The sequence below is a fragment of the Dermabacter sp. genome (assembly GCF_032550575.1).
GTDB lineage: Bacteria > Actinomycetota > Actinomycetes > Actinomycetales > Dermabacteraceae > Dermabacter > Dermabacter hominis.
In genome coordinates this window covers 56896-114566 of sequence record NZ_JAWFZC010000005.1, presented here as the reverse complement: position 1 = coordinate 114566, position 57671 = coordinate 56896, and the positions used below count along the sequence as shown (strand labels likewise).

The window sequence follows — 57671 nt, the reverse complement described above, 5'->3', positions numbered from 1 at the left end:
ATTTCGGAGACGTTCGAGAGCCCAGCAGCCGTCGGCCCCATCCCGATCCCCGAAGTGGAACCGTGGAGCGCGGACTGCCCGCGCCTGTACACCGCGACCGTATCGAACGAGGCCGAGACTCTGACGATCCGCACGGGCTTTAGGCGCGTCGAGATCGTGGGCCACGAGTGGCGCGTCAACGGTAAGAAGCTGCGCATTCGCGGCGTGAATCGCCACGAGTACGATCCGAAGCTTGGCCGCGTGTGGGACCGCGAGAAGGCTCGCGAGGGACTTCTGCTCATGAAACGCCACAACGTGAATGCGATCCGCACCTCCCACTACCCGCCGCATCCCGAACTCTTCGACCTTGCCGATGAGCTGGGCTTTTGGGTCATGGACGAGTGCGATTACGAAGCGCACGGCTTCCTTGGCGAAAACTGGCGCGATGTTCCCGCGAACGATCCGCGCTGGCGGGACGCGCTTCTTGACCGCGTCGAGCGTTTCTTCGAGCGCGACAAGAACCACCCGTCGATCGTCTCGTGGTCGCTCGGCAACGAGGGCCACACGGGCGCGAACATGGCGCAGATGGCGAACTGGCTTCGCCGCCGCGATCCGGAGCGCCCCGTGCATTACGAGCAGGATTACGACGGTCAGTACACCGATCTCGTGTCGCGCATGTATCCGCCGATCGAGACAATGCGCGAAATGGCTCTCGGGCACGGCAAGTTTGGCGGCACAATGCCTGGACGCAACGCCGAGCTCGCGAAGCGCCCCATGATCCTGTGCGAATACGTGCACGCAATGGGCAACGGCCCGGGCGGCATCACTGAATACGAAGAAGTTTTCGAGACCTACCCGCAGTGGCACGGCGGCTTCGTGTGGGAGTGGCGCGATCACGGCATCGCGACCCGCACCGAAGACGGCACCGAGTTATTCGGCTACGGCGGCGACTTCGGCGAGCAGGTTCACGACTCGTCGTTTGTGTGCGATGGCCTCGTGCTCTCCTCGGGTGAGGCAACTCCGGGGCTCGTGGAGTTCGGCGCGATCGTGAGCCCGATCAAGCTTGAGTTCGACCTCGCTATGGAGGGAGATACCGAGCGGGCCCTCGATGGCGATTTCGACGATGTCATCATCACCGCGGCATATATCCAGGACCTCCGCCACGCCGGCGATCTCCACGACTTCGTGTTTGAGGTCGTCGATGAGGTCGACGGCCACGAGGTGCTGCGCCGCGAATGCCCCGTCGAGGAAGTTTCCGCAAGCGGCTGGAACAGCTACGCCGGGGAGTTGACTCTGCCACCCTTCGCCGAGGGCCACGAGGGTGAACTTTCGGGCGAGAAGTTCCGTACGATCCGCGCGGTTTTGCGCGAGAGCACCGCTTGGGCCGACGCCGGCCACGAAGTAGCATTCACGCAGGTTCCCGTGACGGATTCGAGCCAGACTGTAGCGCCTTCCTTCCCTTCGCCGCTCCCCTCGACGGCCGGCGGCAGTGAGCGGGTGGGTCAGGTTCCAGATTCCGACGGTTCCTTCGCCCTCGGCGAGGCCCACTTCGATCCGCGCACCGGCGACCTCGTGAAGCTGGGCGACCTCGATCTCGCCGGTCCTCAGCTTCGCCTGTTCCGCGCCCCCACCGAGAACGACTCACTTGGCGACTTCGGCTCGTACATCCTCGCCGACCCGGCCGAGACGACCGGCTCGGGAACCCAGGCCCCGCCCACCGCGGCGCTGTGGCGTGAGATCGGCATCGATAAGCTCGAGCGCCGCGTCATTGGCGTGTGGCTCGACGAGCATGAGGTCCGCGCCGTGCACCGCTACAGCACGCCTGCCGGCCGCGCTTACGTCGATCTCGATATCACGTGGCGCCTCGAGGACGCTGCCGGTGGGGCGAAGGGTGGTGCCTCGCGCGTTCTTCGGTTGTATGCCGACGCCGCACCTTCGGCGAACTGGGAGTACGTGTGGGGGCGCCTCGGGCTCGAGTTCACGGCGCCGCTCGGTGCCGGCGAGGCCTCGTGGTTCGGCTCGGGTCCGCTCGAGAACTACGTCGATTCGTGCCGCGCCGCGCGCATTGGCCGCTTCTCGATGCCCGTCTCGGATCTGAATGTCGAGTACGCGGTTCCGCAGGAGTCGGGCTACCGCCCCGGGTTGCGCGAGCTTCAGCTGTCGGGCTTTGGGCTCACCGTGCGCGCGGATGCCGTCGGACCCCACCGCGAACGGCCTGGCTTCCAGGTGCGTGAGCACTCGATCGAGCAGATCACGAAGGCTCGCCACCCGCATGAGCTGGGCACACCGGAGCGCACGCATCTCATTTTCGATGTGGCGCAGCACGGCCTGGGGTCGCGCTCGTGCGGCCCCGACGTGAGGCCCGAGTACCAGCTGCGCCCGCGCTCGGGTTCCTGGTCGCTCGCGTTCGAGGTGTAGTCAGACGTCTGGCACCTGACCTACCGCCTGCCATCTGACCGGCACCCGCCGTCTGGCCTGGCACCCACTACCGGAGGGTGTAGACAAACGACGTTGCACGCCGCTTTCGGCCTGCTCGCTCGTTTGCCTACACCCTCTCCCCATGCCTGCACCTCCTGCACCTCACCAAAGTGGTGAAAAATCGCCCCCACACGTCAAAAACCAGCCCGCTAACGCCGTTTTTCACCACCTTCAGAAAACCTGTCCAGAGGCAGGGCAGGCAAGGGCCAGGGCCAGCGAGACCGGCAGGTATGGGCGGGGCTGGGTTTTACGGCATGGGTCCGACGGCGGCCCAGCTCCCGTCGCGCCCGTGGATAGCAAGGCGCCCCGCCCACCATGACGGTGAGCGGGGCGCCTTCCGGGATTGCCCTGCTAGAGCATGCAGCTCACGCAGCCCTCAACTTCCGTACCCTGGAGCGCCATCTGACGCAGGCGGATGTAGTAGAGGGTCTTGATGCCCTTACGCCACGCGTAGATCTGAGCCTTGTTGACGTCGCGGGTCGTCGCCGTGTCCGGGAAGAACAGCGTGAGCGAGAGGCCCTGGTCGACGTGCTGGGTCGCCTCGGCGTACGTGTCGATGATCTTCTCGTAGCCGATCTCGTACGCATCCTGGTAGTACTCCAGGTTGTCGTTCGTCATGTACGGCGCCGGGTAGTAGACGCGGCCGATCTTGCCTTCCTTGCGGATCTCGATCTTGGAGACGATCGGGTGGATCGAGCTCGTCGAGTGGTTGATGTAGGAAATCGAACCGGTGGGCGGAACGGCCTGCAGGTACGCGTTGTACATGCCGTGTTCCTTAACCTCGGCAGCGAGGGCCTTCCAGTCGTCCTGCGTGGGCAGGTGGATGCTCGAGTTCTCGAAGATCTCGCGGACGCGCTGAGTCTTTGGCTCCCACACCTCGTTGATGTACTTCTCGAAGTACTCGCCGCTCGCGTACTTCGAATCCTCGAAGCCCATGAACGTTTCGCCGCGCTCCTGAGCGATCTTGGTCGACGCCTTAATGCAGTGGTACGCGACCGAGTAGAAGTACATGTTCGTGAAGTCGAGGCCTTCCTCGCTTCCGTAGTGGATCGACTCGCGCGCGAGGAACCCGTGGAGGTTCATCTGGCCGAGGCCGATCGCGTGGGAGGCCTTGTTGCCGTTCGCGATGGTGGGCACCGAGGAGATGTCGGAGGAATCCGACACTGCCGTAAGGGCGCGGATCGCCGTCTCGATCGTCTTTGCGAAATCGGGCGAGTCCACGGCCTTCGCGATGTTAAGCGAGCCGAGGTTGCACGAGATGTCGCGGCCGAGCGTCTCGTAGGAGAGGTCCGCGTTCATGGTCGACGGAGTCGAGATTTGGAGGATCTCCGAGCACAGGTTCGAGTGAGTGACCTTGCCGCCGCCGATGGGGTTGGCGCGGTTCACCGTGTCCTCGAACATGATGTACGGGTAGCCCGACTCGAACTGGATCTCGGCGAGCACCTGGAAGAAGTCGCGTGCGCGGATCTTCTTCTTCGCGATGCGGTGGTCGTCCACCATTTCGCGATACTTTTCCGTCACGTTGATGTCCGCGAACGGCTTGCCATAGACCCGCTCGACGTCGTACGGCGAGAACAGGTACATCGGCTCGTTGTTCTTCGCGAGCTCGAAGGTGATGTCGGGGATCACCACGCCGAGGGAGAGGGTCTTGATGCGGATCTTCTCGTCGGCGTTCTCGCGCTTCGTGTCGAGGAAGCGGAGGATGTCGGGGTGGTGTGCGTGGAGGTACACGGCACCGGCGCCCTGGCGTGCACCGAGCTGGTTGGCGTAGCTGAAGGAATCCTCGAGGAGCTTCATGACGGGAATGACGCCCGAGGACTGGTTCTCGATCTGCTTGATGGGAGCGCCGTGCTCACGAAGGTTCGACAGCAGGAGGGCCACGCCGCCGCCACGCTTGGAAAGCTGAAGGGCGGAGTTGATCGAACGACCGATCGACTCCATGTTGTCTTCGATGCGCAGAAGGAAGCACGACACGAGCTCGCCGCGCTGCGCCTTGCCGGCGTTGAGGAAGGTCGGGGTCGCGGGCTGGAAACGCCCGTCGAGAACCTCGTCGACGATGCGCTCGGCGAGCGCCTGATCGCCGGCGGCGAGGGTCAGAGCGACCATGCACACGCGATCCTCGAATCGCTCGAGGTAGCGCTTGCCGTCGAACGTCTTGAGCGTGTACGACGTGTAGTACTTAAATGCGCCAAGGAAGGTGGGGAAGCGGAACTTCTTCGCGTACGCGCGCTTGTACAGCGACTTGATGAACTCGAACGTGTACTGGTCGAGAACGTGCTTCTCGTAGTACTCCTTCTCGACGAGGTAGTCGAGCTTTTCCTTGAGCGAGTGGAAGAAGACCGTGTTCTGGTTGACGTGCTGGAGGAAGTATTCGCGGGCCGCCTCGCGGTCCTTGTCGAACTGGATCTTGCCGTCCGCGTCGTACAGGTTCAACATGGCGTTGAGCGCGTGGTAGTCCATCGCCTTGTTGTGCTCGTAGCCCGGCATCTCGGTTAGCTCTGCCAAAACCGTTCCAACCCTTCTTTGACTGTGGTGACGTCCCTTGATGTCCCAAGGAGCTCAAACTTGTAGAGGTGCGGCACGTTGCATTTGCGAGCGATGATGTCGCCGGCAATGCAGTATGCCTCGCCAAAGTTCGTGTTCCCTCCCGAGATCACGCCTTTGATGTGTGCGCGGTTGCGCTTGTCGTTGAGGAAGTGAATAACCTGCTTGGGGACCGCTCCCCCGGTATTGCCGCCACCGTAGGTGGGCACCATGAGCACGAAGTCTTCGTCAACGACGAGCGGCTCTTCGGTGCGTCGCAGCGGGATGCGCGCGACGCTTCCTTCGGGCAGCTCAAGCTTCTCGATGAATCGCTTGGTGTTTTCCGAAACAGACGAAAAGTAGACGAGCTTACTCATGACAAAAGGTCACGACGCTTAAATGCTTAGAAGCCTGCGGCCTGGCGAATTTCGCTCGCCCGCGCGGTGAGCGCCTTGATTTTGTCGGGGCGGAAGCCCGACCAGGCATCGTTCACGGTGGTCACGACGGGCGCCTGCATGAAGCCCAGCGACTTGACGTGCGAGAGGGCCGCGGCATCCTCGGTGATGTCCACGAGCGTGTACTCGAGGCCAGCCTTGTTGAGGGCGCGCTTGGTGGCGTCGCACTGGACGCACATGGGCTTGGTGTAGACGGTGATCTCCATGAGAGGCCTTTCGAAAATGCGGGGTGTTCTTCGTGTTCACGGGGGACGTGAAGCCCAACTGTGGGGCTGCGCGAACCAACGTCCTCAACACTACACCTAGTGGCAGATCGATGGGAACACCACAAGATGTACTGAATTACACGAATGTGATGTGGATGGTGTGTGGACACGCTGTGGCCTCATGTGAACGCGCGGTGAACAGCGATGGTGTTATCCACGAACCATGCACGTCGCAGGCGCGCTCGACGGTGGATGGAGTTGTGGACAACCTGTGTTCGTTGGTGAATTTCCGGGGTTTTCCACGACGAATTGGGGACGCCGATCCGCATCGACGTCCCCAAAAAATTCTTGTGTGATTCCCGCCCTTCGGCGTGTCGCGCCGCGGCGTGTGGGCTACGCCCCGCTGGGCTCGTTCCCGCCTGCACCCTCCGCCTCGCTGGGCTCCGCTTGCACGGGCGCGCTTTGCTCGGAAATCTCAACCTCGCCCTGCTCGGCACCTTTCGAGCTCACGGACCCGAACTCGTCCTCGACAGGTTCCGGCGCGGTCGCGATAGGTGTCTCCGTGAGCGGGTTCTCGGCGACGACGGTGCTTCCCTCGCGCGCCTCAGCCCCGTGACCGCGGCCTTCGTTGTCGTCAGCCTCGCCTTCGACCTCGGGAGCCTCGTTGATGTCGCGGCCGTCAACGAGCGCGAGCTCGGCGAGGATCGTTCGTGAAATCTCGAGATCCTCGAGCGCCTCGGAAAGACCGTAGGCGGGCGCCTTTCCCTTCGCGACGAAGGCGTAGAACGCCTCGTGAAGGCCGTAGGCGGGCGAATGCTCGGAGAGCCGCTCGCTCTTCACAATCGCGCCGTCGGATTTCTGGGTGAACGTGAACGAGCCGCGCGTATCGAGATCTGCCGCGGCGGGGATCTCGACCCGGCCCTGCCTGCGGTTCGTCACGACACGAATCGCATCGTGAAACTCGGGCGCAAACGGCAGGTAGTGCCACACGAGGCGAACGTGCACGCCCTTCTCGAGCGCGCCGAGCACCTCGATCGAGCCGGGAATCACCTGCTCGGGCCAGTGGCGCACCCCGTGCAGCTCGGTCAACGGACCGTAGGTTGCGCGCATCAGGGCGAGCTGTGCGAGAACGCCCGTGAGCAACCCCTTCACGTAAATGTCGCGGTCGCGCTGATTCGCACCGGGCCCCGCCCCCTTCTCGACGGCGTCCTTGAGGTTTTCGCGGCGCTCAATGCGCTGCTCCGACGGCAAATCGTAGGCGGCGGACGTCACGTGGTGCTTACCGTGCATCACGGAGCTCGCCGGCATGAGCGTCTCAAACTCGAGGGTGCGCAGGTCGCGCGCCTGATTTTCCTCCACGAGCAACTTCACAGAGGAGTCGTACACAGCGCCGTAGGCGAGCATCACGAGGGGACGCCCGGCCATCCGCTCAAACTCGGCGATCGCCTGAAGTTCCTCGGTGCCATACGCGACGGGCGGCTCGACGAGAACGGGGATGCCGCGCTTGATGATCTGGAGGATATCCTCCCCCTTCACGCCGTCGGCGCTGAACACAACCGCATCCAGCTCAACGTCCTTGCTGCGCGCAGCCGCCATCAGGTCTTTCACACTGCCGTAGCGGCGCTCCTCCTCAATGCCCCACTTTTCGGCGGCCTCGCGCAGTCGGCGCGGCGAGATATCCACGACCGCGGTGAGCTGAAAGCGATCGTGGCGGCGCTGAAGCATAGGCAGGTGCACCGCTTGCGCGCTCGTCCCGAGCCCCACAACGGCAACGTTAATCTTCGAGGGCATGAGCGAAATCCTTCCGGTCGTGGCGGGGTGCACCTTGCGAAAAGGGTTCCGACGCCTGCCGGGCAACCGTCGGACCCCCATCCATTAAACACGCGGGCCCGCATTAGGAACTGCACCTCCGAGCGATTACGCTGAGAAACATGCGCGAGGCGCATGTGCGAGAGAGCAAGCCGAAGGAGCAGGCCGGTGTTTTACGAAACCGCCCACACGTTCGTCGCCCCAATGATTAAGGCGTGGTGGCGGCCGAAGGTCACGGGACTCGAGAATGTGCCCGAGACCGGCCCCGTGATCATTGCCGCGAACCACCTCGCAAATGTGGATTCATTCCTCGTGCCGGTCGTGTTCAACCGCAAGGTGCGCTACATCATCAAAGCCGATTTTTGGCACAAGAGCGGGCTCACGGCCCGCATCAAACAGCGCTTTTTCGAGACAGTGGGCTCGATTCCCGTCGAGCGCGGAACGCTTAAGTCGGCGCAAGGTTCGCTCGAAAAAGCCCGCGAGGTACTCGATGAAGGAGAGGTCTTCGCGATTTACCCCGAGGGCACACGCTCAAAAACGGGCAAGCTCGGGCGTGGCCGCACGGGTGTCGCGTGGCTCGAAGAACACACGGGAGCGCCCATCATCCCCGTGGGGCTCGTGGGAACCGAGAAGCTTTTCGTTCCCGGAAAAACCTTCCCCCGCCCGCGTCGCGCGAAACTCGAGGTGCGCATCGGCACCCCCATCGACCTCAGCGACATCGATCGTTCCCTGCCTGAAAACCGCAGGCGCCGCGCGATCACGGACAGAGTGATGGATGAGATTCAAAAACTCAGCGGGCAAGAACGCGACACCCCACAGCCGAAGACGGAACACTGAAGGAGATCAACGGTGAGCATCCTCGTGGCCTACATCCCCACCCCCAAGGGCGAGGCAGCACTCGACGCCGCAATTGAGCGCGCCGTGCAGTTCGGCACCTCGCTGCATCTCGTGAACGTCGTGCGCGACTCTGTCGAGTCGGATCCTCGACATGCGAGCGCGGAGCAGCTCGCGTTTGCGGTACGGACGGCGCGCCGCGCTGGCGTGCGCGATGTCGACTCTCGCACCAGGCACATCGACGACGGCGACGAGGTCGCCCACGCAATCATCACCGAGATTGAGAAAACTGGCGCGGACACCCTCGTGCTCGGGGCCCGCTTTGGGGGAACGGACGACCCTCGCTACCTCGGCAACACCATTCAAACGGTGATCGCGGACTCCCCCGCCGACGTCCTGATCGTCTAGCCCCAGCCGAGCGCGTGCAGGCGCTCCTCCTCGACCCCGAAGAGGTGACCGACCTCGTGGAGCACGGTCACGCGGATTTGCTCCTCGAGCTCCTCGCGGCTCGCAGCCATGCGCGTGAGCGGGCCGCGAAACACGATGATGCGGCCCGGCTCCATGAGACCGTCGAAATGACCGCGCTCCGTGAGCGGCACCCCGTCAAACACTCCGAGCAGCTCCTCATCACCCTCGGGTTCCTCCTCTACGAGGATCACCGTGTTCGAATCGGAAATCTGGGTGACGACATCGAGCGGCAGCGAATCGAGGGCGTCGTCAACCGCGGCCTCGAATTCTTCACGGCTCATGACATCCATGCTTCAAGAATCCCAAAGCGGCGTGGTGCGGGCAAACGTCGGCCCCGCCCCCACCGAACGCGGCAGGAACGGGGCCGAACTTCTGAGTCGTGCGTTACTGGACGCTACCGGGAACCTCGGCGTCGCCCGCGTTGGCCTTAACGGCCTTCTCGATGCGCTCGCCGATCTCCTGATCAACGTTCTTCCAGTATTCGAATGCGCGCGAGAGCACGGGTTCGATCACGCCGTCGAGGGCGCCCGCGACGGTGTTCACGAACTCCTCGCGCTCCTCGTCGCTAAACACCTCGCGCACGAGGGTGCCGGCCTGGCCGAAGTCGTCGTCCTCGGCGTGGAGGGTGTACGCGGCGCGCACCATCTCGCCGTCGGACTCCCAGCCGTTGTCGACCGGGCCCTGCTCATCCTGGTAAGCGCGACCGAACGAGTTCGGGGCATACACGGGAGCATCGCCCGAGTGGAAGAACTCCATCGCCCCTTCCTTCGAGTAGGTGTTGACGTCGTTCACCGGGCGGTTCACGGGCAGCTGGTTGTAGTTCGTGCCGAGGCGGTTGCGCTGTGCATCCGGGTAGGAGAACACGCGGCCGAGAAGCATCTTGTCGGGCGAGAAACCGATGCCCGGAACGAGGTTCGACGGGCTGAAGGCCGCCTGCTCGATCTGCGCGAAGTGGTTCACCGGATTCTGGTTGAGCTCGAACTCACCGACCTTGATAAGCGGGTAGTCCTTCTTCGACCAAGTCTTCGTGAGGTCGAACGGGTTGAAGCGGTAGGTCTTCGCGTCCTCGTACGGCATGATCTGCACCGAGACATCCCACTTCGGGAAATCGCCGTTCTTGATCGCGTCGAAGAGGTCCTTGCGGTGCGCATCGGCATCCTCGCCCGCAATGCGAGTCGCGTCCTCGTTCGAGAGGTACTCGACGCCCTGCTGGGTGTGGAAGTGGTACTTGACCCACGACTTCTCGCCAGCCTCATTCACCCACATGTAGGTGTGCGAGCTGTAGCCGTTCATATGACGCCAGGTCTTCGGAAGACCGCGCGGGCCCATGAGGTAGGCGACCTGGTGGGCGCTCTCAGGCGAAAGGGTCCAGAAGTCCCACTGCATGGTGGCATCGCGCAGACCCGAATCGGGAAGGCGCTTCTGCGAGTGAATGAAGTCGGGGAACTTCATGGGGTCGCGGAGGAAGAAGATTGGCGTGTTGTTGCCGACGATGTCGTAGTTGCCCTCCTCCGTATAGAACTTAAGGGCAAAACCGCGAACGTCGCGCCACGTATCGGGCGAACCGAGCTCACCGGCAACGGTCGAAAAACGCGCGAGCATCGGGGTCTTCTGGCCCTTCTGGAGAAGCTTCGCCTTCGTGTACTGGGAAACATCCTCGGTCACGCGGAGTTCGCCGAAAGCGCCCGAGCCCTTCGCGTGGGGGCTGCGCTCCGGAATGCGCTCGCGATCGAAACGCGCGAGCTTCTCCACAAGGTTCACGTCGTGAAGAAGGAGGGGGCCATTCGCGCCAACGCTCAGTGAATGGGCATCGGATTCACGCACGGCACCGGCTTCGTTCGTGCTCGGAAGGTTCGGATCAAAAGTGCTCATTCGTCCTGTCCTTATCTCGTGGGGTAGGAGTAGGGGCGATCAATCGCCTCGGCGTCATCGAGGAGGGACCGCGTACCTCCACCCTAGCTGGCGCTCCTTGAGCACACTCACAAAGTCCGCGCGATGAAGGCGGGCAGGCGTCGGACCCCGCGCACGTGCCGTTAAAACGAAACCGCCCACCAATTTTGGTGGGCGGTTTCATGCTGTACCCCGTACGGGATTCGAACCCGTGTTGCCGGCGTGAAAGGCAGGTGTCCTAGGCCGCTAGACGAACGGGGCGGGCGGAAATACTCTACCCATGTCGATGCCGGAACGCCAACTGGGAGAGCCTGACGGTGATACACGGCACCGCGTGATTGAATAATGGCAGCTAATTTGCCTTCCCAACGATCCGCGAGGTTTCTTCGTGACACCCACTCACCCCTCCCGCTTCGGCGTGCGCGCACGTGCCGCCGCCGCCCTCAGCGCCCTCACGCTTGCCGCACTCTCGCTCAGTGGATGCGGAGCACTCATCCAAGCGGGGCACAAGGCCACGCCAAGTAACTCGGCAGCCACCGGCAGCGGCAACTTCGAGAAGGACGCCGAAAAAGCCATCAAGGAGCTCGAGAACTCGACCTCCAAGGCCTACGGCACGGAAGGCATGGCGCCCCTTAAATCGATCGCTCCCGTCGTCGAATCCGCCGCCTACGACCTCGGCGCCGACCCCGCAAAGGACGAGCGCTGGAAGAAGTTCTACGACCAGCGCGCCGACTGGGGAAAATGCGAACGCGCGGAGTATCAAGGCGCTGAATGCGCCACGATCGAGGTCCCCCTCAAGTGGAACGACCCCGAAGGTGCCACCCTCTCGCTCCTGCTCACACGCGTTCCCGCAACGGGCGACGACAAGAAGGGCTCACTTCTTCTCAACCCCGGCGGCCCCGGCGGCTCGGGGGCGGAACACGTCGCCGCCTACGGTTCCATGACGATCAGCTCCACCGTGCGCAAACAGTACGATCTGATCGGCTTCGACCCGCGAGGGGTGAAGGATTCCGACGGTGTCCAGTGCCTCGACGATGCCGAGACCGACGAAATGCTATCGACAGACATTCCCGACACCGAGGAAGGTAAGAAGAAAGCTAAGGAATGGGCCGACAAGCTCGCGAAAGCCTGCAAAGCGAAGTCCAGCGACCGCATTCAGTACGTCGACACGTACTCCGCTGCGCGCGACATGGACGTGATCCGCTCGGCTGTTGAATCCGAAAAGCTCGACTACCTCGGCTTCTCGTACGGCACGTACCTCGGCGCCACCTACGCCGAAATGTACCCGGAACGCACCGGACACCTCATCCTCGACGGCGCGATGGACCCAGCGCTCACGACAAACGAGATTGTCGCCGGTCAGGCCGCCGGTTTCGAGCAGGCGATTAAAGACTTCGTGACCTGGTGCCAAAACGAACGCGGCACCTGCCCCCTCACGGGCAGTGTCGACGAAGGCATTCAGCAGCTTCGCGACTTCATGACGAACGCCGGGAAGAACCCCATTCCCACGGCGAGCGGCCGCAAGCTCAACGAGACCCTCGCCTCAACGGCGATCCTTACCGCCCTCTACAGCAACGAGACCTGGGAGTACGTCGCCCTCGGGATCGAAAGCGCCAAGAACAACAACTCCGCCGACGTCCTCCTCATGCTCGCCGACCTCGCCAACGAGCGCGAAGAAGACGGCACGTTCAAGTCGAACAGCACGTTCGCCAACGTCGCCGTGAACTGCCTCGACCACATCGGGGTGACCGACGAAAAGTGGCTCAAGGCCGAAAGCGAACGCCTCGCAAAGAAATACCCGACGTTTGGTCCGTCGCTCGGCACCGAAGAGGACGGCTGCGCGAACTGGCCCGCGAAGCCCGTGCGCTACCCCAAGGAAATCCATGCGAAGGGGTCGAGCACCATCGTCGTGATCGGCACAACCCACGACCCCGCAACCCCGTACGCGTGGGCCGAATCCCTCAACAAACAGCTCGACAACTCGGTTCTCCTCACCTGGGAGGGCTTCGGCCACACCGCCTACAGTCGCTCGGGTGGCTGCATCGAGGAGATGGTCGACGCGTACCTTCTCGAGGACAAGGTCCCGGACGACGGCGCGAAATGTGAGTAGAAACTGAGCCCGGGTCAGCGGGGCGGCATGCACGTCACCCCGCACGAGATGTGACCGGTCCATCACCGACACAGTTTGGCACCCGGGCCGTTTCTCCCGTAAAGTTGTGGTTCGTGCGCGACGCGTGAGCGAAGCACACGCCTCCTTAGCTCAGTCGGTAGAGCGATTCACTCGTAATGAATAGGTCGCCGGTTCGATTCCGGCAGGAGGCTCCACAAAAAAGCGGCCCCCACCAGGACAAACACCCGGTGGGGGTTCTCTTTACCCAAATCGAAGTGGCGGGTTGTAACCCTTCTTGTAACCCTTCTTTGAACAGACCAGACATTGACCTATTCATTTTCCAGCCCCCGCCACCGCGAACAGTTCCGACGCCGTCAGCGTCTCGCAGCGCGCTTCAAGCATCGACGGCGTGACCCACAGTTCTTCCGCAAGCTCTAACGGGTCGCGCGCCCACCTGGCGGCCTTCACGAGCGCCTCAAACGGCACGAGGCGCGCCGCCGCTATCTGATTCACTTCGCGCTCGCGGGAGGGCGTACAGGCCCGCCCCTCCCCGGCTTCGAGGTGCACGAGCTCATGCGCGAGAGTGCAGCGCCGCTCCACCTGAAGCAGGCGCTTATCGAGCCGGATAAGGTCGCGCCCGTTCGTCTCCCCACACCGACCGTCAAGGCGCGCGAACTCCACGCGCACAGCAGGAAACGCGGCATGCAGATGGTCCCAAGGGTTATAAAAACTCACCCTCCCACAATGACGGGAGGGTGAGACATTTAAAGTTCGCGAGGGGCTAAAGGGCCTTCATGTCGCTACGCGACTTCTGCATGATCACAGTGCCGCTAGCGTCCTGGGCGATAACCCAATCTAGTTCTTCGTGCGAAGGTCCGGCGCTCGCAAAAATGTAGTTGATTGCGGCTTCTGCCAGGGCTTCGCTTTCAGCATCAGAGCCGTTTAGCTGGAGAGTCACCTTGAGTTGCCCCTCGGTGGTCGCGTCAACACCACCGATCCAGCAGACGCCACGCGAGTAGTCCCCGCCGCAGACCTCACTCCAATCGCTCGCGCCCATGAGTGCATCTTTTTCGACACGCTTAGCCCACTCGGACGGATTAGGCTTGTCTGCCTTCTTCTTTTCGGCTGGCTTCTCGGGCTTGGGTGCCTCAGTCGGTTTCGCCTCCTTGGTGGGCTTAGGCGTCTCCGTAGGCTTCGGCTTTTCGGACGGCTTCGGCTTCTCCGTGGGCTTAGCCTCCTTGGTGGGCTTCGCCTTCTCGACTGCTGGGGCCTGGGTCGTAGCGGTCGCCGTTGCCTCTTTTTCTGGCTCGCTCGGACCGGCCACGGTCCCGATAATCCAGAAGATCACAAAGAGGACAAGCACCACGGCCAGGCAACCGCCACAGCCGATCATCTTTTGTTGCTTACTCGCGTTTTTGAGTTTTGATGTGTCCATGCCGCTCTCCTATGCGGGTTCGTCGCCGTCGTAGAACGGCTCTGGTGATTCTTGGTGTGTGTCGAGCCGGTCGCGCATCTTCGCGCCTTGGTTCGGTGCTTCGTGCGCGGCGAGGGCGTAGTCGGCTTGTTGGGGCCGGGGTGTTTCGGTGGTGGTGTGGTGGTGTTGGTTGGTGTCGAGGAAGACGCGGACGAGGTGGCGGATGGCGTCACGTTGGGGGCCGGTGAGTGCGGCGGCTTCGGGGCCTAGCTCAAACGGCTCACCGGTTACTACTTGCCCAGCTGCTTCCCTAAGAAGATTCGCGTCAACCCCAAACACCTTCGCGAATGCGTCAAGAATCGCGGCACTCGGCTTTGATGGGTGTGTGCCGTTGAGGTAGCGCGACGCCGTGGCATAGCTGATTTTGTGCCCGTGCCTCTCAGCCTCTCTTTCAATGTCGCGCGTAGACCACTGATGCTCACTATTCAGCGCGTTCAGCAGTTCTGAAAGTCCACTCATGGAGACCACTTTCGGGGTAGGTGCGTCGCTTCGCAATCCTACCTGTGTACGGCGCGTCCAAAAATCTCACTGGTGTAATTCCTGGTCACGCAGCATATCGGCACTTTTTTGTTTCAGAGTGTTGCACGAGGGCGTCCAATCGTGTAGCGTTACAGCAACATCGAAACATTGGAAGGAGGTAGCAGTGAACTACAACGACACTCGACGCAACTTCACCGCCACATGCTCCGCGCGGGCACTAAAAATGGCGCTCACCTACCAGCGCTGGTCCTACGCAGACCTCGCCAGAGCAGCCGGGGTATCGAAGTCCACCGTCGGAAATCTGGCCTCCGGTGCACGTACAACCACAAACCCCGAAACAGCCGCCAAGATCGCTAAAGCGCTGAACGTGAAAACGAGCGACCTTTTCGACCTCGACCCGGTCCTCTACGCCGCCTAGGCATCCCCTCTTTTTGATCCCTGTAAGTCCGTGGCTTTCTACGGCACCTCTTCTTGAAAGGTTTCATCATGCAGCTTCAAGCTATCCCGTTCCACGGCACCACGATCAGCGCCGCGAAGGATGGTGACACGGTCCGTGTTGCTCTTCGCCCGGCCTGCGAAGCAATGGGCCTCGACTTCAGCTCACAACGCAAGCGCCTCGACCGCACCCCCTGGGCAGTCGTGGTCATGATGACCACAACTGGTTCCGACGGGAAAACCTACGAAATGGTCACCATCGACCGTCGCACGTTCACCATGTGGCTCGCCACCATCGACACCACCCGCCTCAAATCAGACCGCGCCCGCCACCTCGTTGAAGCATTCCAGCGTGAAGCCGCCGATGTTCTCGACAACTACTTCCACAACGGCGGCGCAATCAACCCCAACGCCACCGAACACCAAATGCGCGCCCTCATGTTCCAAACCCAAGCACAAATGGAACTCTGCCAAGCCGCCAAAGGCCTCATCCACCCCGACCACCTCGAAGCCAAAGCCCGCATCATCCTCGCCCGCGGACTCGGCGAACACGCCGCCCTCGACCCCAACCGTGCACCCCTCTACACAAAGGACTACCTCAAAGAAAAAGGACTCTCCACCAAAAACCTGCGGTCAATTTCCCCCACCTTCGGCAAACGTCTCAAAGCCGCCTACATCGAAAAACACGGCATCGAACCCGAAAAACGCCCCATGAACCTCACCAACGGGCAAGTGAAACACGTCAACGCCTACACCGAAGCAGACCGGCCCCTCATGGACGCCGTATGGGAAATCCTCAACCCCACACCCCACCTGACAGTCGTCGCCTAACCCCCCCCGAACAGGGATCTCAGTCATGATCTCGATCAACTTCAATCCCCAAACTAATGTCCTCGAAATCCGGCACCAAGGCCAGCCCGGTCACACGGAAACGCTCAATGAAGCCCTCCGTCACGTTCTGGAAGCCCTCGATGGCGTCGGCACCCTCACCAGTGACAGTCAGCGACAGGTCCTGGGGTGTAGCGAAAAGGGTGTATGCAACCCGTTGACGGTCGCCGCGACGATAGAGAACTCGAGTCTTGACCCGGCCACTTACGCCGAACGCCTCGTCGAAGCCCTCAAAAAGTGACGCCACCGATCTCACGGGACCTTCACCCTCAACGTGAATCTTGAAGTCTCTGATTCTGAGCTCTGCTTCCAACATTGGCTTCCCTTCCATTCCCGTGGCCTTCGATAAACATCTCTGTTCATTAAAGCCTGTGGCCTCCCAAAGCACTCCCCCTAAGTGTACTGACCGGACACGTTGATCAATCGTGAGAAAGGCGGCTGGTTCCCGCAGGCCGTGTGGGGCCGGTGTTGGTTGTAGTAGTGCAGCCAACCGTCCAGCTCACCGCGACGCTCGGCCTCCGAGGTGTAGCAGCGGGCATAGGCCCAACCATCAGCCAAGGTGCGGTGGAAGCGTTCGATCTTCCCGTTGGTCTGCGGACGATAGGGCCGAGTGCGCTTGTGCTTGATTCCGAGCTCGGCGCAAGTGTGCCGCCACAGGTGCGAGCGGTAGGCGCCGCCGTTGTCGGACAGGACCCTTTCGACGGTGACTCCGCGGGCGTTGAACCACTCGACAGCCCGGACCAGGACCGCGGTGGCGGTGATGGCGGTTTCGTCGTCGTGGATCTCGGCGTAGGCGACGCGGGAGTGATCATCGATGACGGTATGGACGAACGCCTTGCCCATCAACGGGTCGTAGTGCTTGTTCCTGGGCTTGCCGGGGGTCGCGGCGCGGTTCTTCTCGCCTTGGCGCCGCCCGACGTAGCGCCAGCCTCCGCCGTCGGGGATGTTGCCGAGCTTCTTCACATCGACGTGCAGCATCGCGCCAGGATGGTCATGCTCGTAGCGACGGACGGGTTCGCCGGTGGCCCGGTCGACATGGGACAGCCGGTTCAAGCGAGCATCGGTCAGGATCCGATGGACGGTCGACGGCGCAATGCCCAGGCGGCAGGCCAACTGCACTGGTCCTTCTCGGAGACGGAGGCGCATCTGGATGCAGCGCCGGGTGACCTGCGGACTGGTCCTACTGGGTGAATGGTGCGGGCGCGAGGAGCGGTCCTGCATCGACTGACCGGCGCGGTAGCGATCAGCCCAGCGCTTCACGGTCGGCCAAGACACCTGGAAGCGGGCAGCGACCTCACTGATCGGCCAACCCTCATCAACAACGAGACGCCCCACCATCAAACGATGGCGGGGCGTCAATGCCGCGTTTGCGTGACTCATCGCTTTGCTCGGGAGTAGCTCGCCAGCACGATCCCGCCGGGAAGCGTCTCGATGCTTGTCGGAGTCCAACCACGGGAGGCGCTACCTGTGAACAGCGGAACTCCGTCTCCTAATGTCACGGGATTGATCTTGAGCTGCAGCTCGTCGATCTGATCCAAGAGCTGGCCGGCCAGCGAGCCGCCCCCGCAGAGCCAGATGTCCTTGCCCGGTTCCCTCTTGAGGTTGGCGACACGTTCGACAACGTTGCCCTCCCACCTTTCGACGGTGGGATCCACGGGCAGCTCGCGATGAGTGACGACGATCTGTCGGAGATGCGGGTAGGCGCTGGTCAGGCCCGCGTCGAGTGCAGGTTCATGGGTCCGGGCGCCCATCAGGACAGTGTCGAATCGTCGCGGTTCCCCCTTCACGCCCAAGACCTCTCGCAGGTGACAGGGGCATGTCTCTGGGTAGCGGGCGAAGAGTTCGTTCAGCGTTTCAGGCTCGATCGGGAACCTGGAGGTGTCGCCGTCTTGGCCGGCAATGAATCCGTCCAGGCTCGCGGCGACGTAGTAGACGAGCTTGCGCATTCCTTCTCCAATCACAACGGCTGTTGTAGTTAAGTGAACCACAACAGCTGTGCTGATGCCATAGGGTTGATCTGTGGTGGCCAATCCCGAACGACGAGCGCAGATCACCGATGCCGCCCTGGAAGTCCTGGGCGCGAACGGCTCGCGCGGGCTGACGCATCGGGCAGTCGACCGAGCCGCCGATGTGCCCACAGGCACCACAGCGAACTACTGCCCCTCCAGAGCAGGGCTCCTCCTGGCCATGGCCCACAGGATCTTCGACCGCTTGTCGCCTGAACCCGATCGGGTCACGCAGCTGGCCCACCTCCCCCCAGAGCGAGCAACGGTGGAGTACGCCGCCTACGCAACCGAACGGCTCCTGGCCGACAGCACGCTCGCACTCGCGCTGATCGAGCTGCGACTGGAAGCGGCACGCCAACCGGAAGTTCGCCAAGCCCTGGAGCCGTTCCTTCGCCAGGGATTCACAGACGACGTGGACTTCCACGACGGCCAAGGCCTCCCGGGGGGCCGCCCTGCGGTGCTGGTCACGCACCACCTGGTGATGGGCGTGGTGTTGGATGCCCTCACCATCCCCGTGGACCCGCACCAGTCCCCGGTCGACGAAGTCCGTCAGACTGTGGCAGCACTCTTCACCTAGCAGCCGTGAACGTCCACTCGATCAACGTCTCCGGTCCGTACACCTAAGGAGCCTCAAATACCGGTCAGCGCCGCTATGGCCTTCGTTAGGGATGCCGCCTCCCGCGAAGGACTGCAATTCTCCAAACGACAACTACGCACCCACGTCGTCTAATATCCGAACTGGTAGATCCAGCTAGACGCGAAAACCACCGCCGACATCGACACCACCGCCGAACTAGCCGTGAGGCGAGTCCTCGCGCAGGTCGCCTAGCCCCTTTCGACTGGTCCGCGCCCTTCACTTTTCGAGCCGGGTGGGACCCTTTTTCATGCCTTCGACCCGCCTCGCATCCAGTTACCTGAGCCGGGTCGCTCCGCGTTCCATCGGTCGATTGTTTCGGGGATCCAGCCTTTTGTCCCGCGACCAGTCGAACCGATAAGCGCATCAGGTTCTGGGAGGCTATAGCGGGCCAAAGTGGGGACTTTGACGCCGATCCGTTCCGCAACTTCGCTGCGTGAAGGCTAGATCTTCATGCGCGCTTTCTCATTTCTGCAACGAGTGCAACTACTGTCGCCCCAGCGGTTAGGGCTGCGGCGGTCATTGTCAAATAGGCGGGTGCGTGGAAGACTGCGGCCAAGATGGTGATAGCGGCGGCCGTGATGATGTACCAGCTGGCTGTTTTCATGGTGCTTCATGGAGGGCGGGGCAGGGATGCCCGCAATCAGTCTTGGGCCGCGGAGCCCCCTCCCTCTTTATCCTCCAACGCGACTAGTTCAAACGATGCACTGCATTAGTTTAGCCGCTCAGGAGCCACGATTGTCACCGACGTAACGCCAGGACTGCTGGGATTGAGCGGTCATTCATCATCACAGTGTGCGGCCAGCACACCCCAGCAGTCCGTTGCTTCGAAAGTGGTGAAAAATCGCCACCAGACCGGGGATTCCGGCGCGCAGCGGCCATTTTTCACCACTTCCGTGACAGGGAAGGCGGAGCGGAGGGTAAGAAAGGAGGAACGGAGGGTGAGAAAGGGGAAGGGAAGGTGAGAAAGATGGAACGAAGGGAAGGGAAGGAGTAGTGGGGTCCGGGAAAGGACCCCACTACCAGCTCACACCACTGTCTTCACGCCTGACAGACGGCCGGACGGACTACCGACGAGGCTTCCATTCACACGCGACGCCGTCGCCATCCCTATCAAGTTTCGGCGTGTAGCCTGGCTTGCCTCGATGGAGCGGTGCCGCACCCTTCTTCCAAGCCTCCGCGCAGTTGCGGAAGCCACCGCCACCGGAAGATTTCTTCTTCGGAGCAGGCTTCTTAGCGGGCGTCTTAGCAGGCTTCTTAGCGGGCTTCTTAGCAGGCTTCTTAGCAGGCTTCTTAACAGGCTTCTTAGCAGGCTTCTTAGCAGGCTTAGAAGCACTCTTCTTGCTGGACTTAGAGGCACTCTTCTTAGCAGGCTTAGGCGCACTCTTCTGAGCAGGCTTAGGCGCACTCTTCTGAGCAGGCTTAGGGGCGCTCTTCTGAGCGGGCTTAGGGGCACTCTTCTTAGCGGGGGCCGTCTTCGGCGCCTTCGTCTCGACTACCCTGACGAGGGCCGCGGGCTTGCCAGCCTGCCGAGGCTTTTCGGTTGGCACCGGTTTTGCTTCCGTGGTGGAGTCGGTGGCAGGCGGCTCGACGCTTCGGTCAAACGCCTTCATGTTGGGGCACGCAGCCAATACGCTCTCGATGGCCTCGGCCTCAGCCGGTTTCACCCAGAGTCCATACTTCGCTTTCACCGCTACTTGGCGTGCCACATACTCGCAGCGATAGGCTTTGTGCGGCGGTAGCCACGTCGCGGCATCGCCGTCGCCTTTTTGCCGGTTCAGCGTCGACTCGACGGCAAGAAGATTGAGAGGATCATTCGCGAAGGCGATCTTCTTTTGTGCATCCCAACTAGAGGCGCCACTTTGCCACGCATCGGAGAGGGCAACGACGTGGTCGATGTCCGTGTTACTGGGATTGTGCACGAAATCGTAGCGTGAACCGCTATATGGCGAGTCGATGCGGCCCGAGAGCACCACGCAGCCTCGGGTGCCCGCTTTCGTGGTGATGTTTTTCAGGTCGCGTCGAAGAATGTCGTTGCGCGTATCGCAGCCGTTGCGGTCGACGTCGTCGCGCCAACCGAAGGATTCACGGTCGTACCCCGTTTGCGGGGCCCTCCCTTTCACCTCGAGCGTGCGGAGCTGGGCGAGAGCGGTACCGGTGGGGGCCTCCTGCTGGACGGCAGGGGCGACGGTGGCACTGTCCTCACCGGGCACGAAGGCGGCATTGTCCTCACCGGGCACGAAGGCGGCATTGACGTCTGTGTTGAGTGCGGACGATGCATCCGGTGTTACCGGCACCGAATCAGCTTCGTGTGCATCTTCCACCAAAGAAGATACAGGCGCTGCGAAGGAGGCAGCGGAAGAGGAAGCGACCGGAGTCGACGATTGCTCAGTTGGGGCCGCGAGCGACCCTATAAGGCCGAGAATGAGCAGGCCCACAACTCCGAGTCCCGTGCCGCCACAGCACGAGCCTGCGGCAATGCCGCGTTTTTTCATTCCATTGCGATTTTTTCGCGAGTTTTCCCATGGGGCTTCTCTCCGGGTGTGATCAGTGGGGGCTCCGCCAACGGCGTTGGACGCTAGATAATTAATTACCTGCGCACACTCCCCTTGTCACGGGACCTTAGTACACGTGCCGCACACTCCGCGCGGTGATCTCCGACACCCCTACGCCGAGCGCGGGCGCCACCTACTGGTCGTGATGCGGAAATAACGCGAAGGCATTGTCGATGTCGCGCGAGGCCGCAGCGGAGAGTTCACCAAAGGCATCGACCGCGAGCGCCCGACCCCTCTTGCGCTTGACGGTGCGCCACAGGGCAACCATGCGCCCGCCGCGCACGATTCCCCGCCGGAACACCCCGTTGTTTCCGGGCACGAGCAGCGCGTGTTCTTGTTCGGTCATGAGGGCGAGGCGGTCGGGGTATCCGAGCACGAGTTCGTCGAAACCGGGCAGCAGGAAGGTGCCCCGAACGCGTGCGGCGGCAGAGCTGACCTCATCGGCAAGCCCCGCGCGGCAGAATAGCGTCTCGCCTGCGGCGTCACTGCCCCATTCCTCGATTCCGTCGCCGATCTGGAGGGCAGCCGCGCGGATCTGGCGAAGCGGGAGTTTGGTCCACCACGCGAAATCGCGCAGCGTTGCGGGCCCATGACTTGCGAGGTAGCGCTCGAGCAGTGCCGCGGTTGCCGCCACTTTGTCTCCCCCGAAACGCTCCTCGAGTCCAGCCCCCTTGGGGAGCCACGTCGCGGCGTCGGCGATTCGCTGTTCCGCACCGTCGATCGGCCCGTAGATCAGGTGGCCGGATGCCATGAAGTAGGTGATGAGGTGGTAGCCGCGACCGCCGTCCGTCTCGATGCCGCCGCTTTTCCACGCCTCGAGGAGTTCCGCCCGTGTCACACCTCGCACTTTCCCCACGAGGAATTCGAGGGTGAGGTTCAGCGCGTGCTCGACCTGGGCGTCGGAAAGATTGCGCGAGCGGCGGCGCCTCGCCTCCCACTCTCCCTTTTTCGCACACAGCTCGGTCATCCACCGCGCATCGCTCGCGGCCATGGCGAAAACGGTTCCCCGCATCGGGTAGCCGCGCACGATCTCGCCTGCGTCAAACGCGCGCAGTACTTCCCGCATGCGCGCGTCGCTCGGGAAAGCTTCAGAATCCGACGCTTGGGGAGCCACCGTCGGAACCTGATCCTGGCCTGGTGCTTCACCGACCTTTTCCGCATCGAGCCGAAGGGCGATCGAGGAGAGCAGGCCGGGCAGATCCTGCCCCTGCATCGCGCCCATCGCGTGCACGAGATTCCCGGCGTTGCGATGCCTCGGCAGGGCGAGTCCTTGTGCACTCAGGCGCGCATATATGAGGCGGGCGCGCTCGGTGCGAGTACTGGGGGCGAAGGATCGTGGTGGCATGATCTCACCCTATAGAGCGCCACATTCGCCCAAATTCAGGTGTAGGCGACCGCGCTTTTCTCCACCCTGAACGGGAGCGGGGCCTAGTATTAGTGCGGCCCTATTCGTGAGATGAAGGAGATCCATGACCACCGCCTCCGTTGCCGGCACTCGCCCCGTGCTCGCCGATTCGCTCGTTAAACACCGCACGCTGCTCACCGATCTGTCGCTCATCGTCGCGGGCGTGGTGGTCGTTGGCCTGCTCGCGCAGGTCACGATCCCGCTTCCGTATGTGCCGATCACGGGCCAGACTCTCGGCGTGATTCTCGTGGGTGCGGCGCTCGGTTCGAAGCGCGGCGCGGCATCGCTCGCCACCTACCTCGTGGCGGGTCTTGCGGGCGCCCCGATTTTCGCGGACTTTGGCGGCGGCCCGGGCATGGTTCTCGAGCCGAGCTTCGGCTTCATCATCGGCTTTATTCCCTCGGCCTTTGTGGCGGGCTGGATGGCGGAGCGCGCGTGGGATCGCAAGTTTATTCTCGCGCTTCTTGGTTTTATTGCCGCGAGCGCGTTGCCGTTCGTCGTGGGCGTGCCGTACATGGCGTGGGTGCTCAACTCGATCATGGGCCTCGGCCTCGACTTCGCGGGCGTCATGAACGCGGGTCTCATCCCGTTCATTCCGGGTGGAATCGTGAAGGCCGCGATCGCCGCTGGGCTGATTCCTCTTGCCTGGAAGGGAGTGCGGGCACTCGAGAAGTAGTCCCCGCCCCTAGTGCGGGCCGCGCCTGAGTGCGCGGTTCGTTTTCGCGGTCGCTTCGAACGCCATCGGGTCCTCGGGCCAGGGGTGTTTCGGGTAGCGGCCGCGCATTTCTTTGCGGACCTCGGCGTACGGCCCCGCCCAAAATGAGCGCAGGTCCTTGGTGATCGCGAGGGGTTTCCCGCCGGGCGAGAGCAGCTCGATGAGCACGCTCACCCTGCCCTCGACGATGCGCGGTGTCTCTTCGAGCCCGAACATTTCCTGGAGCTTGACCTTGAGTCTCACGGGCGCCTCATCCGCACCGCTCTCATTGGCGTGCACAATCTGGTCGGCGCTCGGGTAGTCAAGGCGAATTTTGGAGTCCGACGGCACCTGGATCCTCTCGGGAACGAGTTCTTCGAGTCGCGCGGCTTCGGGCCACGGTAGGGCGCGCTCGAGGATGGGGCGCATGTCGATTTTTGAGGGGGGAAGCGGGTTTTTTCTGCCGATGCCGGCGAGCGCGTCGATTTCGGGACCCGCGAGTTCTTCGAGGCGTGACAGTAGCGCCGCATCGCTCACGTCCGTCCAGGGCTCGCCGAGCTCGCGGTGAAGAAGCGCGAGGCGGGAGCGCAGGTTTGCGGCGCTCGGGCTCCACGTGAACATGCCGAGTCCGGCGCGTTGAATGCCCGCGAGAACAGCCTCTCGCGCACCTGCCCCCTCGACTTTCGTGGGGGTCAAGGAGAGAACGATGCTGCCGAGCACTTTCACGCGGCGCGCTTTCGTGCCGTTCTCGCCGAAGTCGATCTCGCTTCTCTCGGACACGAGCGGTCCCGCACACGCGAGGGCTTCCTCTTCGGTGAGGGGTGCGGCCGAGCGGATGATCGCGCCCGTGCCGCGGGCGGCCTTCGCGTTCGATCGCTGCATCTCGGCAATCGCGATCCAGTCGCCGAGACTCGTCTCGTCCGTACCGGCGCGGGTCCCGCCGGCGCACTCGTAGATTCCCGGGTCGACGCGCCGCGCGAGGCGCTCCGGGTAGGCGAGGCCCACGACGATTCCGGCGGCGTGCGCAGGATCGTGCGGCGCTTCGAGCGCCTCCAGTCCGCCATTCGTGTCGAGGTGTGCATCGCCTGCATGGCGGCGAGCGATGCGGGCGAAACGCTCGGTTTCTTTCGCGAGACGCTCGCGGCTCGCGCGCGGGCCGTCGATGCTGCGGCCCTCGAGCGGGAGTGGCGCCTCAAGGGACAGGGCTGCGACCGTGCGCGAGGCGGCGTCGGACCCTACGACCGGTGTTGAGGCGAGCAGCGCCCGGGCAAGCCGCGGGTCGGTGGGGATGGAGGCGAGCGTGCGGCCGAGGGGCGTGAGCGCACCATTGGCGTCGAGGGCTCCGAGGGCGTGGAGTGTCTCGTGGGCGTCGCCGAGCGCGTCCGCCGGGGGCGGATCGGGAAGGCGAAGACCCGAACCGCCGGGCGTCCCCCATGCCGCCATGAGCAGTGCCGTATCGGTGAGGTCGGCGCTCGCAATCTCGGGGAGGGTGAAGTCTCGCGCGCCGGCGTAGGCGAGGTCGTCGAAGAGGCGAATCGCAAGGCCGGGGCCGAGTCGGCCCGCGCGACCGGCGCGCTGCGCCATGCTCGCGCGTGAGGCGGTCACGGTCACGAGGCCGCTCATCTTTCGCGCGGCATCGCGGCGCACTTCGCGGCTCAGCCCCGAATCCACGACGATGCGCACGCCCGGAACGGTGAGCGACGACTCGGCGAGGTTCGTGGAGAAGATGATCCTGCGCGGCTCGCCGGCTCCGCGGCCCCGCACGATCCGATCCTGTTCACGCGCATCGATGCGGCCGTGAAGCTCGCAGACGTCGACCCGCGCGCCACGACGCGCGAGCAGATCCCGCGCCGCCGATGCCGCGTTTTCGACCTCCCATGTCCCCGGCAGGAACACGAGAACGTCGCTATCCGCGAGCTCGCCCGGCTCCTCAAGTGCCTCAACCGCCACCCGCGCGGCATGTGCGAGGAACTCCCTTGAGACCCCGCGCTCGTTCATGCGCGAGGCGAAGGGCTCTCGTCGCGTCGCGACGGGAAATAGCGCCGTTGGCGAGTCGATCACCGGCACCGGTCCTGGCACGCCCTCCCCCATGAGGCCCGCGAAGCGCTCGGCATCGAGGGTCGCCGACAGCGCGAGAATCCTCAGATCTCCGCGCAGGTCGCGCACGTCGAGCGCGAAGGCAAGCGCGAGATCTGACTCAAGGGAGCGCTCATGCACCTCGTCGAGCACAATCGCCGACACATCCGCGAGCTCGGGATCGGCGAGAAGACGGCGCACGAGGACACCCGGTGTCACGAACTCCACGAGGGAGTCGCGCGTGAGCGTAGAGTCACCGCGCACCGTATAGGCGACGCGGTCGGCGAGCGCCGGGGTGGTCTGTGAGGCGAGGGCACGAAGCCTGGATGCGCCGGCACGCGCGGCGACGCGCCGCGGCTGCGTGACTATCACGCGACCCGCGCCTTGCTCGCCCACGAGAGCGTTCGCAACGATGGGCGGCACGAGCGTCGTCTTGCCCGATCCCGGAGGCGCCTGGACGACCGCGCTCGCACCGGGCGACGCGATCGCCTCGGCGAGGTCGGCAGCGACACTCGCGAAGGCGAGATTCGCGCCGATTGCCTCGAGATCGAAGGCGGCTGGTGAACCGTCGGACTGTGCTCTGCTCCTCACCCCATCCATTGTGCCAAGCGTGCGACGACCAGCGGAATCACGAATGTGACGAGCCTCTCCGCTCTCAGGTGGCATTTGGTGCACGGGGTGTGTAAAGTAATTCGAGTCGAAGCGAGAGCACGACAAAAAAGGCCCTGTAGCTCAGTTGGTTAGAGTGCCGCCCTGTCACGGCGGAGGTCGCCGGTTCAAGCCCGGTCAGGGTCGCAAAAAGCGACGAACCCCCTCGAAGAATCGAGGGGGTTTTCCCATGCCCCACACCGTTTGCGCCCACACCCGAACGAACGTGTCTTACCTCTCCCCCTCCCCCGTCGATTTCGCACGCGCTCGCGTGCACTGGTAGGCTGTTCGCTGTTCCTTCTGGAACATACGGCTCTGTAGCTCAGTTGGTAGAGCGTTCGACTGAAAATCGAGAGGTCACGGGATCGACGCCCGTCGGAGCCACAGCAATCCCCCGTCGGGTCGTACCGGGCGGGGGATTTTTGTATGCCCCCTCGACCGCACCATATTTCCGGAATTTCGGTCACGGGAGCGCACCGGGATGCCGCGCGAGGCGATTAAACGTTGGCATGCTCAGGGAATTTCCCGTTTGCTAGGTCACAGTGAGGGACGAACGCCCCCGCAGGAACCGAGAAGAATCAAAGGAGATTTGCCCCATGGCAAGCGAAAACCCCGATCTCAAGATCGCCCAGGCACATACCCTCAAGCCGATCACCGAGATCGCCGAGGCCGCCGGTATTCCGAGCGACGCCCTCATCCCCTACGGCTGGACCAAGGCCAAGGTCGACATGAAGAAGATCGACCGCAGCAGCGACAAGCCGAAGGCGAAGCTCGTGCTCGTCTCGGCCCTCTCGCCCACCCCCGCCGGCGAAGGCAAGTCGACAACGACCGTCGGCCTTTCCGACGCCTTCTCCCTCAAGGGCAAGAAGACCGTCGTGGCCCTGCGTGAGCCGTCCCTCGGCCCGGTCATGGGCGTCAAGGGCGGCGCGACCGGTGGCGGCTACGCCCAGGTCGTCCCCATGGAAGACATCAACCTCCACTTCACGGGCGACTTCCACGCGATCCAGATCGCCAACAACACCCTCGCGGCCCTCATCGACAACTCGATTCACCAGGGCAACCCCCTCAACATTGATCCTCGCCGCATCCAGTGGAAGCGCGTCCTCGACGTCAACGACCGCGAACTTCGCTCGATCGTCGTCGGCCTCGGCGGCCCCGCCCAGGGCATGCCCCGCGAAGACGGCTTCGACATCGTCGTTGCCTCGGAGATCATGGCGATCCTCTGCCTCGCGACGGACCTCGCGGACCTCCAGGAGCGCATCTCGCGCATCGTCGTTGGCTACACGTTCGATCGCAAGCCCGTGACCGTCGCCGACCTCAAGGTCGAAGGCGCCATCACGATGCTCCTCAAGGACGCCCTCAACCCGAACCTCGTGCAGACCCTCGGCGGAACGCCCGCCCTCGTGCACGGCGGCCCGTTCGCCAACATCGCGCACGGCTGCAACTCGATCATCGCGACGAACCTCGCCCGCGAGCTCGGTGAAATCGCCGTGACCGAGGCCGGCTTCGGCTCGGACCTCGGCGGCGAGAAGTTCCTCGACATCAAGTCGCGCTTCGGCGGATTCTCGCCCGACGCGGTCGTGCTCGTCGCAACCGTGCGCGCACTCAAGATGCACGGCGGCGTCAAGAAGGACGAGCTCGAAACCGAAAACGTCGACGCGGCCCTCGAGGGCACCTCGAACCTCCGCAAGCACCTCGAGAACATCCGCAAGTTCGGCCTCGAACCCGTGATCGCCCTCAACCGCTTCCCGTCGGACACCGAGACCGAGCTCAACGCCGTTCTCGACTGGGCCAAGGAGAACGGTTACAAGGCAGCCCTCTCCGAGGTGTGGGCCAAGGGCGGCGAAGGCGCTCTCGACCTCGCCGACCAGGTGCTCGCCGCGATCGAAGAGGCCGGCGACTTCCACCACCTCTACGAGACCGAAGACGGCGTCGAAAACGCCATCGAGACCATCGCCAAAGAGGTCTACGGTGCTTCCGAAGTTCAGTACGTCGACGGTGCCCCCGCTGCGCTTCGCCGCCTCAAGAAGAACGGCTGGAACAAGCTTCCCGTCTGCATGGCGAAGACCCAGTACTCGTTCAGCGACGACCCGGCCAAGCTCGGCGCCCCCGAGGGCCACGTGCTCCACGTTCGTGACCTCATCCCCCGCCTCGGCGCTGGGTTCGTCGTTGCCCTCACCGGTTCGGTCATGACCATGCCCGGCCTGCCGAAGGAGCCCGCGGCTCTGCGCATGGGCGTCGATGAGGACGGCAACGCGATCGGTCTCTTCTAAGGGACTATCGACTCCCACGCGTAAGGGAGCGGGGGTGGCCACCGGGCCGCCCCCCGCTCCCTCGTTAACCCGGCAGCCGTCGGAACTTTCACCGCCCTACTGGCGCTACTGTTTTCCGCCGTACTCTCCCGTGCGGGGGTGTGCACCGGCGTCGCCCTCGTCGCCTTCGCTGATCTCTTCCTCGTCGAAGTATTCCTTGAGGCCGGCGAGTTCAAGGCCCATCGTGTGCGTGAGAACGTTCGAGGGAAGGGCGTTCTCGGTCTCGGTATCGGGGTGGGCATCCGCCTCAGGATCGATGAAGCCGTCGTCATCGTCGTCGCCTTCGCCACCGATCGACAGTCGCGGCGTGAGTTCGTCGAAGGCGTAGTCGCTTCCAAGGAGGAAGCCGCGGCGGAATGCGGCTCGACCCAGCATCGCGCTCGAGGCTGTCATGGTCAGGAATTGAGCGGCGAGCACGAGGGCCAGCATGCCCGCAATTGCCAACGACTGCGAGGCAATCGCGGCCCCCGCAAGCACGAGCACAAGGCCGAGGGTTTGCGGTTTGGACGCCGCGTGCATGCGCGAGAGAACGTCGTTGAAGCGAATGAGACCAACCATCGCGATCGCGGCGACGAGCACGCCGATCACGATGAGAATCGAGCCGACAATCTCCGGGATGCTCACTGCTCGGCGTCCTTTCGCTCCGGGGCGTCAGCGCGGGCCACGAAGCGGGCGAGCGCGAGCGTGCCAATGAAGGCCGTCGCAGAGAGGGCGAGGGCGGGGATAATCGCGAAGGTCGTTGCGGTCCATGCCGAGTAGAGCGCGAGCCCCATGATGACTTGCACAACGAGCATGTCGAGCGCGACGGCGCGGTCGAGAACGGTGGGGCCCACGATCATCCGGTAGACGATCGGGATCGAGATCAGGCCGAGCGCGATCGCGGCGCTCAGGAGAATCGTCTCGAACATCAGCCGTGCCTCCTTCTCGTCCCGTAGCCGGCGCTTTCGAGGATGTCGCGCGCGGCGAAGGCCCGCAGCAGGCGTTCCTCTTGGCAAAGAATGCTCTCGTGCTGCGCCTTGATCTGCTCTTTCGTGGTCACGCCGATCGCATGGAAGAACAGGGTTCCCGTGGCGCGCTGCGCCTCGACGACAACCGAGCCGGGAATGAGGGTTGCGAGAATACCCGTGAACGACAGGAACAGGTCGCTTCGTGACCGTAGCTGCACGGCGATCACGCTCGAGCCCGGGCTACCGGAGGGGCGCAGCGCGAAGCGCGCCACCTGGATGCTGCCCGCGACGAGGTCTTTCGCGAAAACGGCGAGAAACACGAGCGCGCTTACGGGGTGTAGGGTGACTTCGCGGCTCAGCGGTGGCGCGGGGAAAATAACGTAGATGAGGGCGCCGAGGAGGAGTCCGCCGAGGACGCTCAGGACACTGAATTCTCCCCACAGGAGGCACCACGTGAGGGCACCTCCGAGGATGCCGAGCGTGTGCGAAGGAAGGTCACGGATTCGATCGGTGAAGCGGGTCATTCGGGCGCCACCTGCCCTCCACCGGCGTCGTCGATGTTGTACACGAGGCGATCGGCAGCGTCGTCACCGAGCACTGCACTCACGTAGGGGGCTCGCTCAAGCAGCGAGGACGCGGCCGTTTCGCTGTACGCAATGAGGGGCCCGGCGAACACGGTGAGGGCGAGTGAGAACGCGACGAGCGCCGCGGTCGAACCGCTCATGAGCAGCGGTGTGACGGGCTTCTCCACCACGATCTGCTCGGGAGTTTCCTGCCAGAACGCGCGGTTCCACACCTTCGCGATCGCGTACATGGTCAGAAGCGAGGTGATCACACTCAGCGCAACGAGTATCCACGCGAGTGCGCTCCCGCGGTGAATACCGCCAATAATGAGACCAACTTTCCCGATGAACCCGCTGAGCGGCGGCACACCCGCGAGGTTCATGGCCGGCACGAAGAAGAGGATCGCGAGCCACGGCGCGGCCTTCGCGAGCCCACCGAGCTTCGCGAGATTCGTTGTTCCTCCCACGTGCTCGATGAGTCCAGCCGCGAGGAACAGCGTGGACTGCACGGTGATGTGGTGGGCAACGTAGAACACGGTTGCCGTCATGGAGATTTGCGAAGAAATCCCGATGCCGAACATCATGTAGCCCATGTGACTGACGAGCGTGAACGACAGCACACGCTTGAGGTCAGTTTGGGCGATAGCCCCGAGGATGCCGATCACGAGGCTCAAACCGGCCGCGACCAGGAGGACGGTCGAGATCTCCGACTCGGGGAACATGAGGGTTTCGAGACGGATGATCGCGTAGATCCCCACCTTGGTCAGCAGTCCCGCGAACACGGCCGTCACGGGGGCGGGCGCCGTCGGGTAGGAGTCGGGCAGCCAGGCTGACAGCGGGAAGATCGCTGCTTTGAGCCCAAAGGCGATCAGCAGCACGAACTCGATGAGCAGGCGCACGTGGTGGTCCACGTGGTCCATGCGCGCGGCAATCTCCGCGAGGTTCACGGTTCCGACGGCCGCATAGCAACTGGCGATCCCCACGAGAAACAGCATGGAGCTCACCATCGACACGATCACGTATGTCGTCGCGGCTCGAACCCTGCTTGCGGATCCCCCGAGCGTCAGCAGCACGAATGACGCGGCGAGCAGGATCTCGAAGCCCACGTACATGTTGAAGAGGTCGCCCGCGAGGAACGCGTTTGAGACGCCCGCGACGAGCAGGAGGTAGGAGGGGTGGAAGATCGCAATGGGGGTGGATTCGATGTGCTCGGAGATCGTTTGGGCGCTCGCGTAGATGAGCACGGCGAGGGTCACGAAGGACGAGACTAAAAGCATGAGGCCCGTGAGTCTGTCGGCAACGAGCACGATGCCGAGCGTGGGCGTCCATTTGCCAATCTGGAGCACGAGGATGCTGTTCTCGTTGATCCAGTACATGAGGAGCGCCGCGATCACGAGGTTGACGCTGAGGGTGCCGATCGTGACGATGAGTTGGAGTCCAGCGCGGTGACGCGTGAGCAGGGCGACGGCGGCGCCGAGGAGCGGAAGCATCACGGGCGCGGCGAGGAGAATCTCGGGGCTCATGGCGTCTCCTCCTCGTCGCTGTCGCTTTCTGTCGGGCTCTGTTCGACTTCTTCGTCGGACGTAAAGTCGTCGGAAATATCGTCGTCCGCATCCTCGCGCGCGTTCGCGCGTGCCTTTTCGGCCTCTTCCTCCAAGCGCGCGTGTTCGCGTTCCTTGCGTCGCTCGTCGGCTTCGAATCCGACCTTCTCGATGACTTCGTGGCGGTGACGTTCGACGAGCCTGCGCGAGCGGTCGGCGACGCGGAGGTCCTCGACGTCGTCGGGAACCTCGTCGTGGCCGAATAGTTGCCACGAGCGGTAGGAGAGCGCCATGCCGAAGCCCGTGAGGGCGAGAGAGATGACGATCGCGGTGAGCACCATCGCCATGGGCAGCGGGTCGCTCATGGCCTCAAGCGCGCCCGAGCCTTCAAATGGCGGCGTTCCGGGGGTCCCGATCGCGAGGAGAAACAGCAGGTTGATGCCGTTGCCCGCGAGGACCGCGCCCATGATGATGCGCGAGAGGGTGCGTTCGAGCAGCATGTAGATTCCGCTCGCGATCAAGACTGCCGCGAGAAGGAGAATGAGGAGGCTAACGTGCATCGAGTTCCGCCTCCTGATGCCGGTCGATCTGCTCGCCGAGAGTGCGCAAGACGTCGAGGGCGAGGCCCACGACGATCAGGTACACGCCGATATCGAAGATGAGTGCGCTCGCGAGTTCGATCTCGCCGAGAACGGGGAGGTGCCCGATCCACACGTAGCTTTGGAACACCGTGCCGCCGAAGAGGAGCGGTGAGATGCCCGTGAAAAGGGCGAGCACCATGCCAATGCCAAGAAGCGCCCCGGCCTGCACGGGCGCGGCCTCGTTAAGTTCGTAGCGGCCGCCGGCGAGATAGCGAAGCGTGATCGCGAGACCCGCAACCAGGCCACCGGCGAATCCGCCACCGGGGAAATTATGGCCTGCACACAGCAGGTAGACGCTCAGCACCATGAGCATCGGGAACGTGAGGCGCGTGATGACTTCGAGGACGACCATTCGGCGTTCGGGCGCGAGGGTGCGGCTCGCGAGGAGCCACGTGGAGCCGCGATTGCCCTCGAGGTCCCCGCTCTCGTCGTGGAACCGGAGCGTATTTTCGGGGATGGAGGCGTCGGACGTTCGTCGCCAGATCGAGAGCTCTCCCTCGAGGTCCCCTACGCGCACGATCTGCTGCTCACGCTTTTGCACGAAGATGAGGGAGGCGATTCCCGAGGCAACGACGAGGACTACGGCGATCTCCCCCATCGTGTCCCACACACGCGCGTCGACGAGGGTGACGTTGACCGCGTTGTGCCCCTTGCCGATCTCGTAACCGGCCTCGATGAGCTCGGGGCCGACCGGGGCGGTGAGGCGCGCTCCCGCCGCATACGCGAAGACGGTGACGATCACGATGGCCGTGCAGATGGCGATTGACCAGCGCGCGACTTGGTCGAAGCGGCGCGGGCGAATCGAGAAGTGCGCGGGCAGGCGTCGCAGCACGAGGATTAGCACGACGGTCATCATCGTCTCGACGAAAAGCTGGGTCGCGGCGACATCGGGGGCGCCGTACATCATGAACAGGAGCGCAGCGCCGAAGCCCGTGCCGGAAATCAGAAGCGCGGCCCTCAGCCGGCGACGGGCGCGCGCCGCGCCGAGCGCTGCGAGCGCCGTGAAGCCGACCACGGCAAACTCTGCGGGATGTGCGAACAGGACGACCGTGTCCGGGAGCTTACCGGTGAAGCCGAGTGCGCCACCGAGCATCACGACGAACACGAGGAAGATCGCGCCGAGGTGCACCGGGAGCGAGCCGCGCTGGAAGAAGGCGGTTGTGCGCACGGCGAGCGAGTCCACCTGGCGCATGGAAGCGCGGAACAGGCGCTCCGCATCGCACCATCGCCCAAGCGCCGTGCGCTGGGGGCTCACGGCCTTCTGGAAGCGCTCAAACGGGGCGTGCCACACCGCGAGGGCAGCACCGAGGGTAAGTGCGAGGAGCGAACAGATGAGCGGAAGCGACACGTGATCGGGAACGACGGCGAGGTGACCGACCTCCCCCACGGCGGCGCCGGGGCCGCCCGCGATGAGCGTCGCGAGTACCTCAAGCTGGGGAGTGAGCGCGAGAGCGAAAAGGCTCGCGGTCGCGACGATCGCTGGGATGAGCTGGAATCGCAGCGTGGGTTGCTTGTGCGGAGCCCCGCCTTCGCCGGGAAACACGTGGAAGAAGAATCGGCACGAGTAGGCGACTGTCAGCACGGATCCAGCGACGGTCGCCGCGAGGATCGCACGAGCCCAGGGCTCACCCTCGGCGAGGGTGTAGAACACCGCTTCCTTTGCGACGAATCCAAATAGCGGCGGCATCGCCGCCATCGAAGCCGCGCTCACGAAGGCGACGATCCCGATAATCGGCAGGTCTTTGAACACCCCGCTGAGTTCGCGCAGGTCGCGAGTGCCGTAGCACTTGTCTACGACGCCGACGCTCATGAACAGCGGCGCCTTGAAAAGCGCGTGTGCGAGGGTGAGCATGGCTGTGGCAAACACCGCTTCGCGCGTGGCGACGGCCGCGATCGACGCCATGAATCCGAGCTGGGACACGGTGCCGTACGCGAGCAGCAGCTTGATATCGGTTTGCCTGAGGGCGCGCCACCCACCGAGCAGCATGGTCGCGGCACCGAGAGCGGAAACTGTAATCGTGAGGGGTCCGACGGTTGCCAGGAGCGGGGCGAACCTCAAGAGAACATAGATTCCCCCCTTCACCATCGCCGCCGCGTGGAGATACGCCGACACAGGCGTGGGGGCGGCCATTGCACCGGGGAGCCAGAAGTGGCCGGGGGCAAGTGCCGATTTCGTTGCCGCACCGATGAGCACGAGCACGAGGGCCACAACGAGGTAAGGCGACACCGCAGCAAAGGCGGGCGACGTGAGGATCTCGGAGATTCGCATGCTGCCGGCTTCGACACCGAGCATGAGGAGTCCCACCATGAGGGCGAGGCCGCCCGCAGTCGTCGAAATCAGCGCGTTGATCGCCGCGCGACGCGAGGCCTGCTTCGTGACGTAGTGGCCGATGAGCAGGTAGGAGAACACGGTCGTGAGCTCCCAGAACACGAACAGCACCATCGCGTCGTCGGCGAGCACGAGCCCGAGCATCGCCCCGGAGAACGCCGTGAACACACCCGCGAAACGCGCGAGCGACGGCTCCGTTTCCTTGAAGTACCGCGAGCAGTACAGCATGATGACCGTTCCGATACCCGAAACGATGAGGACGAACAGCCACGCGAGCGGGTCGAGTGCAAAGCTCAGAGTGATGCCGAACTGGGGAATCCACGGGTGGGACTCGACGAGGGGCGCCTCGGCGAGGACGGCGGGTGAGTGCGCGAGCAGGTACGCGGCGGTTCCCGCGGGAACGAGAGCGATCGGTAGGAACGCTTTTTGTTTCCACCACTTCACGAAAAAGGGCGCCGCAAGTGCCATCGCGAAATGCGCGGCGATGGCGATAATCATGCAGGTAGTTCCGTCCTCGTGACTACGGTGCGGGGACGCTTAATTCTATCAACCGAGCAGGGCTCGCCATACGTTCATCCCACGTCACGGGATGCACGCCTCCAGCGTCAACCAGACCCTCGCTCGCGTGAAGTGCTTGGCGAAGGCTGTTAGAAGAGCTCGTTCGGGTTCACGAGGAAATTCTCGTAGTCGAGCACGAACCCGCCGGTCTCGTCCCAAATTGCGCGCGCCACGGCGCTGCACCCGAGGTAAGCCTCACGCCATTCACGAATTTGCGGCTTCTCCGGGTTTTCGGCAACGAGGCTCGAGGGATCGTCGGGGCGATAGGCCACCGTGTACAGCGCCGCGCCTTCCTTGACCCATTCGACGTGCTCAATCGCGGGGATATCTTCCTCGAGCGTCGTCGCTTCGACCACGAGGTCGGCGTGCGCGAAAATCGGGGCCGAGATCATGTACGGGAAGCCCTCGGTCTCTCCCACAAGCTCCGACTCCTTCACGATTTTCTGCACGATCTCGAGCAGGTCCTTCGGCGCGAGCTCATACGCGGCAATCACGTGGAGGCTCGGCTGCATGAACTGATGCGGGGCGAGCTCGTGGCCAGTGTCGGTCACGACTTTCCCGCCGAGGCGACGCACCGCGTTGAGCGCGAACTCGAGAATCTCGCGCTCCTCACCGGCGGGAACGCCGTTCGGGAAGGCCGTATCGAAGCCGAATCCATCGGGAATCTCCGAAGGTCCGCCATCGCGATGCATGGGAACCTCGATCGTTGCTTCGTTCGCCGAAGGGTTCCACACAAGCGAAGTCGTGTCACTGACCCGGATCGTTTTCTTCTTCTTCCGCGCGAGCGGGTAACGGTTGAGCGTGAGCGCGAAGAGATCATCGAGCCCGTAGCTCCGGTCGAGAACAAGGGTGTGCGTCACGGGGTCTCCTCCAAGGGGGTTGCGGGGATCTGCGTGCGGTGAAAGTTCATGTAGGAGCGGGAAGCCGTCGGACCCCTTTGACCCCTGTACCTGTTGAGGTTCCCCTCCGAGCCGTACGGGCTCTCTGCCTCGCTACTAAGCCGGAAGAAACACAGCTGGCCGATCTTCATGCCCGGCCACAGCGCAACCGGGAGGGTTGCCATATTCGACAGTTCGAGGGTGATGTGCCCCTCGAACCCCGGATCGATAAAGCCCGCCGTGGAGTGCGTGAGCAGCCCGAGGCGGCCGAGGCTCGACTTCCCCTCGAGGCGCGCCGCAATATCGTTTGGAAGGCTCACCGTCTCGTACGTCGAGGCGAGAACGAATTCGCCCGGATGCAGCATGTAGGGCTGGTCGGGATCAACTTCCACGAGCCGCGTGAGCTCTGCCTGCTCCTTCGCAGGGTCGATCATCGCGTACTTGTGGTTGTCGAAGAGTCGAAAGAATCGATCGATCCGCACGTCCACTGACGCGGGCTGAATAAACTCGTCACCAAAGGGGGCGATGCCGATGCGGCCCGCCTCGATTTCCGCGCGAATATCACGATCACTGAGAAGCACGCCTCTATCTTAACGCGTGGTCGCTTCCCTCACGCCGGTTTGGAGGTGCGCCGCGCGGCGGCTACACTGGGGAGGCACATTCGCGGGTGTAGTTCAATGGTAGAACTTCAGCTTCCCAAGCTGACAGCGCGGGTTCGATTCCCGTCACCCGCTCCACTTTCACCGAATTGCATAGACGTTGCGGGGGTTATCTCAGCCTTCACGACCGGAATAACCCCCACAAACCCTCGGGAATTCAGGTTCGCTCGCGCGAAAGAACGCCGTCCACCATGCGATAAACGGAGTCGAACTCTTCGAGCTGCTCTTGCGCGTGGGTCACGACGACCGTCGCGAGCTCGCGCTTGCGGGTGGTCTCCGCGAGCAGTTCGATGATCGCTTTGGAGCGCTCCTGGTCAAGGGCACTCGTCGGCTCATCCACGAGCAGAACCTCGGGCTGGTGGATGATCGCGCGGGCAATGTTGACCCTCTGGCGCTGACCACCGGAGAGGGCGCCCGGGCGGTGATGCGCGCGGTCGAGCATGCCCACGGCATCGAGCGCCGCCTCGATGCGCTCTTGGCGTTCCTTCTTCGAGACGCGCTTCAAGGTACCCGCACCGAGACGTGCGACGATTTCGAGCTGCTCGGCAACGGTGAGCGACGGGATGAGGTTCGGCGACTGAAACACGATGCCGATGTGGTCGCGGCGCACCTCGCTTTTGTGCTTTTGGTTAAGCGTTGTTGTTTCGATACCGGCGATTGCCACGCTTCCCGAATCGGGGCTCGTGAGGGTCGCGGCGACCGACAGCAGGCTCGACTTGCCCGAACCGGAGGGGCCGGTCACGGCGGCGAACTCACCGGGGTTCACGGTGAGGTTCGCGTGGTTGATTGCGGTGACGTTCGAGCCGCCATCGGGGTAGGTGAGGGTGATGTCGTTGAGGTTCAGCATGGCTGTGTCCTTTTCATCAAAGTGTGAGGGGCGCGGAGTCTTCCGGAGTGGCTAGGCCGCCGACGCTTGCAGGGCCTTCGTCGGATCCACCTTCGTGATCGTGCGGACCGACACGAGCGAGCCCACGAGACCCGCGAGAAGCATGAGGATGGGGACGCCCACGAGCGTCGCAACGTTCATGACAAACGGCATCGCGTTGGCGACGAGAACGCCCAGACCAGCGGTGAGACCAACGCCGATGAGCGAACCGATGCCGAGCACGATGAGCGCCTGCCACAGCGAGTCGCTCGCGAGCCAGCTCGTGCGCGCGCCGATCGCCTTGAGCACGGCGATATCGCGCTGACGCTGCATCGACCACACGAGGAAGAACACGCCGATCACGAGCGTCGAGATCACGACGAGGAGAGCGATCATCATCGCGAGCGAGCCGATTTCTGAGCGGAACGAGCCAATCGCGAGAAGCGACGGGAGAAGCGACTTCGTGGTCGTGGACTGATCGCTATCGAGGGTCTTGACCTCGGAATCAGTGAGAGCCGAGGAAGCGTCGGACCCTCCCTCCCCCACGAGAAGTGCGGTCGCGTAATCCTGCGGCTGATGGGTGCGCTCGAGGTAGTCGTGCCACGTGGTCAGGTCAGCGAAGGCGACCGGGCGGTGTGAATGGAACTCATCCTTGAGCACGCGTGAGACGGTGAGGGTCTCACCCGAAACGTCGAGGGTGTCGCCGGCTTTCACTCCGAGGGATTCGGCAGTGGTCTCGCTAAGCACGAGCTTGCCGGCCTCGGGGACGCGGGAGTCCTTGCCGAACGGCTCGGCCATGAGGACGACCGACTCGGTCTTCTCGCCTGTATCGAGCAGTGCGCTCGAGATGCCGAGCGGGGTGACGGCGTCCTTTCCGGCCTTGTCAGCCCAGGCCGTGTACTGCTCCTCGGTGATGGTCGAGTTCGCGAACTCTTCCTTCTCACCCTCGTCGACCGACAGGACGACCTTGTCGGGATTCAACGAGAGAATCGCCGAGATGTTCTGCATCGCGAGGCCGCCGGTGAGGCCGGCCAGGAATGTCACGAGGAACGTCATGAGGGACACGACGGCGACGATGAGGGAGAAACGGCCCTTCGCGAAGCGTAGGTCGCGGATGGCAAGAAACATGAGGCGAACTCCTTATGCACGATTGATGATGTCTCCACTGTGCCGATCCGGGCCTCTCCCCCGGTACCTCCCGGCGGTACCTTCTTCGTTCATCCTTTTGGAGGAACAGCTCTTCGGGTGCGGGAATTAGGATCGAAGACATGCCCACTTCAGCCCGCACCTCACACGTCGTGGGGGCAGCCGCACTCGCATGTGTTCTCCTTGCGATCCCCGTCTTCGAAAGCACTCTCACTGCGGCGCCACACACCACGAGCGTCGTGATCTTCAGCCTCGTGACGCTCTTTGTGATGCTCGGAGGCGGCGCGTGGCTCGTGCGCGTTGGCGACATTAGTGCGGAGCCATCATCAGTTTTTTCGTGGCGTCCCCTCGTGTACGTGGCAGTGCTCGCCTCGGCATGGGCGATGGTCATTGCAGAAACACCCCACGCGACCTACTTCCTCTTTGCACTTATCGGCATCGCCCAGTGGCTTCTGCCTGAGCACATCGGAGCTTTCGTAACGCTCGGCCTTACTGCTTTTACGATCGCGGGACAGGTTTTCCACCATGGCGCCTCGACGGGCACTGTCGTGGGGCCGCTCCTCATCGCCGTGCTTATGCTCGCGTTCATGCACATGTACCGCGCGATGCGCTTCGAGGCACTTCAGAAAAATACCGTCATCGCACAACTCCGAAGCGCCCAAGACCAGCTCGTCGAGTCCGAACGCGCAAAAGCACGTATAACCGAGCGCGAGCGGCTTGGTCGCGACCTCCACGACACCACGGCCCAGTCACTCTCGAGCGTCATCTTGCGACTCGGGCTCGCGGACGAGGCACTCGGTTCGGGTGAGGCGTCGCTTGCGCTCGATCACGTACGTTCCGCTTCCGACGCCACCTCGGAAGCCCTGAGCGAGCTTCGCAGCGCGATCTCCCACCTCACGCCACACGAATCGGGACCCGCGCGCCTCGAGACGGCTCTCACCCGTGTTGTTGACACCGCTCGGTCCAGAGTGGTCGCCGTTCCCGGTGAAGCAGTCCCGGTCATCGAATGCCATGTCTCTCAGGACTTGCCGGAGCTCGACATGACGACAGCGACGAGTCTTGTGCGTATTGTCCAATCGTCGCTCGCCAACGCCCTCGACCACGCGCGCGCCTCACGCATCGAGGTTCGCGCCTACGCTGACGGTGGCGAGCTGCATGTCGATATCGAAGACGACGGCCGCGGCTTCGACGTGGACGAGGCGCTGCTCGGCCGGAGTGGCGATAGTGGCGGCTACGGGCTGGGTTTCGTTGTGCAACGCTCGCGTGAACTCGGCGGGAATGCCGCGATCATCGCCTCGCCCGGGGAGGGCACGCTCATAAGCGTGACGATCCCCGTGTCCCAGGCACCGTCGGCCCTGACCGAGTCCGCTCCAGCCTCGTGACACCCGCCCCCGAGTTCCAGAACGCTACACACTCCACCTCTCCAACCCTTCAAGGAGCGCACGCATGATTTCCATCCTCATCGCCGACGACCACCCCGTGGTGCGTGCGGGGCTGCGCGCCGTGTTTGAAAGCCACGAGGACTTCACCGTCGTCGCCGAAGCCCCCAGCGCTGAAGAGGCAGTCAAAAGAGCCAGCGAGGGCGACGTGGACCTCGTGACCATGGATCTTCGATTCGCCGACGGCGGTATGAGCGGCGTGGAGGCGATTCGCGCTATTCGCGCCCGGGGGGATCACCCGCGGATTCTCGTTCTCACCAATTACGACGACGATTCCGAGATTCTCGCCGCCGTCGAGGCCGGCGCCCAGGGGTACCTCTTGAAAGACTCCGCGCCAGCCGACCTCACGAGCGCCGTTCAGCGTGCCGCAAGCGGCGAGGTGGTGCTCGCACCCGTCGTTGCGGGCAAGCTCCTGCGCGAGATGCGCAAGGACCGCATCACGCTCACGGGCCGGGAAAGGGACGTGCTCAATGCGCTCGATCGCGGTTTGAGCAATCGCGAGATTAGCGAGGAACTGTTCCTCTCCCCCACCACCATCAAGACTCACCTCGCGCGGCTTTACGGAAAGCTCGGGGTGTCGAGCAGAACGGCGGCGCTCGCGCGGGCACGCGAAGAGGGACTGCTCGACTAGCCTCGCCCTCCGCCACTCCCCCGTGACCGTGCGATCGGACCGGCACTGCCTCGAGTCAAACAACGCTGTCGGTCTCGCACACGGCTGACGCCACCCACGTCCACCCAGTTCACGAAGTCTTCGCGAAATCGACTTGACCCTGACGTGGCGTGAGGCACCAGCATCGGTAGCGTGAACGACATGGCCAACGCTTTCGACCCAAACCCACGCTCGCATCGAGACCTCACTGTCGGCGAAACCGCCGCACTCATTGGGGTGAGTGTGCGAACTCTTCACTACTGGGACGAAATCGCTGTGGTGACCCCAAGCGGACGGTCCCGGGCGGGGTATCGCCTCTACAGCGAGCGAGATCTCGAACGACTCCACGAAGTACTCATCTACCGGGAAACCGGGATGTCACTCGCGGAGGTTCGCGAACTTCTCGTCTCGCACGATTCAAGGCGGGCAGCGACTCATGCAGATGCTGCAACGGCTTGTGAGGTTCCCTCGGAGCGGGAACGGCTAGTACAGCAGCGCGAGGTACTGCTGGGCAAAGTCGATCACCTGCACCGCATGCTGCGGGCAGTGGATTCACTGATCGAAAGGATTGACATGGGAGAGAAACTTACCCCCGAGCAACGCGCAGAAATTCTGGGGAAGGATTGGAATCCCGAGTGGGACAACGAGGCTAGGAACAAGTGGGGGCACACCGACGATTGGGCAGCTTCTCGGCAATACCAAGAATCCCAAACCGCTGAAGACCTCGAGAGTGACAAGGCTCGAATCGATGCTGTTGAAGAGAAAATCGTCTCAGCTATTCAGCGCGATGTGGATCCGCGAAGCGCCGAAGCCATTGCCCTCGCCGATGAGTACCGCAGGGCACTGACCTGGTACGACGTCACACCCGCCAAACATGTTCTGATCGCGAGAGGGTATGTGGAGGACTCACGCTTTCGCGACCGGTTCGAGTCGCGTCAAGCGGGTATGGCGGAATGGCTCAAGGACGCGATCGACGCGAACGCTCGAGAACACGGAGTCGATCCCGATACGGCCGAATGGCAGTAGACCCGTGCCCCATCACTGAGCTCACCGAGGGGAGCACAACCGGTGCTGTGCGTTTGAGACGAAAGGTATGAGAACGTCCAGCACCGGTCTTTTCTCGACGCGGGAAGCTCGCACCTGCGCAACTCGGCTCTACTTCCGTTGACGCCCGCGTTTCTTCTTCGGGGCCTCGGGCGCATCAAAAATGGTATCGCCAAGGTCGTCGACTTCCGTCGCAGTCGAAGCCTTCTCGCGCGCCGTGTTCGAGGCGCGGGACTCTCGATCAGCGCTATCGTTCGCTTCTCTCAGATTGTCGGCGAGATCAACCTGCTCGAGGCCCCGCGACAGCACGATCGGGACGACGAGCACCATGAGGGCCGCGACCACGATGATGACCCGCACGAGAGGATGCGTCCCCTCATCTCCCGTGAGGGACACGACTGCGGGCGCGGCAGCGAGTGTCATGAGCACCGCGATGGCACCGAAGCCAGACGCGCCGGCAAGTGAAGACGTGAGCGCCACCCGAGCCCGGGCCTCCGATACTTCGGTGAGCACAGACGAGTAGGCAAGCGACGCGGTGCCGCCGGCCACCCCTGACTCAACCCGCGCGAGGGCCGCCTCGCTCGAGGCGACGCGCGCGTGCGCGACAGATGCTACGCAGCCCGACGCGACGAGAACCCCGACGGCAAAGGCGGGCAGCGATGCCGCTCCGATCCCGAAGCCACATACGGCCGGAGCGAGCAGCGCACACATCACCACGATCGCTGACGTGCGCCGAAGCGCGCTCTCGAGCCCCTCAAAGAGCACCTCGTCGCCACAATCATCGGAGCCGTCGGATGAACCTCGAGCGCTCGATTGTTCGGCAAGCGCAATGCGCGCCTCAGTCACGGCATTGGCAAGAACGGCGCGCGTCGGCGTCGCGATGAACGCCACCACGGCCAGAACGGCCACAACACCGAACGCGAAACCAAGAACGACCGTTGGCGAATCAATGCTCAATGCGCGCAGCTGCCTGTCGGCCCACAGCGCACCCTGCTGCGGCGCCGCGCGCATCGCTCCCGCAATCGGTGCCACGAGCGGGAGGGCAGCAACACTCGAGAGCAGCGCGAGAACAGCGCCCGCGAGCGCCTCGTGAGAGGACTGCTCCGCAGCGTCACCGTCGCGCACCTCAACGGCGGCGTCGCGAGAATACCCAGCGCCCGCGATCGCCGAGAAGCCGCCCCACACGGCCGCGGCTCCCGCCGCAGCGAGCGCGAGAAGGTAGTAGCCGAGGTAGGCGATGCCGGCGGCGGCAGTCGCAAGACCCCACGCCGCTGCGATACCGAGCAGAGCGGCGATGGCGAGCAGCGCGAGTGCGCGACTGGAGCCGAGACCCACCGACGACGGACTGATACGCCCGAAGCGAGCGGCGACCATCCCGCGGGAGGGGCCTGCTGCCATGGCGGTCTCGGTTCGCACGTGCGGCCACACGATCGCAAGGCCCGCAAGGAGGGCGAGTGCGCCTCCAATGACGAGCGCGAGGCCCGTCACGAACGAGGGATTGATCGCGTGCAGCATGATCGTGTCGGCAACGCTTTGCGCTTCGGGGGCGTCGCCCACGTTCGCGTAGAAGCCGGAGAACTGCGCAGCGATTTTCTCAAGCAGCGGTTCGACCTCGTCGCGCGCGACAGACGCGGGTGCCTGCTGGGTATCCGAGTTAACGAAAAGCGACACAAGCAACGGGTCGTTAAAGTTTCCGAGCCCCACTTCGGCCATGCGCAGATTCGCGTAGCGAGTGGGCAGCCACAGGGAGAGAACAGAGCCGACGAGAGCGAGCGGAATGACCCCCGTGAGCCCGGCGCTCACGAAGCGCGAGGAGCGCGTCGATCCAGCGGGCACAAAAGCAGAGCCAATCAGGGCGACGAGCGCACCGCACGCGAGCACAATGGCGGAAACGAGACCGGCGAGCCCCACGATGGGCGCACCGAGCGTCATGATGGCGCCCGCGAGGAGAGCCGCGAGCGCAGCCGAATCGACCGCGCGCAGCGGACCTCGCGCGAGCGGCGGTGACAGGCGCTCGAGCGAGAGATCGTCCCGGTCTCGAGACTGCTCAAGCGTGCCAACGTCAATCCGTGCACCGGTCTCCCCCAGTGAGGAGAGTGCCACGCCCGAGCGCAGCGACGCCCCACCGATCGCGAGGCCGAGCGCGACGAGGAGAAGGAGCGGCCCCGCATCGGCATGCTTCACCACGATGAGGGCAATGAGCATGAGCGTTGCGGCGCCCACGCCGATTCCTCGCACGCTCCCGGGCAGGGCTCTCGCCGCAGAAAGACGTGGCTTTCGCGGTTCATCAGTGGCGTCCGGATCGAGGCCATCGACATTCGCACGCGCGACGAGCAGCGCACCGAGGGCCGCCACGGCGACCGCGAGGATGCTGCCAAAGAAAACGGAACCGCCGCGCAACACCCGATCACCGGCATCGCCGGGGGCAAGGGCCACGAGGATTCCCGCGCCGATCCCGCCCCACAGAGCCGAATGCGAGGCTGCCGTCACGAGCGTGCCGATCCGCGGCGCGCGATCATCGACGCCGGCTCTACCGCGCGCGATCCAGAACCACGGGTGGGCGAGGGCTACGAGCGAGAGGACCCCGGCCGCAACAAGCATCCAGGCGGTGTCGGCCCCCAAGGCGAAGGCGCTCATGCGAGAAGCGAGAGGACGAGCGCGCGCGTGCCCTCCTCGGTCAGCGTGATCGGCACGCCCCAGTCTTGCTGGTGCATGTGGCACGCGGGGAACTCTACGCTCGGGTCGGCGTCGCACGAGGCAGCGCGCGCACTGACGTGAATGACGCCTTCGCTGTAGTTCGGGTCGAGCTCAATCTCGCGCTCGAGTTCGCTCGAGGTCCCTCCTCCGCTCACGAGCATCGCCGGCGGTGTCGTCGAGACGCTCACCTGGACTGCCGGGCCGAAGGAGTCGTCGAGCTTGTGGCCCTCGGGCGGCGTAAACGCGACGGTGACCGTGAGTGGGCCGGCGTTCGAGACCGCTGTCGCGGGGCGTTCGGTCTGCTGCGGGCCCTCGTCGATTATCTGCTCGGCAGCGGGCGAAATGGACACCCACGTGAGCTTGTGCGCGCCGGATTCAACGACGATGAGCTGCGCGAGCCCATCGATTGGGTCGACAACGATGAGGTCGCTCGGCTCCGAAAGTCCGGTCGCAACGGTGACGACCGAGTCGTGAATCGGGTCGATGATCCGCACCGCGCCGTTATAGGTGTCGGCGACCGCGAGGCGGCCATCGGCGAGGACCGTAATGCCGAGGGGGTGCTGCAGGCGGGCCTTGTCGAGAGGACCGTCGACGTGACCAAAATCGAAGAGGCCCTCTCCCACGAGAGTCGTGACCTCGCTGCGATCCGCGGCAATCACGCGCACCGCACTCGTTTCGGCGTCGGCAACGAACACGGTCCCGTTGGCGTCGACCGTGACGCCCGAGGGCTGTGCCCACCACGAGCGCACGAGAGCGCCGTCTACGAGGCCCTCCTGGGTCGTTCCCGCGAGAACCGCGAGCGCGCCTTCGTCAACGAACTCGCCGTCGTCGTTGAGCGCCGCCGGCCGGTAGGTCCACATCTGGTGGATTCCCGCCATCGCGATGATGATCTGCCCGGATACGTCGTCCCATTCGACATCCCACGGTGTCGAGAGGGCGAACTGGATCGGAGTGCCCACCCCCGTGGGAAGGCTCTGCCCCTGCATCCACTGCTCGCCGTTCCCGGCGAGGGTGAACACGTGGCTTTCGATCCGGGAGCGCAGGAGCCGACGCCTGCCGAGCTGCACACCGCGCAGGCGGTGATTGCCGGTATCCGCAATCACGAGGTCGTAGCCCACTTGGTCGGCAACTTCGGGTGGAAGGACGGCGATGCCGTTCGGCTGCGAGAACTGCGCCTCGCCTGCATCACCGTCGGCCCAGCCGCGCACGCCCGTGCCGATTGCCTCGTCGACGCTCACGCCGTCGGCTTCGAACACGACGATACGGTTTTGCCCCGCGTCGCTCACAACGATGCGACCGTCGGGCAAAAGCCCGCCTTTCGAGGGGAAACGCAGTGTGTGGAGTTCGGATTGCTCGAGAACAGTAGGGGCATCACCGCGCACGAGGGTGCCGTCGGACTCCCCCTCGCTCACGAGCCTCGCGATGGTCGAGTCGAGATTCGCCGCGTGGCCCTCGCCGGACATCGACGCGGCGATGCGCCCGTGCGTGTCGAGGACCATGAGGGTCGGCCAGGCCTTCGCGCCGTACTCGCTCCACGTGCGTAGGTCGGGGTCGTCGAGAACGGGATGTTCGACGCCGTAGCGTTCGATGTTGGCGACGAGTGCGTCGTGGTCGCGCTCGAACGAGAATTTCGGCGAGTGCACACCGATCACGACAACCTCTTGCGACCACTTCTGCTCAAGCGGTCGCAGCTCGTCGAGCACGTGCAGGCAGTTCACGCAACAGAACGTCCAAAAATCGAGGACCACGATCTTGCCGTGAAGATCCTCGAGGCTCAGGTCGACCCCGCCGGTGTTGAGCCACCCGCGGCCGAGCAACTCGGACGCGTGGGGGCGTGCATTTTCGCGAAAGTTCTCGCTCGTCATGTCAGTCCTGCTTTCGGTTCGGCCAGCTCTTCACCCACGCGAGGAGGTCGGGATCGCTCAGCGAGGAGAGCGTTAAATCGGCCACGTCGATCGGTTGCCCCGTCGAGGGAATCCCGATGAGGGTCATACCCGCCGCTTTCGCCGCGCGCGCCCCAAGGGGGGAATCCTCGAAGGCGAGGCACCGCGAGGGCTCGCACCCGAGGGCTTTCGCGCCAGCCTCGTACATGTCCGGGGCGGGCTTGGGGCTTCCGACGGTACTCGAGCTTTGAAGGCTCTCAAAATACCCGAGGAGCCCAGCGGCCGTGAGTTTCTTCTCGAGAATCTCGTGCCACGAGTTCGAGGCGACCGCGATCGGCACCTTGGTCGCGGCAAGTTCGAGGAATTCGCGCGCGCCCGGCATGGTCGGCACATTGGCTCCGAGTCGCGACTGGAAGTCGTCGGTAACGATCTGCTCGACGCGAGCCGGTTCCTGGCCCGTCATGCCGCCGAGAATTTCGGCGGTCTGTTCAAGGGTCGTGCCCATGAGCGCGCCGAGATCCTCTTCGGTTGGCGTCACGCCCGCATCGTACAGAACCTTGAGCTGCGTCTCCGTCCATAGCGCCTCGGTGTCGAGGAGGAGGCCGTCGCAGTCGGTCACGATCGCGTCGGGAATCTCGTGGCGCACGAGACCGAGCGCGTTGTACACGGGCGAATAACCGCCGCGGCGGTCGGGCCACGTCGCTACCCATTCGCGCAGCCCCGGGTCGCCGATCGCAGCGATCTCAAGCTCGCCTTCGGGTCGCTGCCCGGGAATCGTAGGGGCGACGATGAGCCGGCATCCGGCGGCTGCGGCGGCCTGCGCGCCCGTTTCCGAATCCTCAATCGCGAGGGCTCGCTCGGGGGCGACGCCGAGCAGTTCGCACGCGCGCACGTAGATGTCGGGGGCGGGCTTGGGGTTTGCAACGTCGTCGAGGGAGACGACGTGATCGACATACGGCAGGAGACCCACGTCGGCAAGTTCGCTCAGGAGCGGGGCACGGTTGCTGTTGGATGCCACGGCAACGGGGATCCTCGAGCTCGCGGCCTTGAGCAGTTCCGCCGCGCCCGGAAGCACGGGGATGTCCTCGGCAAGCTTTGCAAAGTAGCTCCGCTTGAGGCTTTCGCCAACGTCTTCGGGCTTCTCCCCCGTGAGCTCCGCGATCGCGACGACGACGTCGATCACGTCGCGGCCCACCAGCCAACGGCGGCGCGCCTCTTCCATCGCGAGGGACCGGGCCTCGAGGTATTCGACCTGGGTTTCTTCCCACAGGCTTTGCGTGTTGAGAAGAACGCCATCGCAGTCAAAAACGATCGCTTCGGGTGTGAACGCACCGAAGGTTTCACGGAAGGGTGCGAGACCGGGCGAGAGAGGCTCTTGATAGTCGCTCATAGTGCCCCCACCATACGCAGCGGCCCTGAAAGGAGCCCGTTTCCATCACAGCTTTTGTGCACGCGAGCGCCCTAACATGTGGAACGTTAATCTTGCGTCGTCCTTGGAAGGCAAACCCCCGCCATGACTGCACTCACACGCGGATCCGTTCTCGTGATCGGAGCCGGCCCCTCGGGTCTCGCGGCCGCCGCCGCTCTCTCCTCCCTCGGGGTGGATTTCGACCTTGTGGATGCGCAAAACCACGTGGGTGGCGTGTGGAACATCGCTAACGAGGACGCCCCGACCTGGCCGAACATGAAGCTTGCCACCTCGAAGTCGCATACGCAGTTCGAGGACCTTCGCATGCCCGTCAGCTTCCCCTCGTTCCCCTCGACCGACGAATACGCGACTTACCTTCGGGCCTACGCCTCGCATCACGGCCTCACGGAACGGTTTGAACCCAACAAAGCGGTGCGCAGCGTTCGCTCGTTCGGCGAGGGCGAGTGGGAAGTAGATTTCTCCTCCGGCGAAGTACGCCCGTACACGGCCATCATCGCGGCGCACGGGGTCTCGCAGCGTCCCTTCCTGCCGCCGCTGTGGCACGAGGCTCGCGAATCTGGCGTTCGCACTATCCACTCGAAGAACTTCCTGGGCGGCGACGACACCGCTGAAAAGGACGTGCTCGTGATCGGTGGCGGCCAGGAGGCGGCCGATATCGCCGTCGAGCTCGCGAAGGCGAACCGTCGCGTGGCCCTTCACCCCACCGAAGCGCACTGGGTCGTTCCGCGCACATGGGGTCCGTTCGCGGGCGATTCCCTTGCCCGCCTCGAGCCGACCTTCCTCGGTCGAGCCTTCAACGATACGGTCGCCGAGAAGCTCATTGAGCGCGCGATCGGCCGCCCGGAGAACGTGGGGCTACCCAAGCCCGAGGTCTCGGTCATGGAGGACGAACCGATCGTGTCGGATTCGTTCCTCACGCTCGTCAACGACCGCCGTATCGAAATCCTTCAAGACTCGGCTCACCTGCCGTTCGAGCGCTTCGAGCTGATCGTGTTCGCGACCGGTTACGAGCCTGGAGCCGACTACCTCGATCCCGAATACACGAGCGATCTTTTCCTCGGTGCCTTCCCGCGTTCGCGCCGCGACCTCGCCGTCCTTGGCCAGGTGCGCGTGCTCGGCGGCGTCACGCCGATCCTCACGCAACAGGCGGACATCGCGGCATATGCCACGAAGGAATTCCTCGAGGAAATCGAGACCGGCACCACCTCCCCCGCTCTCGCACGCTTTGAAAAGCTCAAGTCTCGCGCCGACGCCGACGTGCGCCGCACCGCTCCCCACTCGAGCGAAAAGGGGCTTCGCGGCGCATTTTCAGGGGTTGCCTCGCGCGTGCGCACCGCCACCCGTTCGACGCGCATCGCGGAGCTTTCGCCGTGGGCCGAGCAGAACGCGCTCGACTCGCTGCCCGAGGATCAGCCGATTCGTCTCCCGCTCACCGACCGCGAACGTCTGCTGGCGCGCCTGTCGACCGCGCGCGCGATTTTCGAGAAGTAAGGGCTAAAGCGGCGAAAACCGCGGCGCCGTAGAGCACGATGATGACTCCGGCGATGCTCGCGCCGCAATGCTGGTCGCGGAGCGTATCGGCGAGCCACGTGCGGCCGGTCGCGCCAAACCAGCTCGGTGCGATCGCGTACGGCGTAAGTGCCATGACGGCGAGAACAAGGACAATCCCCGCGAGTCCGGTCCCGAAGGCCCACTTCTGCCCTGCGCGTACAAGTACGACGAGCAGGGCGCCGCACGCGATCATCGCGAGATCAAGCCCGAGGTTCGCCGGGTGGGATTCGAGAAGCCGCCGCATGAGCGCCGGGATGAGGTAGGCGCACGCGAGGGTGAGCGCTGGCACCAGCGAAAGGGCAAACGCGAGGGCCCGACGCTTGCTGAGCACACCCCGAATCTTCGCGAGCGCGGCATCGCCCACCCCCATTCCAAGAGCGCTTCCGGGCAGTATCGCAAGCGCAAGCGCGAGCGCGAGATGCGCGCTGAACAGCACGCGGGAATAGACCGCAAGCGCGCTGGAGGCGAGCAGCGGGTAGAGCACGAGCGCGAGGATGAACCAGCGGCGATCAGCCACGCTTACACCCCGAGCGATGCCGCGCATGAGAAGCCACGTGAGCGCGAGGATCGAGGCACCAATCGCGAAAATATCGGGCCTTATCTGCGCAAGCGCGGCAAGGCTGCGCGGATCGGGCGGGAGCGCATAGGTCGTGAGGATCCCCGCGGGGGTGGCGGGCGGCGGAATGTTTTGTGCGGGTGGTGGCGCGCTCGACATCGCCGCGGCCAACCCAATCGCCGCACCCATGAGGAGAATTTCAAAGAGCGCCAGTTCGCGGAAGCCGGAGCGGCCGAGCGTGGTGCGCCGGGCGAGGACGCGGCGCTGAGCATAACCGCACGCACCGAGCGCGAGGAGCAACAGCGCCTTGGCAAGGCCCAGCTGGCCGTATGGATGGGTGAAGAGTTCACTGATGGCGCTCAGGCGCGCGAGGATCGCGAGGAGTCCAGAGACCGCGAGGGCGATCCACGCGACGAGGGCGAGCGAGGAGAAGCGCCCGATCGTGCGGCGCATTGCAGGCTCGTCTCCCGGCTCAAGGGCGGGAAGAAACTGGAGCACGAGTAGCGGCCCCACCCAGGCCGAGAACGCCAAAAGGTGGAAGAACATGGAACTCGTCGCGCTCTCGTGGCTCACACTTCCCGCGGCGTGCCCCGTCATCCCCTTGGCGACTATCGCCCCGAGGGCCGTGAGCGTCGTTGCGCGCGCCGTGCGCGCGCTTGTCCCCGAGACCCCGACCGCGCTTGCGAGGGCCGCAGCGACGATCGCGGTCATGCTCCAGACTCCGAGGTCGCTCGCGGCAAACACGCCGATATCGGAGCCGAAATGTGCGGAAAAGAGCGGCTGTCCAGACGAGAGCGAGTACGCGAGAATGAACTGCACAACGAGCAGGAGCGTCCACACGATAGCGCTCGTGAACGCGATCGTCATGGCGCGCGCTCGTGCGCGCGCCGACCACGCACCACTGTCCGGCGACGCATCAAGCAGCCACCCCGCAAGAATCGACCCGCCGAGCGTGAGCGCACCCGCGGCTGCGGCAAGAGCTGCGCTTACGGGAAGCAGGGCCTCGGTCGCGCGGCCAGCGTTGACGAGGAGAATCTCTGCGTCGCCCGCCGCGTAGCGGGCACCGGCCAGCGCTAGAGCTGTGCCGCCCGCGAGGGCGACGAGAGCGATAATGAGCGCGGCGAGCACCGCGCGCGAGTGCGCACGGCTCACGCGGTCACCACGATGCCGAGCCAAAACGCCGCGAGTGCCGATCCGAGGCTGAGCGCGTAGTAGCCGAGGGCGGTCACCGTCGCACGCGACCGCACGAGCTTCACAACTTCGAGCATGAAGGTCGACATGGTCGAGAGTGCCCCGCAAAAGCCCGTGCCGAAGAGCGCCGCAAAGCTTGCGGACACGAAGTCGGTGCTGCCACCGAGCTGACGCAACACAATCGCGAGAAGAAATGAGGCGGCGACGTTCGCGACGAACGTCGGCCACGGGATGGGCGAAGGTTCCTGATCGGGACCCGAGGGGCGCGTGAGGGCCGGGATGAACGTGAGGCCGTACCGCACGACGGAGCCGACGGCGGCACCGAACGCGACGATCAACGCAGTCATCATGACTCCTCACCCCTTTCGATATGCTCGCGTGCACTCATCACGCCCACGCGAGCGCCGGCGAGCAGCCCACCCACGACCGCAAGCACACACACGAGGACGCTCGCGGTCACGTACTTGAAGGCCTCGAGAGGAAAGCCCGCTCCAATGATCGCGGCAATCTCCCCCGTGAAAGTACTCATCGTCGTGAACCCACCGCAAAAGCCCGTGCCGAGCACGAGCTGGAGCTGCGCGTATTTCGGAGGGTTCTCATCCCAGTAACCGGTGAGCGCCCCGAGGATCAAGCAGCCGAGGATGTTGGCAGCGAGTGTTCCCCACGGGAGATCAACGAGTGTGAGCGTCGTCGTCGTGGGGAGGATGACGGCGAGGGCGTAGCGCACAACCGCACCGATGGCGCCACCGAGTGCCACCCACCACAATCCCTTGCGGAAAGGAAGAGCTTTGGGCTGCACGCGCACGGTGCGAATCGCGGTCGTCTCAGTGCTCGTGACGGCCGAAAACTCGGCCGTGCGCATGAGCGGGTCTTCGCGGCGGAGGCGTTCGCGCCTTTCTTGGTCGTCCATCACCGCTCTAGCGTACGTCAGCCCCAAACGAGCCCGAGGCTCGGGTTTTCGAGAACCGCAGAGACGTCGCGAAGAAGCTCGGAGCCGAGCGCGCCATCGATCAGGCGATGGTCGAAGCTCAAGGCCAGCGAACAGACCTTGCGCGGGACGATTTCGCCATCGACGACCCACGGCTTGTCTTTGATCGCACCGAAGCCGAGGATGACGGATTCGCCGGGATTGAGAATCGGGGTGCCCGAATCAATGCCAAACACGCCGAAGTTCGTGATCGTAATCGTGCCGTTGCGCGTTGCCGAAAGCGGCGTCTGGCCCGCGCGTGCCGTCTGGGCGAGATCGTTGATGCTCACCGCTAGTTCGCGCAGCGTGAGCAGGTGCGCATCCTTGATGTTCGGCACGATGAGGCCGCGCGGGGTTGCCGCGGCGATACCGAGGTTGACGAAGTGCTTATAGACAATCTCCTGGTTGTCCTCGTCCCACGACGCGTTCACCTCGGGATTGCGGCGGATCGCCACGAGCAGTGCCTTTGCCAGCACGACGAGCGGGGAGATCTTGACGTCTTTCCACTCGCGGCTCTTCTTGAGCGTGTCGAGAAGCTCGAGGGTCTCGGTCATATCGACCTCGTTAAACACCGTGACGTGGGGGGCCGTGAACGCCGAGCTCACCATCGCCTCCGCGGTGCGCTTACGCACGCTGCGGATCGGGACGCGCGTCGTCTCCTCGTCGCTCGTCACGCCGGGGAACGGTTGGCTCTTCGGGGTCTTCATGTGGCCAGCGAGGTTGTCGGGCGCCTGCTTCTCCTCGCTCGGGAAGTAGCTGCCCGCCTGCTCGGGGGCGCCGTCGAGCGAGCGCTGGGACGCCGCGATCACGTCCTGGCGAGTCACAACTCCGCCGCGCCCCGTCGCGAGCACGTCGTGGAGGGCAACGCCAAGATCCTTCGCGAGCTTGCGAACGGGCGGCTTCGCGAGGATGCGATCGATCGGGACCTGCGGTTCCGCACCGCTCTGCGCGATCGCGCGCTTCTTGCGACGCGGTGTGGGCGTTTCGCGCGCGCCGTAGCCCACCAGGGTTTTCGGTTCGGTCTCCTCGGGCTTTTCGGAAGCGTCGGCCTTTTCGGGAGCGTCGGGTTCCGACGCCTGCCCAGCCTCCGGATCGGTCTCAATATCAAACATGGGCTCGCCCACGTTGAGCTCGTCGCCTTCCTTCACGTGCACCTTGGCGACGATGCCTGCGACGTGCGAGGGAAGCTCGACGGCGCTCTTGGCTGTTTCGACCGTCACGACCGGGTCGTTGATCTCGATCCGGTCTCCCTCCTTGACCTTGATCTCGATGATCTCAGCCTCGGTGAGGCCCTCGCCGGGGTCGGTGAGGCAAATCTGGATGATGCTGCTCATGAGGGAACCTTTCGGGGTGAATCAGTGCTCGGTGAATCAGTAGTCGAGGCAACGGTCAACGGCGTCGAGCACGCGCTCGAGGTCGGGGAGGTAGGCGTGCTCCATGCGTGCCGGCGGGTACGGCGTGTGGTAACCGCCCACGCGCATCACTGGCGCCTCCAGGCTATAGAAGCAGCGTTCGGTCATGCGCGCCGCAATTTCGCCGCCGAGGCCGCCAAACACGGGCGCCTCGTGCACGATGACGAGCCGGCCCGTCTTCGTCACGGAGCGCTGAATGCAGTCGAAATCGATCGGGTTGAGGCTTCGCAGATCGATCACTTCGAGTGACAGGCCGTCCTCTTCTGCCGCCTGGGCAGCCTCGAGAGCCACGGGAACCGTCGGACCCCACGACACGAGCGTAAGATCCGCACCCTCGCGCACGACATTCGCCTCGTAGTGCTTGAGCGCGGGGCGGTTATCGGTGTCGACCTCGCCCTTGACCCAATAGCGCCGCTTGGGCTCGAACATGATGACGGGATCGTCGGATTCGATCGCCTGACGCGTCAGCCAGTAGGCGTCATTCGCGTTCGACGGGGTAAGGATTCGCAGGCCAGCGGTGTGAGCGAAGAGTGCCTCGGGGCTCTCCGAATGGTGTTCAACCGCGCCGATGCCGCCTCCGTAGGGAATGCGGACAACGACGGGCATGCGCACGCGCCCCTCGGTGCGGTAGTGAGTCTTCGCAAGCTGAGTCGTGATCTGGTTGTAGGCGGGAAAGACGAAACCGTCAAACTGGATCTCGCAAATTGGCCGGTACCCGCGATAGGCGAGCCCCACGGCAGTGCCGACGATTCCGGCCTCCCCGAGCGGCGTGTCGACGACACGCAGTGCACCGAATTCGTCGAGCAGCCCCTGCGTCACGCGGAACACGCCGCCGAGGCGAGCAACGTCCTCGCCCATGAGCATGACCTTGTCGTCCGCGCGCATCGCGTCGCGGATCCCCAGGTTGATCGCTCGGGCGATCGGAAGCTTTTCGACGCTCACTTGCCCTCGCCCTCCTCTTCGAACTGTTCGATATAGCGGATGTACTCGGCGCGCTCTTCTGCCACGAGAGGATGCTCGTCAACGTACACGTGATCGAAAATCTGGACCGGATCCGGATCCTCGAGCGCGTGGATGTGGTGATGAAGGCTCATCGACAGATCGTGCCCCTCTTCCTCGCAGCGCGACACGAATGCGTCGTCGAGCTGGTCCTCGCGCCGCAAGTACGCCTCGAACCGCGCGATCGGATCGAGCGCAGCCCACTGCTTCTCCTCGTCTTCGCCGCGGTAGATGCGCGGCTCATCGCTCGTCGTGTGCGCGTTCATACGGTAGGTGAGAGCTTCGATGAAGTGTGGCCCCTGCCCTCCACGCGCGGCATCGAGCGCAAGGCGGCTCACGGCGTAGCTCGCGAGCACGTCGTTGCCATCCACGCGAACCGAGGGAATGCCCCAGCCGCGGCTGCGCTGCGCGAGCGGTACGCGCGTTTGTACGCTCGTTGCGGTTGAGATCGCCCACTGGTTGTTTTGCGTGAGAAACACGATCGGCGCCTCGAAGCTCGCGGCCCACGTGAAAGCCTCGGACACCTCGCCCTCGGAGCTCGCGCCATCGCCGAAGAGCGCGAGAACCGCGGTGTCGACCTCCGGGTCGCCCGTGCCGCATGCGCCGTCACGTGTAATACCCATGGCATAGCCAACAGCCTGGGGGGCTTGAGCGCCGAGCACGATCATGTACGGGTGGGTCATGAGCTCGCGCGGGTCCCAGCCGCAATGGTTGATTCCGCGCCATACCTCGAGAAGCTTCCACGGCTCGATCCCGCGTGCCCACGCGACGCCGTGTTCGCGATAGGTCGGGACGAGGTAGTCGTGCGCACGGGCCGCGTGCCCAGCACCGATTTGCGCGGCCTCCTGGCCCACGGCGCTCGCCCACAGGCCGAGCTGCCCCTGGCGCTGGAGGGAGGTTGCCTCGTGGTCAGCGGCGCGAACGATCACCATGTCACGGTAAAAACCGCGCAGGTCGTCGAAGTCGAGGTGCGCGAGCGCGGCATCGAGCTCATCGTGTGGCGTGCGCGTGCCATCGGGCGAAAGAAGCTGGAGCGTCGGTTCACTCGAGGCGGGGGTCGGTATCGCTGTCTGGAAAACACTCACGGTCCCAAGCCTAACCTACGGTGGCGTAGGTTTCAGCCTGTCTGGTCCCCCACTCCTTCACGACATCGATTAGGCGCGAGTTCGCGGCTTCCTCCGCAATTGTGATCCGGCAACCGTCGGACCCATAGCCACGCACCACGAGGCCGCGCTCAAGCGCAAACTCCACGAACTCGCCCGTGCGCTGTCCAAGCGGGAGGTACACGAAGTTGCCGTGCGAAGGCACGTACGCGCAGCCACGCTCGAGGCCCGCGAGCGCACTCTCGACTCGCGCGCGCTCCGCACGGATCCACGAGACTCGCCGCTCGAGTTCGCTGCACGCGGGCTCCTCGAGTGCCGCACACGCCGCTACCTGCGCGAGGCTCGAGGCGCCGAATGGAATCGCGACCTTATTCAGCGCACCCGCGAGCCGCGGGTGGGCGATCGCGTAGCCGAGCCTGAGTCCCGCGATGCCGTGAACCTTCGAAAACGTGCGCACGCGCACGAGGTTTGCGAAGCGCTCGAAAAGGCTCGCCGAGTCCGCGCGCACGTCAGGATCCGCGAACTCGATGTAGGCCTCATCGAGCGCGACCGTGACGGTATCGGGTACGGACTCGAGAAACGCCTCGAGCTCGGCAGTTCCGAGCACCGTTCCCGTCGGATTATTCGGCGAGCACAACAGGATCAGGCGCGTGCGCGAGGTGACGCACGAGGCCATCGCCTCAAGATCGTGCTCGTAGCGCGCGTTGAGAGGGACCGGGACGGCTTTCGCGCCATGAGATTGGACGAGGATCGGGTAGGCCTCGAAGCTACGCCACGGGAAGACCACCTCATCCCCCTGGTCGGCGAGCGCTCGCACGAGGTCGCCGAGGACGGCCGAGGCACCCGTTGAGACGTGGATCTGGGCCGGCACGACACCGTGGAGGGCAGCGAGGGCCTCGCGAAGCCGGGTCGCGGACATATCGGGATAGCGGTTGAGACCGGCGAGCTCCCTCTCGAGCGCCTCGCGGATCTGCGCGAGAGGCGCGAAAGGCGATTCGTTTGAGCTCACCTTAAAGGCGTCCGCCGGCGCCGGTTTGCCCGGAACGTACGAGGGAATTGACTCGAGGGTTGCGCGCACGTGAGTGTTTTCGGCCATGCACGAATGGTACGTGCCGGGGGCACTCACGCGCGGTCCGTGCCAAAATGGCAGCATGCGCCTTAGTGACATTGACCCCGCCCTCCCGCTCACCCCACTCGATGGACGCTACCGCGCCCAGGTCGCCCCGCTCGTGGACCACCTCAGCGAAGCAGCCCTCAACCGGACCCGCATCGTCGTTGAGACCGAATGGATGATCCACCTCCTCGACCAGGGTGCGATTCCCGGCCTTCGCGCGCTCACGGACGACGAGCGCGCGCTCCTTCGCCGAATTCCCGAGGACTTCGGCGCCGAGGGCATCGCCGAGCACGCCGAGATCGAACGTGAAACCGTGCACGACGTCAAGGCCGTCGAGTACTACATCAAACGCCGCCTCGCGGGCACGAGCCTCGAGCCCCTCGCCGAAATCGTGCACATTTACTGCACGAGCGAAGACATCAACAACCTCTCCTACGCCCTCATGGTCAAGGGCGCCCTTCACGACGTGTGGCTGCCCGCGCTCACGGACCTGACGGCCGACATCGCACAGCTTGCACGCGAATGCGCCGACATCCCCATGCTGAGCCGCACCCACGGCCAAGCGGCGACCCCCACGACCCTCGGCAAGGAACTCGCCGTGTTTGCCTACCGCCTCGAGCGCCAGATCGCGCGTCTGAGGGGCGACGAGATCCTCGGAAAGATCAACGGTGCGACCGGCACGTGGGCCGCCCACGTCATCTCCGTACCCGACACCGACTGGCCCGCGATCGCGAAGAGCTTCGTGGAGCACCTCGGCCTCACGTGGAACCCGCTCACGACCCAAATCGAGAGCCACGACTGGCAAGCAGAGATCTATTCTGATGTCGCGCGTGCGGGCCGGATCCTGCACAACCTCGCGACCGACATGTGGACTTACATCTCGCTCGGCTACTTCCGCCAGCGCCTGAGCGCCCAGGGCGGCACGGGAAGCTCCACCATGCCGCACAAGGTGAACCCGATCCGTTTCGAAAACGCCGAAGCCAATCTCGAGATCTCGGGGGCGCTCTTCGACGTCCTCGCCCAGACCCTCGTGACCTCGCGCCTTCAGCGCGACCTCACTGATTCGACAACGCAGCGCAACATCGCGCCCGCCTTCGGGCACTCGCTCCTTGCGATCTCTAACCTCAAGCGCGGGCTCGCCGGCCTCGATA

Annotated in this window: 49 protein-coding genes and 5 tRNA genes (2 of these 54 only partly in view); 18 read left to right on the top strand and 36 right to left on the bottom strand. The window is 64.1% G+C overall.

Going from position 1 to position 57671, the window contains the following annotated elements; all coding sequences use genetic code 11:
• A protein-coding gene (locus E6X30_RS06865) for a glycoside hydrolase family 2 TIM barrel-domain containing protein (RefSeq protein ID WP_316335943.1) crosses the window boundary here: on the top strand, positions 1-2397 show its 3' portion. It extends 780 nt beyond the left edge of the window; the window shows 2397 of its 3177 coding nt (coding positions 781-3177); its start codon lies beyond the left edge, outside the window; its stop codon occupies positions 2395-2397.
• Positions 2398-2808: 411 nt separating this feature from the next.
• Here the strand turns inward: E6X30_RS06865 and nrdE are convergent, their stop codons facing one another.
• The 4 genes from nrdE to E6X30_RS06845 form a co-directional block, all read right to left on the bottom strand.
• Positions 2809-4944 carry a class 1b ribonucleoside-diphosphate reductase subunit alpha gene (gene nrdE, locus E6X30_RS06860; protein WP_034370423.1) on the bottom strand — a complete coding sequence of 712 codons (2136 nt, stop codon included), beginning with the start codon at positions 4942-4944 and terminating at the stop codon, positions 2809-2811.
• A 5-nt stretch (positions 4945-4949) separates the two neighbouring features.
• The gene (nrdI, locus tag E6X30_RS06855) at positions 4950-5357 is read right to left on the bottom strand and encodes a class Ib ribonucleoside-diphosphate reductase assembly flavoprotein NrdI (RefSeq protein WP_016663139.1); all 408 of its coding nucleotides are present in this window, start codon (positions 5355-5357) and stop codon (positions 4950-4952) included.
• Positions 5358-5383: 26 nt separating this feature from the next.
• Positions 5384-5641, bottom strand: coding sequence for a glutaredoxin-like protein NrdH (gene nrdH / locus E6X30_RS06850; RefSeq protein WP_259853930.1), 258 nt, complete (start codon positions 5639-5641; stop codon positions 5384-5386).
• Between the two features lie 393 nt (positions 5642-6034).
• A complete protein-coding gene (locus E6X30_RS06845; protein WP_316335942.1) occupies positions 6035-7432 on the bottom strand; it encodes a Gfo/Idh/MocA family oxidoreductase in 1398 nt (465 codons plus the stop codon).
• Between the two features lie 186 nt (positions 7433-7618).
• Between E6X30_RS06845 and E6X30_RS06840 the strand changes: the two genes are divergently transcribed.
• Together E6X30_RS06840 and E6X30_RS06835 are read left to right on the top strand one after the other, a co-directional pair.
• Entirely contained in the window at positions 7619-8287 is a 669-nt protein-coding gene (locus E6X30_RS06840; RefSeq protein ID WP_101687100.1) for a 1-acyl-sn-glycerol-3-phosphate acyltransferase, read from the top strand.
• Positions 8288-8299: 12 nt separating this feature from the next.
• On the top strand, positions 8300-8692 hold the full coding sequence (locus E6X30_RS06835) for a universal stress protein (RefSeq protein ID WP_016663143.1): 393 nt from the start codon (positions 8300-8302) through the stop codon (positions 8690-8692).
• Here E6X30_RS06835 and E6X30_RS06830 read toward each other — a convergent pair.
• The 3 genes from E6X30_RS06830 to E6X30_RS06820 all read right to left on the bottom strand — a co-directional run bounded on the left by E6X30_RS06830 (position 8689) and on the right by E6X30_RS06820 (position 10903).
• Positions 8689-9042: a metallopeptidase family protein gene (locus tag E6X30_RS06830; RefSeq protein ID WP_070435906.1), complete on the bottom strand. Its 354-nt coding sequence runs from the start codon at positions 9040-9042 to the stop codon at positions 8689-8691. The genes E6X30_RS06835 and E6X30_RS06830 overlap by 4 nt on opposite strands.
• A 94-nt stretch (positions 9043-9136) precedes the next feature.
• The gene (locus E6X30_RS06825) at positions 9137-10624 is read right to left on the bottom strand and encodes a catalase (RefSeq protein WP_316335941.1); all 1488 of its coding nucleotides are present in this window, start codon (positions 10622-10624) and stop codon (positions 9137-9139) included.
• Positions 10625-10830: 206 nt separating this feature from the next.
• Positions 10831-10903, bottom strand: a tRNA-Glu gene (locus E6X30_RS06820).
• A 127-nt stretch (positions 10904-11030) separates the two neighbouring features.
• Here E6X30_RS06820 and E6X30_RS06815 point away from each other — a divergent pair.
• A complete protein-coding gene (locus E6X30_RS06815; protein WP_316335940.1) occupies positions 11031-12752 on the top strand; it encodes an alpha/beta hydrolase in 1722 nt (573 codons plus the stop codon).
• A gap of 139 nt (positions 12753-12891) precedes the next feature.
• Positions 12892-12967, top strand: a tRNA-Thr gene (locus E6X30_RS06810).
• 118 nt (positions 12968-13085) lie between these two features.
• Here the strand turns inward: E6X30_RS06810 and E6X30_RS06805 are convergent.
• From E6X30_RS06805 to E6X30_RS06795, 3 genes are read right to left on the bottom strand one after another with little or no spacing between them, the layout of a single operon-like run.
• The gene (locus E6X30_RS06805) at positions 13086-13487 is read right to left on the bottom strand and encodes an ImmA/IrrE family metallo-endopeptidase (protein ID WP_316335939.1); all 402 of its coding nucleotides are present in this window, start codon (positions 13485-13487) and stop codon (positions 13086-13088) included.
• A gap of 46 nt (positions 13488-13533) precedes the next feature.
• Positions 13534-14187 (bottom strand): hypothetical protein, encoded by a 654-nt coding sequence (locus E6X30_RS06800; protein ID WP_316335938.1) that lies wholly within the window; start codon positions 14185-14187, stop codon positions 13534-13536.
• A gap of 9 nt (positions 14188-14196) precedes the next feature.
• On the bottom strand, positions 14197-14685 hold the full coding sequence (locus E6X30_RS06795; RefSeq protein WP_316335937.1) for a helix-turn-helix transcriptional regulator: 489 nt from the start codon (positions 14683-14685) through the stop codon (positions 14197-14199).
• A 184-nt stretch (positions 14686-14869) separates the two neighbouring features.
• Here E6X30_RS06795 and E6X30_RS06790 point away from each other — a divergent pair, with 184 nt between their 5' ends.
• Complete coding sequence (locus E6X30_RS06790) at positions 14870-15124, top strand: helix-turn-helix transcriptional regulator (protein ID WP_016663212.1); 255 nt, start codon at positions 14870-14872, stop codon at positions 15122-15124.
• Between the two features lie 68 nt (positions 15125-15192).
• Positions 15193-15972, top strand: a complete 780-nt coding sequence (locus E6X30_RS06785) for a phage antirepressor N-terminal domain-containing protein (protein ID WP_316335936.1) — start codon at positions 15193-15195, stop codon at positions 15970-15972.
• Positions 15973-15991: 19 nt separating this feature from the next.
• On the opposite strand, the gene E6X30_RS06780 is transcribed toward E6X30_RS06785, so the two are convergent.
• From E6X30_RS06780 to E6X30_RS06770, 3 genes are all read right to left on the bottom strand, one after another.
• Positions 15992-16345 carry a hypothetical protein gene (locus tag E6X30_RS06780; RefSeq protein ID WP_040386358.1) on the bottom strand — a complete coding sequence of 118 codons (354 nt, stop codon included), beginning with the start codon at positions 16343-16345 and terminating at the stop codon, positions 15992-15994.
• Between the two features lie 77 nt (positions 16346-16422).
• Entirely contained in the window at positions 16423-17409 is a 987-nt protein-coding gene (locus E6X30_RS06775; RefSeq protein WP_016663215.1) for an IS481 family transposase, read from the bottom strand.
• On the bottom strand, positions 17406-17975 hold the full coding sequence (locus E6X30_RS06770; RefSeq protein WP_016663216.1) for a dihydrofolate reductase family protein: 570 nt from the start codon (positions 17973-17975) through the stop codon (positions 17406-17408). The genes E6X30_RS06775 and E6X30_RS06770 overlap by 4 nt, the downstream gene beginning before the upstream one ends.
• Positions 17976-18048: 73 nt before the next feature.
• Here E6X30_RS06770 and E6X30_RS06765 point away from each other — a divergent pair, with 73 nt between their 5' ends.
• Positions 18049-18612, top strand: coding sequence for a TetR/AcrR family transcriptional regulator (locus tag E6X30_RS06765; RefSeq protein ID WP_016663217.1), 564 nt, complete (start codon positions 18049-18051; stop codon positions 18610-18612).
• Positions 18613-19736: 1124 nt separating this feature from the next.
• Here E6X30_RS06765 and E6X30_RS06760 read toward each other — a convergent pair.
• A complete protein-coding gene (locus E6X30_RS06760) occupies positions 19737-21164 on the bottom strand; it encodes a DUF1524 domain-containing protein (protein ID WP_316335935.1) in 1428 nt (475 codons plus the stop codon).
• A 193-nt stretch (positions 21165-21357) separates the two neighbouring features.
• Entirely contained in the window at positions 21358-22569 is a 1212-nt protein-coding gene (locus tag E6X30_RS06755) for a winged helix DNA-binding domain-containing protein (protein ID WP_016663219.1), read from the bottom strand.
• 124 nt (positions 22570-22693) lie between these two features.
• Between E6X30_RS06755 and E6X30_RS06750 the strand changes: the two genes are divergently transcribed.
• On the top strand, positions 22694-23305 hold the full coding sequence (locus tag E6X30_RS06750) for a biotin transporter BioY (protein WP_016663220.1): 612 nt from the start codon (positions 22694-22696) through the stop codon (positions 23303-23305).
• A 9-nt stretch (positions 23306-23314) separates the two neighbouring features.
• Here the strand turns inward: E6X30_RS06750 and hrpB are convergent, their stop codons facing one another.
• The gene (gene hrpB / locus E6X30_RS06745) at positions 23315-25999 is read right to left on the bottom strand and encodes an ATP-dependent helicase HrpB (RefSeq protein ID WP_396334969.1); all 2685 of its coding nucleotides are present in this window, start codon (positions 25997-25999) and stop codon (positions 23315-23317) included.
• Positions 26000-26120: 121 nt separating this feature from the next.
• Between hrpB and E6X30_RS06740 the strand changes: the two genes are divergently transcribed.
• The 3 genes from E6X30_RS06740 to E6X30_RS06730 all read left to right on the top strand — a co-directional run bounded on the left by E6X30_RS06740 (position 26121) and on the right by E6X30_RS06730 (position 28320).
• A tRNA-Asp gene (locus tag E6X30_RS06740) sits at positions 26121-26194 on the top strand.
• 164 nt (positions 26195-26358) lie between these two features.
• Positions 26359-26431, top strand: a tRNA-Phe gene (locus tag E6X30_RS06735).
• Positions 26432-26643: 212 nt separating this feature from the next.
• The gene (locus E6X30_RS06730; protein WP_316335933.1) at positions 26644-28320 is read left to right on the top strand and encodes a formate--tetrahydrofolate ligase; all 1677 of its coding nucleotides are present in this window, start codon (positions 26644-26646) and stop codon (positions 28318-28320) included.
• 105 nt (positions 28321-28425) lie between these two features.
• Here the strand turns inward: E6X30_RS06730 and E6X30_RS06725 are convergent, their stop codons facing one another.
• The 8 genes from E6X30_RS06725 to dcd form a co-directional block, all read right to left on the bottom strand.
• Complete coding sequence (locus E6X30_RS06725) at positions 28426-28983, bottom strand: monovalent cation/H(+) antiporter subunit G (RefSeq protein WP_016663223.1); 558 nt, start codon at positions 28981-28983, stop codon at positions 28426-28428.
• Positions 28980-29267, bottom strand: coding sequence for a monovalent cation/H+ antiporter complex subunit F (locus tag E6X30_RS06720; protein ID WP_016663224.1), 288 nt, complete (start codon positions 29265-29267; stop codon positions 28980-28982). Before E6X30_RS06720 ends, E6X30_RS06725 begins: the two co-directional genes overlap by 4 nt.
• Entirely contained in the window at positions 29267-29830 is a 564-nt protein-coding gene (locus E6X30_RS06715) for a Na+/H+ antiporter subunit E (protein ID WP_316335932.1), read from the bottom strand. Before E6X30_RS06715 ends, E6X30_RS06720 begins: the two co-directional genes overlap by 1 nt.
• Positions 29827-31392: a Na+/H+ antiporter subunit D gene (locus E6X30_RS06710; protein ID WP_070435921.1), complete on the bottom strand. Its 1566-nt coding sequence runs from the start codon at positions 31390-31392 to the stop codon at positions 29827-29829. The genes E6X30_RS06715 and E6X30_RS06710 overlap by 4 nt, the downstream gene beginning before the upstream one ends.
• Positions 31389-31970 (bottom strand): Na(+)/H(+) antiporter subunit C, encoded by a 582-nt coding sequence (locus E6X30_RS06705; RefSeq protein WP_070435922.1) that lies wholly within the window; start codon positions 31968-31970, stop codon positions 31389-31391. Before E6X30_RS06705 ends, E6X30_RS06710 begins: the two co-directional genes overlap by 4 nt.
• Positions 31960-34878, bottom strand: a complete 2919-nt coding sequence (locus E6X30_RS06700) for a Na+/H+ antiporter subunit A (protein WP_316335931.1) — start codon at positions 34876-34878, stop codon at positions 31960-31962. The genes E6X30_RS06705 and E6X30_RS06700 overlap by 11 nt, the downstream gene beginning before the upstream one ends.
• 149 nt (positions 34879-35027) lie before the next feature.
• A complete protein-coding gene (locus E6X30_RS06695) occupies positions 35028-35798 on the bottom strand; it encodes a hypothetical protein (protein WP_016663229.1) in 771 nt (256 codons plus the stop codon).
• Positions 35795-36397 (bottom strand): dCTP deaminase, encoded by a 603-nt coding sequence (gene dcd, locus E6X30_RS06690; RefSeq protein ID WP_016663230.1) that lies wholly within the window; start codon positions 36395-36397, stop codon positions 35795-35797. Before dcd ends, E6X30_RS06695 begins: the two co-directional genes overlap by 4 nt.
• A gap of 82 nt (positions 36398-36479) precedes the next feature.
• Here dcd and E6X30_RS06685 point away from each other — a divergent pair.
• A tRNA-Gly gene (locus tag E6X30_RS06685) sits at positions 36480-36553 on the top strand.
• Positions 36554-36632: 79 nt separating this feature from the next.
• Here the strand turns inward: E6X30_RS06685 and E6X30_RS06680 are convergent.
• Complete coding sequence (locus E6X30_RS06680) at positions 36633-37322, bottom strand: ABC transporter ATP-binding protein (protein WP_016663231.1); 690 nt, start codon at positions 37320-37322, stop codon at positions 36633-36635.
• 51 nt (positions 37323-37373) lie between these two features.
• Positions 37374-38468, bottom strand: coding sequence for an ABC transporter permease (locus E6X30_RS06675; protein ID WP_016663232.1), 1095 nt, complete (start codon positions 38466-38468; stop codon positions 37374-37376).
• 140 nt (positions 38469-38608) lie between these two features.
• Here E6X30_RS06675 and E6X30_RS06670 point away from each other — a divergent pair, with 140 nt between their 5' ends.
• From E6X30_RS06670 to E6X30_RS06660, 3 genes are all read left to right on the top strand, one after another.
• Positions 38609-39868, top strand: a complete 1260-nt coding sequence (locus E6X30_RS06670; protein ID WP_016663233.1) for a sensor histidine kinase — start codon at positions 38609-38611, stop codon at positions 39866-39868.
• A gap of 64 nt (positions 39869-39932) precedes the next feature.
• The gene (locus E6X30_RS06665; protein ID WP_016663234.1) at positions 39933-40556 is read left to right on the top strand and encodes a response regulator transcription factor; all 624 of its coding nucleotides are present in this window, start codon (positions 39933-39935) and stop codon (positions 40554-40556) included.
• Positions 40557-40736: 180 nt separating this feature from the next.
• Complete coding sequence (locus E6X30_RS06660; RefSeq protein ID WP_016663235.1) at positions 40737-41600, top strand: MerR family transcriptional regulator; 864 nt, start codon at positions 40737-40739, stop codon at positions 41598-41600.
• 129 nt (positions 41601-41729) lie between these two features.
• Here the strand turns inward: E6X30_RS06660 and E6X30_RS06655 are convergent, their stop codons facing one another.
• The 3 genes from E6X30_RS06655 to E6X30_RS06645 are packed head-to-tail and all read right to left on the bottom strand — an operon-like array spanning position 41730 to position 47588.
• Positions 41730-44255 (bottom strand): hypothetical protein, encoded by a 2526-nt coding sequence (locus E6X30_RS06655; RefSeq protein WP_016663236.1) that lies wholly within the window; start codon positions 44253-44255, stop codon positions 41730-41732.
• Positions 44252-46180 (bottom strand): thioredoxin-like domain-containing protein, encoded by a 1929-nt coding sequence (locus E6X30_RS06650; protein ID WP_016663237.1) that lies wholly within the window; start codon positions 46178-46180, stop codon positions 44252-44254. The genes E6X30_RS06655 and E6X30_RS06650 overlap by 4 nt, the downstream gene beginning before the upstream one ends.
• 1 nt (position 46181) lies before the next feature.
• Entirely contained in the window at positions 46182-47588 is a 1407-nt protein-coding gene (locus E6X30_RS06645; RefSeq protein WP_016663238.1) for an HAD family phosphatase, read from the bottom strand.
• 123 nt (positions 47589-47711) lie between these two features.
• On the opposite strand from E6X30_RS06645, the gene E6X30_RS06640 reads away from it, so the two are divergent.
• A complete protein-coding gene (locus E6X30_RS06640; RefSeq protein WP_016663239.1) occupies positions 47712-49118 on the top strand; it encodes an NAD(P)-binding domain-containing protein in 1407 nt (468 codons plus the stop codon).
• Here E6X30_RS06640 and E6X30_RS06635 read toward each other — a convergent pair.
• Genes E6X30_RS06635 through E6X30_RS06605 form a run of 7 tightly spaced genes read right to left on the bottom strand, consistent with a single transcriptional unit; the run spans position 49057 to position 56502 of the window.
• Entirely contained in the window at positions 49057-50886 is a 1830-nt protein-coding gene (locus tag E6X30_RS06635; protein ID WP_101687007.1) for a CopD family protein, read from the bottom strand. The genes E6X30_RS06640 and E6X30_RS06635 overlap by 62 nt on opposite strands.
• Positions 50883-51275 carry a CrcB family protein gene (locus E6X30_RS06630; RefSeq protein WP_316335930.1) on the bottom strand — a complete coding sequence of 131 codons (393 nt, stop codon included), beginning with the start codon at positions 51273-51275 and terminating at the stop codon, positions 50883-50885. The genes E6X30_RS06635 and E6X30_RS06630 overlap by 4 nt, the downstream gene beginning before the upstream one ends.
• The gene (gene crcB, locus E6X30_RS06625; RefSeq protein ID WP_316335993.1) at positions 51272-51835 is read right to left on the bottom strand and encodes a fluoride efflux transporter CrcB; all 564 of its coding nucleotides are present in this window, start codon (positions 51833-51835) and stop codon (positions 51272-51274) included. The genes E6X30_RS06630 and crcB overlap by 4 nt, the downstream gene beginning before the upstream one ends.
• A gap of 17 nt (positions 51836-51852) precedes the next feature.
• The gene (locus tag E6X30_RS06620) at positions 51853-53226 is read right to left on the bottom strand and encodes a dihydrolipoamide acetyltransferase family protein (protein WP_316335929.1); all 1374 of its coding nucleotides are present in this window, start codon (positions 53224-53226) and stop codon (positions 51853-51855) included.
• 36 nt (positions 53227-53262) lie between these two features.
• Complete coding sequence (locus E6X30_RS06615) at positions 53263-54246, bottom strand: alpha-ketoacid dehydrogenase subunit beta (RefSeq protein ID WP_034370768.1); 984 nt, start codon at positions 54244-54246, stop codon at positions 53263-53265.
• A complete protein-coding gene (locus E6X30_RS06610; RefSeq protein ID WP_070459133.1) occupies positions 54243-55388 on the bottom strand; it encodes a thiamine pyrophosphate-dependent enzyme in 1146 nt (381 codons plus the stop codon). The genes E6X30_RS06615 and E6X30_RS06610 overlap by 4 nt, the downstream gene beginning before the upstream one ends.
• Before the next feature lie 10 nt (positions 55389-55398).
• Positions 55399-56502 (bottom strand): histidinol-phosphate transaminase, encoded by a 1104-nt coding sequence (locus E6X30_RS06605; RefSeq protein ID WP_316335928.1) that lies wholly within the window; start codon positions 56500-56502, stop codon positions 55399-55401.
• A gap of 55 nt (positions 56503-56557) precedes the next feature.
• Here E6X30_RS06605 and purB point away from each other — a divergent pair, with 55 nt between their 5' ends.
• On the top strand, positions 56558-57671 hold the 5' portion of the coding sequence (gene purB, locus E6X30_RS06600) for an adenylosuccinate lyase (protein ID WP_016663247.1). Its footprint extends 287 nt past the window's final position; 1114 of the gene's 1401 nt are visible here — the first part of the coding sequence; its start codon is at positions 56558-56560; its stop codon lies beyond the right edge, outside the window.

What these genes read in the sequence shown, in the direction of transcription:
- E6X30_RS06660 (WP_016663235.1), top strand. Translation starts at nt 40,737, where the DNA reads ATGGCCAACGCTTTCGACCCAAACCCACGCTCGCATCGAGACCTCACT.
- E6X30_RS06645 (WP_016663238.1), bottom strand. Translation starts at nt 47,588, where the DNA reads ATGAGCGACTATCAAGAGCCTCTCTCGCCCGGTCTCGCACCCTTCCGT.
- E6X30_RS06785 (WP_316335936.1), top strand. Translation starts at nt 15,193, where the DNA reads ATGCAGCTTCAAGCTATCCCGTTCCACGGCACCACGATCAGCGCCGCG.
- E6X30_RS06775 (WP_016663215.1), bottom strand. Translation starts at nt 17,409, where the DNA reads ATGAGTCACGCAAACGCGGCATTGACGCCCCGCCATCGTTTGATGGTG.
- E6X30_RS06620 (WP_316335929.1), bottom strand. Translation starts at nt 53,226, where the DNA reads ATGAGCAGCATCATCCAGATTTGCCTCACCGACCCCGGCGAGGGCCTC.
- E6X30_RS06640 (WP_016663239.1), top strand. Translation starts at nt 47,712, where the DNA reads ATGACTGCACTCACACGCGGATCCGTTCTCGTGATCGGAGCCGGCCCC.
- E6X30_RS06720 (WP_016663224.1), bottom strand. Translation starts at nt 29,267, where the DNA reads ATGTTCGAGACGATTCTCCTGAGCGCCGCGATCGCGCTCGGCCTGATC.
- E6X30_RS06675 (WP_016663232.1), bottom strand. Translation starts at nt 38,468, where the DNA reads ATGTTTCTTGCCATCCGCGACCTACGCTTCGCGAAGGGCCGTTTCTCC.
- E6X30_RS06680 (WP_016663231.1), bottom strand. Translation starts at nt 37,322, where the DNA reads ATGCTGAACCTCAACGACATCACCCTCACCTACCCCGATGGCGGCTCG.
- E6X30_RS06755 (WP_016663219.1), bottom strand. Translation starts at nt 22,569, where the DNA reads ATGCCACCACGATCCTTCGCCCCCAGTACTCGCACCGAGCGCGCCCGC.
- E6X30_RS06830 (WP_070435906.1), bottom strand. Translation starts at nt 9,042, where the DNA reads ATGGATGTCATGAGCCGTGAAGAATTCGAGGCCGCGGTTGACGACGCC.
- E6X30_RS06705 (WP_070435922.1), bottom strand. Translation starts at nt 31,970, where the DNA reads ATGCACGTTAGCCTCCTCATTCTCCTTCTCGCGGCAGTCTTGATCGCG.
- nrdI (WP_016663139.1), bottom strand. Translation starts at nt 5,357, where the DNA reads ATGAGTAAGCTCGTCTACTTTTCGTCTGTTTCGGAAAACACCAAGCGA.
- E6X30_RS06825 (WP_316335941.1), bottom strand. Translation starts at nt 10,624, where the DNA reads ATGAGCACTTTTGATCCGAACCTTCCGAGCACGAACGAAGCCGGTGCC.
- E6X30_RS06760 (WP_316335935.1), bottom strand. Translation starts at nt 21,164, where the DNA reads ATGAAAAAACGCGGCATTGCCGCAGGCTCGTGCTGTGGCGGCACGGGA.
- E6X30_RS06670 (WP_016663233.1), top strand. Translation starts at nt 38,609, where the DNA reads ATGCCCACTTCAGCCCGCACCTCACACGTCGTGGGGGCAGCCGCACTC.
- E6X30_RS06715 (WP_316335932.1), bottom strand. Translation starts at nt 29,830, where the DNA reads ATGACCCGCTTCACCGATCGAATCCGTGACCTTCCTTCGCACACGCTC.
- nrdE (WP_034370423.1), bottom strand. Translation starts at nt 4,944, where the DNA reads ATGCCGGGCTACGAGCACAACAAGGCGATGGACTACCACGCGCTCAAC.
- E6X30_RS06730 (WP_316335933.1), top strand. Translation starts at nt 26,644, where the DNA reads ATGGCAAGCGAAAACCCCGATCTCAAGATCGCCCAGGCACATACCCTC.
- nrdH (WP_259853930.1), bottom strand. Translation starts at nt 5,641, where the DNA reads ATGGAGATCACCGTCTACACCAAGCCCATGTGCGTCCAGTGCGACGCC.
- E6X30_RS06655 (WP_016663236.1), bottom strand. Translation starts at nt 44,255, where the DNA reads ATGAGCGCCTTCGCCTTGGGGGCCGACACCGCCTGGATGCTTGTTGCG.
- crcB (WP_316335993.1), bottom strand. Translation starts at nt 51,835, where the DNA reads ATGGACGACCAAGAAAGGCGCGAACGCCTCCGCCGCGAAGACCCGCTC.
- E6X30_RS06605 (WP_316335928.1), bottom strand. Translation starts at nt 56,502, where the DNA reads ATGGCCGAAAACACTCACGTGCGCGCAACCCTCGAGTCAATTCCCTCG.
- E6X30_RS06665 (WP_016663234.1), top strand. Translation starts at nt 39,933, where the DNA reads ATGATTTCCATCCTCATCGCCGACGACCACCCCGTGGTGCGTGCGGGG.
- hrpB (WP_396334969.1), bottom strand. Translation starts at nt 25,999, where the DNA reads ATGGATGGGGTGAGGAGCAGAGCACAGTCCGACGGTTCACCAGCCGCC.
- E6X30_RS06780 (WP_040386358.1), bottom strand. Translation starts at nt 16,345, where the DNA reads ATGTTGGAAGCAGAGCTCAGAATCAGAGACTTCAAGATTCACGTTGAG.
- E6X30_RS06770 (WP_016663216.1), bottom strand. Translation starts at nt 17,975, where the DNA reads ATGCGCAAGCTCGTCTACTACGTCGCCGCGAGCCTGGACGGATTCATT.
- E6X30_RS06700 (WP_316335931.1), bottom strand. Translation starts at nt 34,878, where the DNA reads ATGATTATCGCCATCGCCGCGCATTTCGCGATGGCACTTGCGGCGCCC.
- E6X30_RS06800 (WP_316335938.1), bottom strand. Translation starts at nt 14,187, where the DNA reads ATGGACACATCAAAACTCAAAAACGCGAGTAAGCAACAAAAGATGATC.
- E6X30_RS06845 (WP_316335942.1), bottom strand. Translation starts at nt 7,432, where the DNA reads ATGCCCTCGAAGATTAACGTTGCCGTTGTGGGGCTCGGGACGAGCGCG.
- E6X30_RS06750 (WP_016663220.1), top strand. Translation starts at nt 22,694, where the DNA reads ATGACCACCGCCTCCGTTGCCGGCACTCGCCCCGTGCTCGCCGATTCG.
- E6X30_RS06630 (WP_316335930.1), bottom strand. Translation starts at nt 51,275, where the DNA reads ATGATGACTGCGTTGATCGTCGCGTTCGGTGCCGCCGTCGGCTCCGTC.
- E6X30_RS06710 (WP_070435921.1), bottom strand. Translation starts at nt 31,392, where the DNA reads ATGAGCCCCGAGATTCTCCTCGCCGCGCCCGTGATGCTTCCGCTCCTC.
- E6X30_RS06795 (WP_316335937.1), bottom strand. Translation starts at nt 14,685, where the DNA reads ATGAGTGGACTTTCAGAACTGCTGAACGCGCTGAATAGTGAGCATCAG.
- E6X30_RS06650 (WP_016663237.1), bottom strand. Translation starts at nt 46,180, where the DNA reads ATGACGAGCGAGAACTTTCGCGAAAATGCACGCCCCCACGCGTCCGAG.